The organism is Geodermatophilus sp. SYSU D01105, from assembly GCF_054050095.1.
Window position 1 is genome coordinate 1 of sequence record NZ_JBJGYR010000014.1, and the last position, 56,570, is coordinate 56,570.

At 75.4% G+C, this 56,570-nt stretch carries 55 protein-coding genes, 1 tRNA gene, 1 rRNA gene and 1 pseudogene (1 of these 58 running past the window's edge); 44 read left to right on the forward strand and 14 right to left on the reverse strand.

Annotated features, from left to right (window positions below; genetic code table 11):
• The first annotated feature begins 5 nt into the window (after window positions 1-5).
• The 3 genes from rrf to ACI79I_RS14435 all read left to right on the forward strand — a co-directional run bounded on the left by rrf (window position 6) and on the right by ACI79I_RS14435 (window position 2,485).
• Window positions 6-122 (forward strand): 5S ribosomal RNA (rrf, locus tag ACI79I_RS14425).
• A gap of 1,133 nt (window positions 123-1,255) precedes the next feature.
• On the forward strand, window positions 1,256-2,026 hold the full coding sequence (locus ACI79I_RS14430) for a tetratricopeptide repeat protein (protein WP_456993000.1): 771 nt from the start codon (window positions 1,256-1,258) through the stop codon (window positions 2,024-2,026).
• Between the two features lie 99 nt (window positions 2,027-2,125).
• Entirely contained in the window at window positions 2,126-2,485 is a 360-nt protein-coding gene (locus ACI79I_RS14435) for a single-stranded DNA-binding protein (protein WP_456993001.1), read from the forward strand.
• Between the two features lie 8 nt (window positions 2,486-2,493).
• On the opposite strand, the gene ACI79I_RS14440 is transcribed toward ACI79I_RS14435, so the two are convergent.
• Window positions 2,494-3,807, reverse strand: a complete 1,314-nt coding sequence (locus tag ACI79I_RS14440; RefSeq protein ID WP_456993002.1) for a DUF1015 domain-containing protein — start codon at window positions 3,805-3,807, stop codon at window positions 2,494-2,496.
• Between the two features lie 111 nt (window positions 3,808-3,918).
• Between ACI79I_RS14440 and ACI79I_RS14445 the strand changes: the two genes are divergently transcribed.
• Window positions 3,919-4,314: a tetratricopeptide repeat protein gene (locus ACI79I_RS14445; RefSeq protein WP_456993003.1), complete on the forward strand. Its 396-nt coding sequence runs from the start codon at window positions 3,919-3,921 to the stop codon at window positions 4,312-4,314.
• A complete protein-coding gene (locus ACI79I_RS14450; protein ID WP_456993004.1) occupies window positions 4,311-5,390 on the forward strand; it encodes an HAD-IIA family hydrolase in 1,080 nt (359 codons plus the stop codon). The genes ACI79I_RS14445 and ACI79I_RS14450 overlap by 4 nt, the downstream gene beginning before the upstream one ends.
• A 66-nt stretch (window positions 5,391-5,456) precedes the next feature.
• Here ACI79I_RS14450 and ACI79I_RS14455 read toward each other — a convergent pair whose 3' ends face one another.
• Window positions 5,457-5,774, reverse strand: a complete 318-nt coding sequence (locus ACI79I_RS14455; RefSeq protein WP_456993005.1) for an alkyl sulfatase C-terminal domain-containing protein — start codon at window positions 5,772-5,774, stop codon at window positions 5,457-5,459.
• A gap of 209 nt (window positions 5,775-5,983) precedes the next feature.
• Here ACI79I_RS14455 and ACI79I_RS14460 point away from each other — a divergent pair, with 209 nt between their 5' ends.
• The 5 genes from ACI79I_RS14460 to ACI79I_RS14480 all read left to right on the forward strand — a co-directional run bounded on the left by ACI79I_RS14460 (window position 5,984) and on the right by ACI79I_RS14480 (window position 10,867).
• The gene (locus ACI79I_RS14460) at window positions 5,984-6,238 is read left to right on the forward strand and encodes a hypothetical protein (RefSeq protein WP_456993006.1); all 255 of its coding nucleotides are present in this window, start codon (window positions 5,984-5,986) and stop codon (window positions 6,236-6,238) included.
• Window positions 6,238-7,035: a TlyA family RNA methyltransferase gene (locus ACI79I_RS14465; RefSeq protein ID WP_456993007.1), complete on the forward strand. Its 798-nt coding sequence runs from the start codon at window positions 6,238-6,240 to the stop codon at window positions 7,033-7,035. The genes ACI79I_RS14460 and ACI79I_RS14465 overlap by 1 nt, the downstream gene beginning before the upstream one ends.
• A 61-nt stretch (window positions 7,036-7,096) precedes the next feature.
• The gene (locus ACI79I_RS14470; protein ID WP_456946967.1) at window positions 7,097-8,131 is read left to right on the forward strand and encodes an NAD kinase; all 1,035 of its coding nucleotides are present in this window, start codon (window positions 7,097-7,099) and stop codon (window positions 8,129-8,131) included.
• Window positions 8,106-9,998: a DNA repair protein RecN gene (gene recN, locus ACI79I_RS14475; RefSeq protein WP_456993008.1), complete on the forward strand. Its 1,893-nt coding sequence runs from the start codon at window positions 8,106-8,108 to the stop codon at window positions 9,996-9,998. Before ACI79I_RS14470 ends, recN begins: the two co-directional genes overlap by 26 nt.
• Window positions 9,999-10,150: 152 nt before the next feature.
• Window positions 10,151-10,867, forward strand: a complete 717-nt coding sequence (locus tag ACI79I_RS14480; protein ID WP_456993009.1) for a methylase — start codon at window positions 10,151-10,153, stop codon at window positions 10,865-10,867.
• 223 nt (window positions 10,868-11,090) lie between these two features.
• On the opposite strand, the gene ACI79I_RS14485 is transcribed toward ACI79I_RS14480, so the two are convergent.
• Entirely contained in the window at window positions 11,091-11,960 is an 870-nt protein-coding gene (locus tag ACI79I_RS14485; RefSeq protein WP_456993010.1) for a TetR/AcrR family transcriptional regulator, read from the reverse strand.
• A gap of 164 nt (window positions 11,961-12,124) precedes the next feature.
• Between ACI79I_RS14485 and steA the strand changes: the two genes are divergently transcribed.
• From steA to ACI79I_RS14525, 8 genes are all read left to right on the forward strand, one after another.
• A complete protein-coding gene (steA, locus tag ACI79I_RS14490) occupies window positions 12,125-13,312 on the forward strand; it encodes a putative cytokinetic ring protein SteA (RefSeq protein ID WP_456993011.1) in 1,188 nt (395 codons plus the stop codon).
• Window positions 13,309-14,256: a copper transporter gene (locus ACI79I_RS14495; protein WP_456993012.1), complete on the forward strand. Its 948-nt coding sequence runs from the start codon at window positions 13,309-13,311 to the stop codon at window positions 14,254-14,256. The genes steA and ACI79I_RS14495 overlap by 4 nt, the downstream gene beginning before the upstream one ends.
• On the forward strand, window positions 14,253-15,107 hold the full coding sequence (locus ACI79I_RS14500) for a hypothetical protein (protein WP_456993013.1): 855 nt from the start codon (window positions 14,253-14,255) through the stop codon (window positions 15,105-15,107). The genes ACI79I_RS14495 and ACI79I_RS14500 overlap by 4 nt, the downstream gene beginning before the upstream one ends.
• 101 nt (window positions 15,108-15,208) lie before the next feature.
• Window positions 15,209-16,807: a murein biosynthesis integral membrane protein MurJ gene (gene murJ / locus ACI79I_RS14505; protein ID WP_456993014.1), complete on the forward strand. Its 1,599-nt coding sequence runs from the start codon at window positions 15,209-15,211 to the stop codon at window positions 16,805-16,807.
• Entirely contained in the window at window positions 16,800-17,945 is a 1,146-nt protein-coding gene (locus ACI79I_RS14510; protein ID WP_456993015.1) for a glycosyltransferase family 4 protein, read from the forward strand. The genes murJ and ACI79I_RS14510 overlap by 8 nt, the downstream gene beginning before the upstream one ends.
• Window positions 17,942-20,407, forward strand: a complete 2,466-nt coding sequence (locus ACI79I_RS14515) for a hypothetical protein (RefSeq protein WP_456993016.1) — start codon at window positions 17,942-17,944, stop codon at window positions 20,405-20,407. The genes ACI79I_RS14510 and ACI79I_RS14515 overlap by 4 nt, the downstream gene beginning before the upstream one ends.
• Complete coding sequence (locus ACI79I_RS14520; RefSeq protein WP_456993017.1) at window positions 20,376-22,115, forward strand: CTP synthase; 1,740 nt, start codon at window positions 20,376-20,378, stop codon at window positions 22,113-22,115. Before ACI79I_RS14515 ends, ACI79I_RS14520 begins: the two co-directional genes overlap by 32 nt.
• A gap of 3 nt (window positions 22,116-22,118) precedes the next feature.
• Window positions 22,119-22,718, forward strand: a complete 600-nt coding sequence (locus tag ACI79I_RS14525; protein ID WP_456993018.1) for an NUDIX domain-containing protein — start codon at window positions 22,119-22,121, stop codon at window positions 22,716-22,718.
• Between the two features lie 285 nt (window positions 22,719-23,003).
• Here the strand turns inward: ACI79I_RS14525 and ACI79I_RS14530 are convergent, their stop codons facing one another.
• Together ACI79I_RS14530 and ACI79I_RS14535 are read right to left on the reverse strand one after the other, a co-directional pair.
• Entirely contained in the window at window positions 23,004-23,663 is a 660-nt protein-coding gene (locus tag ACI79I_RS14530) for a hypothetical protein (protein WP_456993019.1), read from the reverse strand.
• Window positions 23,664-23,712: 49 nt separating this feature from the next.
• Window positions 23,713-24,333, reverse strand: a complete 621-nt coding sequence (locus ACI79I_RS14535; protein ID WP_456993020.1) for a hypothetical protein — start codon at window positions 24,331-24,333, stop codon at window positions 23,713-23,715.
• Window positions 24,334-24,547: 214 nt separating this feature from the next.
• Between ACI79I_RS14535 and ald the strand changes: the two genes are divergently transcribed.
• The 7 genes from ald (at window position 24,548) to ACI79I_RS14570 (ending at window position 31,060) form a co-directional block, all read left to right on the forward strand.
• Window positions 24,548-25,663, forward strand: coding sequence for an alanine dehydrogenase (gene ald, locus ACI79I_RS14540; protein WP_456993021.1), 1,116 nt, complete (start codon window positions 24,548-24,550; stop codon window positions 25,661-25,663).
• A 95-nt stretch (window positions 25,664-25,758) separates the two neighbouring features.
• A complete protein-coding gene (gene xerD / locus ACI79I_RS14545) occupies window positions 25,759-26,679 on the forward strand; it encodes a site-specific tyrosine recombinase XerD (RefSeq protein ID WP_456993022.1) in 921 nt (306 codons plus the stop codon).
• A 212-nt stretch (window positions 26,680-26,891) separates the two neighbouring features.
• Window positions 26,892-27,800 carry a ParA family protein gene (locus ACI79I_RS14550; protein ID WP_456993023.1) on the forward strand — a complete coding sequence of 303 codons (909 nt, stop codon included), beginning with the start codon at window positions 26,892-26,894 and terminating at the stop codon, window positions 27,798-27,800.
• Window positions 27,797-28,312: a hypothetical protein gene (locus ACI79I_RS14555; RefSeq protein WP_456993024.1), complete on the forward strand. Its 516-nt coding sequence runs from the start codon at window positions 27,797-27,799 to the stop codon at window positions 28,310-28,312. The genes ACI79I_RS14550 and ACI79I_RS14555 overlap by 4 nt, the downstream gene beginning before the upstream one ends.
• 77 nt (window positions 28,313-28,389) lie before the next feature.
• Window positions 28,390-29,211, forward strand: coding sequence for a segregation and condensation protein A (locus ACI79I_RS14560; RefSeq protein WP_456993025.1), 822 nt, complete (start codon window positions 28,390-28,392; stop codon window positions 29,209-29,211).
• Entirely contained in the window at window positions 29,208-30,050 is an 843-nt protein-coding gene (scpB, locus tag ACI79I_RS14565; protein ID WP_456993026.1) for an SMC-Scp complex subunit ScpB, read from the forward strand. The genes ACI79I_RS14560 and scpB overlap by 4 nt, the downstream gene beginning before the upstream one ends.
• Before the next feature lie 167 nt (window positions 30,051-30,217).
• Complete coding sequence (locus tag ACI79I_RS14570; RefSeq protein ID WP_456993027.1) at window positions 30,218-31,060, forward strand: pseudouridine synthase; 843 nt, start codon at window positions 30,218-30,220, stop codon at window positions 31,058-31,060.
• A gap of 78 nt (window positions 31,061-31,138) precedes the next feature.
• On the opposite strand, the gene ACI79I_RS14575 is transcribed toward ACI79I_RS14570, so the two are convergent.
• Window positions 31,139-32,335, reverse strand: a complete 1,197-nt coding sequence (locus tag ACI79I_RS14575; protein WP_456993028.1) for an ROK family transcriptional regulator — start codon at window positions 32,333-32,335, stop codon at window positions 31,139-31,141.
• Window positions 32,336-32,403: 68 nt separating this feature from the next.
• Here ACI79I_RS14575 and xylA point away from each other — a divergent pair, with 68 nt between their 5' ends.
• From xylA to ACI79I_RS14615, 8 genes are all read left to right on the forward strand, one after another.
• Window positions 32,404-33,591 carry a xylose isomerase gene (gene xylA / locus ACI79I_RS14580; protein WP_456993029.1) on the forward strand — a complete coding sequence of 396 codons (1,188 nt, stop codon included), beginning with the start codon at window positions 32,404-32,406 and terminating at the stop codon, window positions 33,589-33,591.
• Between the two features lie 17 nt (window positions 33,592-33,608).
• Window positions 33,609-35,069 carry a xylulokinase gene (gene xylB, locus ACI79I_RS14585; RefSeq protein WP_456993030.1) on the forward strand — a complete coding sequence of 487 codons (1,461 nt, stop codon included), beginning with the start codon at window positions 33,609-33,611 and terminating at the stop codon, window positions 35,067-35,069.
• Window positions 35,066-35,974, forward strand: coding sequence for an aldose 1-epimerase family protein (locus tag ACI79I_RS14590; protein WP_456993031.1), 909 nt, complete (start codon window positions 35,066-35,068; stop codon window positions 35,972-35,974). The genes xylB and ACI79I_RS14590 overlap by 4 nt, the downstream gene beginning before the upstream one ends.
• 89 nt (window positions 35,975-36,063) lie before the next feature.
• On the forward strand, window positions 36,064-36,426 hold the full coding sequence (aroH, locus tag ACI79I_RS14595) for a chorismate mutase (protein ID WP_456946991.1): 363 nt from the start codon (window positions 36,064-36,066) through the stop codon (window positions 36,424-36,426).
• A 44-nt stretch (window positions 36,427-36,470) separates the two neighbouring features.
• Complete coding sequence (cmk, locus tag ACI79I_RS14600) at window positions 36,471-37,157, forward strand: (d)CMP kinase (protein ID WP_456993032.1); 687 nt, start codon at window positions 36,471-36,473, stop codon at window positions 37,155-37,157.
• Entirely contained in the window at window positions 37,154-38,497 is a 1,344-nt protein-coding gene (gene der / locus ACI79I_RS14605; RefSeq protein WP_456993033.1) for a ribosome biogenesis GTPase Der, read from the forward strand. The genes cmk and der overlap by 4 nt, the downstream gene beginning before the upstream one ends.
• A 75-nt stretch (window positions 38,498-38,572) precedes the next feature.
• Window positions 38,573-39,448: an alpha/beta hydrolase gene (locus ACI79I_RS14610; protein WP_456993034.1), complete on the forward strand. Its 876-nt coding sequence runs from the start codon at window positions 38,573-38,575 to the stop codon at window positions 39,446-39,448.
• Between the two features lie 88 nt (window positions 39,449-39,536).
• Window positions 39,537-39,610 (forward strand) — tRNA-Pro (locus ACI79I_RS14615).
• Between the two features lie 219 nt (window positions 39,611-39,829).
• Here ACI79I_RS14615 and ACI79I_RS14620 read toward each other — a convergent pair.
• From ACI79I_RS14620 to ACI79I_RS14630, 3 genes are all read right to left on the reverse strand, one after another.
• Window positions 39,830-40,171, reverse strand: a complete 342-nt coding sequence (locus ACI79I_RS14620; protein ID WP_456993035.1) for a tyrosine-type recombinase/integrase — start codon at window positions 40,169-40,171, stop codon at window positions 39,830-39,832.
• A gap of 254 nt (window positions 40,172-40,425) precedes the next feature.
• Window positions 40,426-41,262: a MoaF C-terminal domain-containing protein gene (locus tag ACI79I_RS14625; RefSeq protein WP_456919651.1), complete on the reverse strand. Its 837-nt coding sequence runs from the start codon at window positions 41,260-41,262 to the stop codon at window positions 40,426-40,428.
• Between the two features lie 24 nt (window positions 41,263-41,286).
• Entirely contained in the window at window positions 41,287-42,057 is a 771-nt protein-coding gene (locus tag ACI79I_RS14630) for an SDR family NAD(P)-dependent oxidoreductase (protein ID WP_456993036.1), read from the reverse strand.
• Window positions 42,058-42,341: 284 nt separating this feature from the next.
• On the opposite strand from ACI79I_RS14630, the gene ACI79I_RS14635 reads away from it, so the two are divergent.
• The 6 genes from ACI79I_RS14635 to ACI79I_RS14660 all read left to right on the forward strand — a co-directional run bounded on the left by ACI79I_RS14635 (window position 42,342) and on the right by ACI79I_RS14660 (window position 49,698).
• A complete protein-coding gene (locus ACI79I_RS14635; protein WP_456993037.1) occupies window positions 42,342-42,920 on the forward strand; it encodes a TetR/AcrR family transcriptional regulator in 579 nt (192 codons plus the stop codon).
• Between the two features lie 479 nt (window positions 42,921-43,399).
• Entirely contained in the window at window positions 43,400-44,908 is a 1,509-nt protein-coding gene (locus tag ACI79I_RS14640) for an APC family permease (RefSeq protein WP_456993038.1), read from the forward strand.
• Window positions 44,905-45,711, forward strand: a complete 807-nt coding sequence (locus ACI79I_RS14645) for an SDR family NAD(P)-dependent oxidoreductase (RefSeq protein ID WP_456993039.1) — start codon at window positions 44,905-44,907, stop codon at window positions 45,709-45,711. The genes ACI79I_RS14640 and ACI79I_RS14645 overlap by 4 nt, the downstream gene beginning before the upstream one ends.
• A 71-nt stretch (window positions 45,712-45,782) precedes the next feature.
• Complete coding sequence (locus tag ACI79I_RS14650; RefSeq protein ID WP_456993040.1) at window positions 45,783-47,495, forward strand: FAD-dependent oxidoreductase; 1,713 nt, start codon at window positions 45,783-45,785, stop codon at window positions 47,493-47,495.
• 1,221 nt (window positions 47,496-48,716) lie between these two features.
• Window positions 48,717-48,899 (forward strand): hypothetical protein, encoded by a 183-nt coding sequence (locus ACI79I_RS14655; protein ID WP_456993041.1) that lies wholly within the window; start codon window positions 48,717-48,719, stop codon window positions 48,897-48,899.
• Window positions 48,880-49,698 (forward strand): DUF6544 family protein, encoded by an 819-nt coding sequence (locus tag ACI79I_RS14660; RefSeq protein ID WP_456993042.1) that lies wholly within the window; start codon window positions 48,880-48,882, stop codon window positions 49,696-49,698. Before ACI79I_RS14655 ends, ACI79I_RS14660 begins: the two co-directional genes overlap by 20 nt.
• Before the next feature lie 91 nt (window positions 49,699-49,789).
• On the opposite strand, the gene ACI79I_RS14665 is transcribed toward ACI79I_RS14660, so the two are convergent.
• The 4 genes and pseudogenes from ACI79I_RS14665 to ACI79I_RS14680 form a co-directional block, all read right to left on the reverse strand.
• Window positions 49,790-50,347: a flavodoxin domain-containing protein gene (locus ACI79I_RS14665; protein ID WP_456993043.1), complete on the reverse strand. Its 558-nt coding sequence runs from the start codon at window positions 50,345-50,347 to the stop codon at window positions 49,790-49,792.
• Window positions 50,344-51,246: a universal stress protein gene (locus ACI79I_RS14670; RefSeq protein ID WP_456993044.1), complete on the reverse strand. Its 903-nt coding sequence runs from the start codon at window positions 51,244-51,246 to the stop codon at window positions 50,344-50,346. The genes ACI79I_RS14665 and ACI79I_RS14670 overlap by 4 nt, the downstream gene beginning before the upstream one ends.
• A gap of 10 nt (window positions 51,247-51,256) precedes the next feature.
• Entirely contained in the window at window positions 51,257-51,406 is a 150-nt protein-coding gene (locus tag ACI79I_RS14675) for a hypothetical protein (protein WP_456993138.1), read from the reverse strand.
• Window positions 51,407-51,462: 56 nt separating this feature from the next.
• Window positions 51,463-51,561 (reverse strand): annotated as a pseudogene (locus ACI79I_RS14680) (CBS domain-containing protein); the annotation flags it as partial.
• Between the two features lie 460 nt (window positions 51,562-52,021).
• Here ACI79I_RS14680 and ACI79I_RS14685 point away from each other — a divergent pair.
• From ACI79I_RS14685 to ACI79I_RS14700, 4 genes are read left to right on the forward strand one after another with little or no spacing between them, the layout of a single operon-like run.
• On the forward strand, window positions 52,022-53,053 hold the full coding sequence (locus ACI79I_RS14685) for a TerC family protein (protein ID WP_456993045.1): 1,032 nt from the start codon (window positions 52,022-52,024) through the stop codon (window positions 53,051-53,053).
• Entirely contained in the window at window positions 53,043-53,420 is a 378-nt protein-coding gene (locus ACI79I_RS14690; RefSeq protein ID WP_456993046.1) for a helix-turn-helix transcriptional regulator, read from the forward strand. The genes ACI79I_RS14685 and ACI79I_RS14690 overlap by 11 nt, the downstream gene beginning before the upstream one ends.
• Before the next feature lie 5 nt (window positions 53,421-53,425).
• The gene (locus tag ACI79I_RS14695) at window positions 53,426-54,418 is read left to right on the forward strand and encodes a universal stress protein (RefSeq protein ID WP_456993047.1); all 993 of its coding nucleotides are present in this window, start codon (window positions 53,426-53,428) and stop codon (window positions 54,416-54,418) included.
• A gap of 16 nt (window positions 54,419-54,434) precedes the next feature.
• On the forward strand, window positions 54,435-55,433 hold the full coding sequence (locus ACI79I_RS14700) for a zinc-dependent alcohol dehydrogenase family protein (RefSeq protein ID WP_456993048.1): 999 nt from the start codon (window positions 54,435-54,437) through the stop codon (window positions 55,431-55,433).
• Window positions 55,434-55,541: 108 nt separating this feature from the next.
• Here ACI79I_RS14700 and ACI79I_RS14705 read toward each other — a convergent pair whose 3' ends face one another.
• Window positions 55,542-56,282 carry a helix-turn-helix transcriptional regulator gene (locus ACI79I_RS14705; RefSeq protein WP_456993049.1) on the reverse strand — a complete coding sequence of 247 codons (741 nt, stop codon included), beginning with the start codon at window positions 56,280-56,282 and terminating at the stop codon, window positions 55,542-55,544.
• Between the two features lie 273 nt (window positions 56,283-56,555).
• Between ACI79I_RS14705 and ACI79I_RS14710 the strand changes: the two genes are divergently transcribed.
• Window positions 56,556-56,570, forward strand: partial view of a zinc-dependent alcohol dehydrogenase family protein gene (locus ACI79I_RS14710; protein ID WP_456993050.1) — the start only. It continues 1,008 nt past the right edge of the window; the window shows 15 of its 1,023 coding nt (coding positions 1-15); the start codon lies at window positions 56,556-56,558; its stop codon lies beyond the right edge, outside the window.

The window sequence follows — 56,570 nt, forward strand, 5'->3', positions numbered from 1 at the left end:
AGCGTTACGGCGGCCATGGCGAGAGGGAAACGCCCGGTACCATTCCGAACCCGGAAGCTAAGCCTCTCAGCGCCGATGGTACTGCCCTGGAGACGGGGTGGGAGAGTAGGACGCCGCCGGACAACCATTCACGGAACGGGGGTCAGAGCCACGTGGCTCTGACCCCCGTTCTCGTGTTTCCAGGGGATCCCATCTCGGCACCGGTGAGTGCTGCAGTCAGCATCGAGGTACGCAGACAGCCATGACTTCTCCCCGACGAGGCGCTGGCGGCGCCGGTGGACAGGGCGGTCCGCGCGGCGGCCGCAGCGGCGGCCAGGGGCGGCCGCAGCGCCCCGGGTACCCACGTTCCGGGGGGTCCGGCGGCCAGGGTGGCTACCCGGGGCGGCGTCCCACCGGTGGTGGGGCGGGGGCCGGCCGGCCGCGTCGCGATGACGGGCAGGACCGCCGGTCGAGGGAGGAGCGTCGTGACGGCGACCGTCCAGAGGGCGCTCAGGGGCAACGGTCCGCCGGGGCGGGGGGCGACTGGCGGGACCGCCGGCCCCAGGGTGACCGTCGGCCACAGGCCGACCAGCCGCATCGGCGGGATCGGCCGCAGCGCGAGGGCGCGCCCCGCGCGGGGGGACCACGGTCGGAGTGGCAGGACCGGCGCCCGCAGCGGGACCGCCCACAGCGACCCGGCGACGCCCGCGGGGACTGGCGTGACAGCCGTCCCGGAGCTGACCGCCCCCAGGGGGCGGCCGAGGGCCGCGGGGCGTGGCAGGACCGGCGCCCGCAGCGGGACCGCCCACAGCGACCCGGCGACGCCCGCGGGAACTGGCGTGACCGCCGTCCCGAAGGTGACAGCACCGGAGGTGACCGGGGCACCTGGCAGCGGAGCGGCGGGCCTCGGGGGAGCTCGGGCGACCGACGTCCTCCCGCGGATCAGCCGGCCGGCGAGCGTCGCCGGCCCGCCGAGCCGGAGCGGGGCGGCTGGCAGGACAGGCGTCCGGCCGGAGACCGTCCGCGGCGTCCCGGCGCGGCGGCGGGTGGGTCCTGGCAGGAACGTCGTCCACAGCGCGCTGGCGGTGCCGGCGGGGACTGGCGGGACCGCCGCCCCTCGGCGGAACGACCGGGCCGTCCTCCCTCGAGCGCCCGGGCCGACCGCACGCCGCCGGTGCTTCCGGGCCCGGAGATCCCCGAGTGGGCCGACCCGCGCGACCTCGACGCGTCGGTCCGTCAGGCGCTTCGTGGGCTCGATCCGCGCAACGCCACCCGCGTGGCCGCGCACCTCGTCGCCGCGGGCACGCTCGTCGACGACGACCCGGCCGAGGCGCTCGCGCACGCCCGCGCGGCGCGGGACCGCGCCTCACGGCTCGCGGTCGTGCGCGAGGCGGTCGGGGTGGCCGCATACCACGCAGGCGACTACGCCGAGGCCGCCCGGGAGCTGCGCGCCTACCGGCGGATGAGCGGCGACGAGGGCTACCGCGCCGTCCTCGCCGACTGTGAGCGCGCGCTGGGGAGGCCGGAGGTGGCGCTGCGCCTCGTGCGGGAGGCGCTGGACGAGGGCCCGGACGCCGCGGAGACGGTGGAGTTGCGGTTGGTGGAGGCCGGCGCCCGGCAGGACCTCGGCGAGCTCCCCGCGGCCCGGCTGGTGCTGGAGGCGGCCCTCGGTGGCCGGCCGCGTCCGGAGTCGGTCGACCTCGGCGACCCCGCGACGCTGCGCCTGGCCGGCGCCTACGCCGATCTCCTGGAGGCGGCCGGCGAGGCGGCACTCGCCCGCGAGTGGTCCGAGGTCGTCGCCGCGCACACCCCCGAGGAGCCGGACGTGGAGTTCTCCGAGGAGGAGCTGCCCGGCGAGGAGCCGACCCCGGCGCCCGAGGCGATCCCGGAGCCCCAGGCAGCCGCGGAGCTCGGGGCCGGGTCGTCCACGCCGCCGATTCCGGAGACGGACGACGACCAGGAGCCGGTGCTCGAGGAGGACATCGAGGCCGAGGTGGCCGAGCTGCTGGGCGAGATCGACCCGCCGGAGGACCCCGGGCAGCACTGACCACCGACACAGGGCCAGCACCCGTCCACACCGGGTGCGGCGTTCCACAGGCGGGCGCGGAGCCTGTGCCACGACCGTGTCGGCGGCCAGGCTGCCGTCATGAGCGTGGCAGTCATCGATCGGAACGACGTGGTGCTCCGCGGGCGGCTCTCGGCCCCCGCGGAGCTGCGCACCCTCCCCAGCGGGGACACGCTGGTCACCTTCCGGCTGGTGGTGCGCCGCCCCGAGCCCCGGGCGCGCGGCCAGTCGGTCGACGTCCTCAGCTGCATCACCTATGACCGGGCGCTGCAGCGCCGGGTCGCCGCCTGGGAGCCGGGTGACGTCGTGGAGGTCGAGGGGGCGCTGCAGCGCCGCTTCTGGCGCACCCCTCACGGCACCGCGTCGGTGTGCGAGGTCAACTGCCGGCGCGGCCGCAAGGTGCCCCGCTCGTCCGGCGGCACAGCGGTCGCGACCGCGTGAGTGCCCGGTCAGTCCGTGTGCGGGCGGAGCACCAGGCCGGTGCGCGGCTTGGGGACGAACAGCGTCGACTTCCGAGGCATCCGCGCACCCGCCCGCGCCACCGCGGCGACGTCGGCCGGCGAGGGAGCCCGCAGCAGGACGGTGACCCCGTGACGCGCCCGTGCGCCGCTGAGCGCCTCCTCCAGCGTGTGGGCGACCGCGACCGACCCGGTGTCGTCCCCGCGGTCCCACAGCGTCTGGAACAGCCCGTGGTGCGCGAGCACGACGTCGAGCGCCCGCCAGGCGCTCGGCGCCTGGGCGGGGACGGCGGCCCGCACCTCCTCCGTCGGGCGGTCCAGCCGCACCAGGCGGTCGCCGTCGCTGACCAGCAGGCCGGACTCCCCGGGGTCGGCCAGCCACCGGCGTGCGACGGCGACCGTCCCGCCGTCGGTGACCTCGAGCTCACCCACGGCGAAGCCGCCGGTGGCCCGGCCCATCGCCTCGTCCAGTGGCAGGTCCGGGAGCACCCGGTGGATGCCGTGCACGCGCAGTCCGCCCGGCCCCATGGGGGTCACGAGGGCGAGGATGGCCTGCGCGCCGGGGACGTCGGGTCGAGCCCGCGCGTGCGCCTGGGCGGCGGCGAAGCGGTGGTGCCCGTCGGCGATGACCGCGCCGGTACGGGCGAGGCCGGCGGCCACCCGTTCCAGGAGGCCGGGATCGGTGACCCGCCACAGCGTGTGCCGGACCTGGTCGGCGTCGGTCACCACCAGGGTCGGTTGCCCCGCGCTCACGGCGGCGGTGAGCCGGGACACCTCGGGGTCGGGATCGTGGGCCAGGACGATCGGCTCCAGGTCGGTGCCCGTCGCGGCCAGGAGTGCCCGGCGGCCCTCCACGGCGACCGGGTAGGTGTCCTCGTGGGGCAGCACGGCCCGGGACCCGGGCGGGGGCAGGCCGACGGCGGCCAGCCAGCCGACCGTGGCTGCCGCCCCGTCGGGGGAGCGCATCTCGTAGACCCACAGCGCCGGGTCATCGTCCCGCTCCAACACCCCGGCGGCCCGCCACTCGCCCAGCGTCCGGGCCGCCTGCTCGACCGACCGCCGCAGTCCATCCGCGCCGGCGTCGCCCGGAGCCGGCGCGACGCGGGGGAGGATCAGGCGGACGATGTTGTGCGGATCGGCCTTGGCCAGGCGCTCCCGCCCATCCGGCGTCACCAGGTCGTAGGCTGGCGAGCTCACCCGGGCCAGGTGTCCGGGGTCTCGTTGCCGGTAGGTCAGGGCGCGGAAGGGCCGGACGTCGAGCCCTGTCGCTGCGGGGTGCGGGGAGTCCGCCGACGACGAGGGCACGATGAGGATCGTAGGAGTGGTGCACAACGGTCCGCCGTCGCGGCCGGTCCCGACAGCGGGCCGGCGGTGCGGGCGCCGGCTGGAGGCACCACCCGGACCGAGGGGGCAGGAGTGGGTGACACGGGGGCTCCCGAGGGCGGTGTGTACGAGTGGTACCAGCGCGGGCTGCGACTGCTGGCCAACCGTGACCCGGAGGCCGCGGCGACCCTCCTCGCCCGCGCCGCCGAGGCCGAACCCGGGTCGCGCAGCCTGCTCGAGGCGCTGGCCCGGGCCCAGTACGACGCCGGGCGCTACGACGAGGCCATCGGGACCTTCAGCGAGCTGATCAGCCGCAACCCGACAGACGACTACGCGCAGTTCGGCCTGGGGCTGGCCGCCAGCCGGGCCGGTGACCTGGACCTGGCCGCCGAGCACCTGGCCCTCGCCGTGGCCATGCGCCCGGACGTGACCCACTACTCGCGGGCCCTGCGCGGTGTCCGGGCCCGACGGTCGGGGGCCACCCCGTGACCGCCTCCGCACTCCCGTCCCTGGCCGCCGGGACCGCGGAACCGCCCACGTCGGTCCACGACGTGGCGCTGCTGGACCTCGACGGCGTGGTGTACGTCGGGCCGGAGGCGGTGCCGGGTGTGCCCGCCGCGCTGGCCGCGGCCCGGACAGCCGGGATGCGGCTGGGCTTCGTCACCAACAACGCGGCGCGGCCTCCCGAGGAGGTCGCCCGGCACCTGACCGAACTGGGGGTACCCGCCGCCCCCGGCGACGTGATCACCAGCTCGCAGGCGGCCGCCTCGGTGGTGGCCCAGCGGCTGGGCGCCGGCGCGCGGGTCCTGCCGGTCGGGGGGCCCGGGGTCGCTGCGGCGCTCCGAGCCGCCGGGCTGACCGTGGTCGAGCGCGCGGACGACGACCCGGCGGCGGTCGTGCAGGGCTACGGGCGCGAGGTCGGATGGGCGCAGCTGGCCGAGGCGGTCGTCGCCGTCCGAAACGGCGCGCAGCACGTCGCCACCAACACCGACGCCACGATCCCCTCGCCCCGCGGCCCTCTGCCGGGCAACGGTGCGATGGTGGGGGTGGTCGCCGGCGTCACCGGCCGGCCGCCGCTGGTGACCGGCAAGCCCGACCCCGCCATGCACGCCGAGTGCGTCCGCCGGACCGCCGCCCGCCGGCCCCTGGTGGTGGGCGACCGCCTCGACACCGACATCGAGGGAGGTCGGCGGGCCGGCGCGGACAGCCTGCTGGTGTTCTCCGGCGTCACCGATCCCTTGGCGTTGCTGGCCGCCGAGCCGCAGCGCCGGCCCGACCTGCTGTCCGCCGACGCGTCCGGGCTGCTCGTCGCGCACCCGCCCGTGGTGCGCGAGGTGGACCGGTGGCGTTGCCGTGGCTGGTGGGTGCAGCCGGTGGGGGAGGGCGGCCCGCTCCAGCTCAGCTGCGACCCGAGGCCCGGCGACCGCGGCGACGGCCTCGACGGGCTGCGCGCCCTCTGCGTCGCCCACTGGGCCGGGCACCCCGACTCGGGCGTCCCCGCTGCCGTGCGGGCGGCCGACGAGGTGGCCGCGGCCGCGCTCGCGCGCTGGGCGCTGGGGGGCTGACGTGCCCGCCGTGCCCGTCGCCGTCGCCGGCTGAGGTCGGACGATGCGCGGGACGCGGACGCCGGCTCAGAGCATCTTGCGCAGCCGCAGCATGTCGCGGAGGCCAGCCTCGAGCTTGACCCGGCCGGTCGCCCAGGCCGGGCCGAACGACAGCTGCCCCTCGGTGAGCGCAACGAGGTCGTCACTGGCCATCGTCAGCCGGATGTCGGCCTTCTCCAGCGACTGGTCCTCCGGCTCGGCGCGCAGCTCGTGGACCCGTCCCCGGGCCAGCCGCCCGCGGACGACCTGGCCGAGGTCGGGGAGCCGGCAGGACAGGCTCCGGTCCAGGCCCTCGGCCGCCGGGCTGGCCGCGAGGTCACCGAGCACGGTCTTGAGGGCGGTCATGCACTGTTCCATCGTGGCCACGCGGGCAGGCCTCCACGGTGAGAAGGGACGGGGCGGGCGGAGGCTATCCCCGGTCGGCGGCCCGTGCGCGTCGTCCCCGGCCGGTAACCTCGCGGACCAGGGCCCGTCCCCGAGGAGCGCTCCGCGGCGAGCGCTCGCCCCATCCCTGCGGCACGGCGCCGCGACCACCCCATCCGGAGAGGCGCACGATGACCGAACCGAGTCGACCGCGACCGGTCCCGGGGCCTCCACGGCCCGGCCCGCGTCCGTCGGGCGGTCCGGCGCCGGTCCAGGTCCCGGGCCCGGCGGCCCGCCACCAGCAGGCGGCGACGACCGAGCCCGAGCCGCAGGTCGCCACGCTCCCCGCCGACCTCGACCGGCGGCCGGTCGCCGAGCACGTGGCCGTGTTCGAGGCCGAGCACGCACGGCTGCAGCGCGAGCTGGCCACGATCGACGAGCTCTGATGGTCCGCCGCAGCAGGCTCGACGCAGAGCTCGTGCGGCGCGGGCTGGCCCGCTCCCGCGAGCACGCCGTCGCGCTGATCGCCGAGGGGAGGGTCGCCGTCTCCGGCCGGGCCGCCACGAAGCCCGCCACGGGGGTCGACGCCAACACCCCCGTGGTCGTGCGCACCGACCCCGACGAACCGAGCTGGGTGTCCCGCGGCGCGCACAAGCTGCTCGGTGCCCTCGAGGCCTTCCCCGTCCCCGTCGAGGGCCGGCGAGCCCTGGACGCCGGCGCCTCCACCGGCGGCTTCACCGAGGTGCTCCTGAGCCGGGGAGCCCGGGAGGTGGTCGCCGTCGACGTCGGGTACGGCGAGCTGGCCTGGTCCCTGCGCACCGACGAGCGGGTCACCGTGCTCGAGCGCACCAACGTCCGCTCGCTGACCCCCGAGCAGGTCGGCGGGCCGGTCGACCTGGTGGTCGCCGACCTCTCCTTCATCTCGCTGCGGCTGGTGCTGCCGGCGCTCACTGCCTGCGCGACCGCCGGGGCCGACCTGCTGCCCATGGTCAAGCCGCAGTTCGAGGTCGGCCGCGAGCGCCTGGGTGCGGGCGGGGTCGTGCGCGACCCGGCGCACCGGGAGTCCGCGGTGCTGGAGGTCGCCCGCGCCGCCGCCGAGCTCGGGTGGGGGACGGCCGGCGTGGTCGCCAGCCCTCTGCCCGGGCCCGCGGGGAACGTGGAGTTCTTCCTCTGGCTGCGTCGTGACGCCGGGCCGCCCCGGGAGGTCGACGTGCACCGGGCCGTCGAGGAAGGACCATCGTGAGGGAGCGCGTCAGCGCACTCGTGCCGGCACCGTCGCCGGCACGCAGCACCGAGGAGGCACCGTGAGCGAGGTCAGTCCCACGCTGTGGGCGCCCAGCGGGAGCCGGCACGTCCTGCTCGCCGTCCACACCGGCCGGCAGGACATCGTCGAGCTCGCACGCAGCTCTGCCGCCCGCCTGGCCAAGGCCGGCATCACCGTGCGGCTGCTGGAGGAGGAGGCGGCCGAGCTCGGCATCGAGGGCGCCGAGGTGGTGCCGGCCGACGCGGAGGCCGCCCGGGGCGCGGAGATCGTGATGGTCTTCGGCGGCGACGGCACCTTCCTGCGGGCCGCCGAGCTCGCCCGGTACAGCAACGCCGCGCTCATGGGCGTCAACCTCGGCCGGGTCGGCTTCCTCGCCGAGACCGAGCCCGAGGCGGTCGAGGAGACCCTCACCGCCATCGAGCGGTGCGAGTACTCCGTGGAGAAGCGGCTGGCCATCGAGGTCGACGTCCTCGACGCCACCGGCGCCGTCGTGGGCGGCACGTGGGCGCTCAACGAGGCGTCGGTGGAGAAGTCCGAGCGGTCGCGGGTCCTCGACGTCGTCGTGGCGATCGACGGGCGGCCGCTGACCAGCTTCGGCTGCGACGGGGTGCTGTTCTCGACGCCGACCGGGTCCACCGCCTACGCGTTCTCCGCGGGCGGCCCGGTGGTGTGGCCGGACGTCGAGGCCATGCTCGTGGTGCCGTCCAACGCCCACGCGCTGTTCGGCCGGCCGCTGGTCACCTCCCCGGACTCGGTGCTCACCGTGGCCATCCCTGCCGACGGCAACCGGGCACGGGTCTCGGCTGACGGTCGCCGGGCGCTGGAGGTCCCCGAGGGCGGGCGGGTCGACGTCCGCCGGGCCGCCCGGCCGGTGCGCATCGCGCGGGTCCACGCGACCACCTTCGGCGACCGGCTGGTGGCCAAGTTCGGCCTACCGGTCCGTGGGTTCCGCGACGCCCGCCGGCACGACCCCGGGCACGAGCTCACCCCCACCCGCAACGTGCTCACCCGCGGCTTCGTCGGCGGGGACCCCGGAGAGGAGGGCCGCGGTGGCGGCACGGACGACGACGCGTGAGAAGCGGGCGGCCCGCGGGGCGACCCCCTCGGGCGACCCGACGGCCGCCGGGCCGCAGCCGGTCGCCCCGCCGGGGTCGGTCGCGGGGAACGAGCCTGCCACCGGCGGCGACCGGCCGGCGACGCGCAACCGGCTGGGCCGGCTCACCGAGCTGCGCATCCGTGGCCTCGGCGCCATCGACGACGTCACCCTCGAGCTCGGCGACGGCCTCACCGTCGTCACCGGGGAGACCGGCGCCGGCAAGACGATGGTCGTCACCGGCCTGACCCTGCTCTTCGGCGGCCGCGCCGACCCCGGGAGGGTGCGCGCCAACGGCCGGGCGGGGGTCGAGGGCCGGCTGGCGCTGCCCGCCGACTCGCCGGTGTGGGAGCGGGCCGCCGACGCCGGCGCGGACCCCGACGACGACGGCAGTCTCATCCTCGCCCGCACGGTGAGCGCCGAGGGCCGCTCGCGCGCCCACCTGGGAGGTCGCAGCGTGCCGGTCGGGGTGATCGCGGAGATGGCCGAGTCCCTGCTCGCCGTGCACGGGCAGAGCGACCAGTTGCGGCTCTCCCGCCCGGCCGAGCAGCGGCGCGCGCTGGACCGTTACGCCGGACCGGCGCACCTGGAGCTGCTCGACCGGTACCGGACGGCGTACGCGCGCTGGCGGGAGCTCGTCGCCGACCTCGAGCGGCGTCGCGGCCAGGCCCGGGAACTCTCCCAGGCCGCGGACGTGCTGCGGCACGGGCTCGAGGAGATCGACGCGGTCGCGCCGCAGCCCGGCGAGGACGAGGAGCTGGACACCCAGGCGCGGCGGCTCAGCGACGCCGACGCGCTCCGGGCCGCCGCCGACGAGGCCCGCACCGCGCTGGTCGGCGACGTCACCGGCGACCTCGGCGACGACCTGCCGCAGGACGCCACCGCGGCGCTGGCCATCGCCGAGCGGGCGCTGGCCTCCTCCGACGACCCCACCCTGGTGATGCTCGCGCAGGACCTCGCCGACGCCGTCGCCGTGGTCTCCGACGTGGCGGGCCAGCTGGCCAGCTACGTCGCCGACCTCGACGCCGACCCCGCGCGGCTGGCCGAGGTGCTCGACCGCCGCGCGGCGATCACCGCCCTGGTGCGCAAGTACGCCGACGTGGGTGAGGGCGTCGCCGGGGTGCTGGCGTGGGCCGAGGACGCGCGCCGCCGGCTCGACGAGCTCGACGTCTCCGACGAGGCGCTCGAGGCGTTGGAGGCCGCCCGCGACGCCGCCCGGGCCGAGGTCGACGACCTCGCCGCCCGGATCTCGGATGGGCGGCGTGCGGCTGCCGACGGGTTCGCCGCGGAGGTCGGCCGGGAGCTGGCCGGGCTGGCGATGAAGAGCGCCCGCGTCTCCTTCTCCGTCGACAGCGACGCCGGCGCGCCGGGCCCCGAGGGCATCGACGAGGTGGCGCTGCTCATGGCCGCCCACCCCGGCGCACCGCCGCGGCCGGTGCACAAGGGCGCGTCCGGCGGTGAGCTGTCCCGGGTCATGCTCGCCATCGAGGTGGTCTTCGCCGGGGCCGACCCGGTGCCGGTGATGGTCTTCGACGAGGTCGACGCCGGCGTGGGCGGCCAGGCCGCGGGGGAGATCGGCCGGCGCCTGGCGCGGCTGGCCCGCGACCACCAGGTCGTCGTCGTCACCCACCTGGCGCAGGTGGCCGCCTTCGCCGACACCCACCTGGTCGTCGACAAGTCCCCGGACACCGGCGCGGGCGTGACCGCCACCGACATCCGCGCGGTCGACGGCGAGGACCGCGTGCGGGAGCTGGCCCGGATGCTCTCCGGGCTCACCGACAGCGACACCGGGCAGGCCCACGCCCGGGAGCTGCTCGCGGTCGCGGCGACCGCCCGCGCGGCGGCCTGACCGGGCACATCGCCCGGTCAGGCGAGGGGAGGCGTGGCCGCGAGTCGGCCGGGGTAGGGGTCGGTCGTGCGCAATCGATGCCTGGTCACCGTCGACCACCTCGCCGCCCGCCCGACCGCCGGTGCCGCCCGCCCGACCGCCGGTGCCGCCCGGTGAGCTGCTTCTCCTCCGCCGACGAGTCGGCGCACTACGGGTTCTCCGTCTGCGTGTTGCTGCAGCACTACCGCGACCAGCTGGGCTGGGAACGGGAGGGGGTCGTCGAGCTCGGCACCGGTGACGCCACCGCGATCGCCGACGTGGTGGCCGGTCTGCCGGCGCTGCGGGTGCGCAGCTTCGACATCAGCGCGCCCTCGGTCGAGCAGGCCCGCGAGAACATCGCCGCCCGCGGGGTGGCCGATCGCTACACGGTGGAGCTCGGCGACTTCTTCGACGGCGCGGACTCCGCGGGGGGTCCGCCGGTGTCGACGGTGATCGCCAACCCGCCCTACATCCCGGCGCCGGACCGCGACATCCTCATGCCGGAGTTGTGGGGCGGGGTGTACGGCAACGACCTGGCCCTGCAGCTGCTCAAGGCCGGGTACCGCAACGTGGTCGTCGCCGTCCCCAGCTACTCCGACCCGGGGACGACCGTGCGCACCGCGGGCGACCTCGGCTACCGGGTCGCGAACTTCCTGGCCATGGGCCTGGACTACGGCCCCTACAGCTCCGAGCCCAAGGTCCGCGAGCACATCCGCCGGCTGTGCGCCGAGGGCCGCGGGTGGACCGGGGAGGACGAGTACATGGTCGCCGTCGCGCTGTTCACCCAGGACCCGGACATCCCCGGCGACCGCTCCACCCAGCTGCTCCGCGCCCTGCAGATCGAGCTCTGAGGCGCCGGCGACCCTCGAGGGGAGGGTCGGGACCGCACCGTCGACGCCGGGTGCCCGGCCGCGGACGGACGGGGAGCGCCGGGAGTGGACCGGTCGCGAGGCCCGGAGGGCCTCCCGACCGGGACACGGGGAGAGCTGAACGCGGCAGGGGGACGGCACCCGGCCGCGGTGCGGTCCGGTCGGACCACGACGTCACCGTGGTGCGGTCCGGAGGACCGCCATGTCACCGCCGCTTGGCGTACCCCGCGAGGCCGAACTGCAGCAGGGCCAGCCCGCGCTCACCGCGGGCCCGCAGCTCCGCGGTCAACTCCGGGCCGGTGACGCCGGCCAGCACCCGGTCGCGGGCCAGCTCCAGCAGCGCCGCGTACAGGCCGAGCACCGAGTGGGCCGCCAGCCAGGGCGCCAGCTCCCCGGGCTCCGGCCGGGTCTCCTCGGCGATCAGCCCGGCCAGCGCGGTGGTGAGCTCGCCGAGGATCTCCCGCTCCCGCACCTGCAGGGTGTGGCTGCCGCGGATGATGCGCGCCATCTCCGCCACGCCGGCCGCCGCCTCGGGTGCCCCGAGGCCGCTCATGGCCCGGACGACGAAGGTGCCGGCCGCCGCGGTGACCGACTCGCCGGCCGGCCGGGTGCGCACCGCGTCGAGCAGCGCGGCCCGCATCGGCGGGTCGGCCTCGAAGACCAGCCCCTCCTTGACGGGGAAGTGGTTGAAGACGGTCTTCTCCACCACGCCCGCCCGCTGGGCGATCTCCACGACGCTGACCGCGTCGAACCCCCGCTCGGCGAACAGTTCCGCGGCCGCGTCGACGATCGTGGCCCGGGTCTGCTGACGGCGGCGCTCGCGCAGGCCCGGGCCACGCCGGGCACGCCGCCCGCGCCGGCCCCGCGCGGGGTCGGCGGGTGCGGCGGCCGCGCCCGCAGGTGCCGGCGCGGGCGCCGTGGCGCCGGGCAGGGGTGGCGGGGGAGCCTCGTGCGCGGGGTCGTCCTCCTCGGGGGCCGGCGCGCCGGCGTCGGCGTCCGGGGCCTCCCTCGGGGCATCGGCGCGCAGGTCGTCGTCCTCGTGTGTCCGCCCGACCGCATGCGCCCCTGGTGTCACCCGGGCAACGCTAGACAGCGCCGCCGGGGACCCCGGTAGGGCCGCTGCGACCGGCGTGTCTGGCGTGTCGCGGTTCCCGAAGTGTCGGACACGGAGCGTGTGCGAGACGTTGCACACGTGCGTCGGACGGCGGTGCGGGAGCACCCCCGTGGGAGAGTGCAGGGATGCGCATCGGTTCCCTGCGTCGCGGCCGGGCTCCCGAGGCGGCCCCCGGAGTGACCGGCACCGTGCGGCTGGACCGCCGCACGAAGAACCTCACCAAGCGGCTGCGGCCCGGTGACATCGCCGTCATCGACCACGTCGACATCGACCGCGTCAGCGCCGACTCCCTCGTCGCCTGCCGGGTGGCCGCGGTCGTCAACGCCTCGGCCAGCATCTCCGGCCGCTACCCGAACCTCGGCCCCGAGATCCTCACCAACGCCGGCATCCCGCTCGTCGACGACGTGGGCAAGGAGGTCCTCACCGCGGTCAAGGAGGGCGCCCACGCCCGCCTCGACGGGAACCGGCTGGTCCTGGACGACGGCACCGTGGTCGCCGAGGGCACCGAGCAGACCCCCGAGACGATCGCCGAGGCGATGGCCGAGGCGAAGGCCGGGCTGTCGACGCAGTTGGAGGCCTTCGCCACCAACACGATGGAGTACATGAAGCGCGAGCGCGCGCTGCTGCTCGACGGCGTCGGCGTGCCCGACGTGGTCACCCCGATCGAGGGCCGGCACGTCCTCGTCGTCGTCCGCGGCTACGACTACAAGGAGGACCTGCAGGCGCTGCGGTCCTACATCCGCGACTACCGGCCGGTCCTCATCGGCGTCGACGGCGGCGCCGACGCGCTCAAGGAGGCCGGCTACCAGCCCGACATGATCATCGGGGACATGGACTCGGTGAGCGACGACGTGCTGCGCTCGGGCGCCGAGGTCGTCGTCCACGCCTACGCCGACGGCCGCGCTCCGGGCCTGGCCCGCGTCCAGGACCTCGGCGTCGACGCGATCACCTTCCCGGCCGCGGCGACCAGCGAGGACATCGCGATGCTGCTGGCCGACGAGAAGGGCGCCAAGCTCATCGTCGCGGTCGGCACGCACGCCACGCTCGTGGAGTTCCTCGACAAGGGCCGCGGCGGCATGGCCTCGACCTTCCTCACCCGGCTGCGCCTGGGCGGCAAGCTGGTCGACGCCAAGGGTGTGAGCCGGCTCTACCGCAGCCGCATCTCCACCACCGCGCTGGTCGTCCTGGTGCTGGCCGCGTTCCTCGCCATCGGGTCGGCCCTCGCGGTCTCGGCGGCCGGCCGCGTCTACTTCGACCTGCTGGTCGACCAATGGAACAGCTTCGTGTTCTGGCTGGAGAACCTCTTCTCGTGATCGACTTCCGCTACCACCTGGTCTCGCTGATCGCGGTCTTCCTGGCCGTGGCGCTGGGCATCGTCATCGGCACGACCGCGCTCAACCAGCCGATCCTCGCCGACCTCGAGACCCAGGTGGGCGCGCTGACGCAGGACAAGCGCGACCTGGAGGACACCAACCGGGACCTGCAGGCCCAGCTGGACACCGGGGACGCCTTCGAGGAGGCGGTCGCCCCGGCCCTGGTCGCCGGCAGCCTCCAGGGCCGCAGCGTCGTCCTCGTGACCACCGGCGAGGAGGTGGCCGCCGACACCGTCGACGAGGTCTCCACCCTCATCGGACAGGCCGGTGGCACCGTGACCGGCACCGTGCAGCTCCAGCCCGAGTACACCGACCCGGCGACAGCCAGCGGCCTGCAGAGCTACGTCACCGGGCCGGGGCTGCCGACGGGGGTCACCCTCCCCGAGACCGACGACACCGGCCAGCTGGTTGCCGCGCTGCTGTCCCAGGTGCTCATCCGCCCGGTCGACGGGCCGGCCCCGGACACCGCCGCACTGTCCTCGGTGCTCGCCGGGCTGTCCGCCCTGGAGGTGCTCACCCAGGAGTCGCCGTCGGTGACCCCGGCCGACTACGCCGTCGTCCTCACCACCGGGTCCTCTCCCGAGGAGGACGCCGAGGAGCGCACCGGCACCCTGGTCGACCTGGCGCTGGCCCTGGACGCGCGCGGGTCCGGCGCGGTGGTCGCCGGCGACGCCGACTCGGCAGGCGAGACCGGCCTGGTGGGCGTGATCCGCGCCGACCCCGAGACCTCCGCCGCCGTGTCCACCGTCGACAACGTCGACAGCGCGGCCGGCCGGGTCAGCACGGTCCTGGCGCTGACCCGGGAGCGCGAGGGCACCTCCGGCAAGTACGGCTCCGGCGAGGACACCCAGCCGGTGCCGCCGGTGCCGGCCGCCACCCCGTGACCCGCCGCGCGGACGGCGGCACGCGGCGCCGGGCGCTCCTCGCGCTCGGCGGCGCGGCCGCGGCACGGCTGGGCCTGGCCGCGGCGGCCGCGGTCACCGCCCGCCCGGCCGGCGCCCCGTGGCGGCGCACCAACTACGCCGGCCGGCCGGTCACCCTGCTCGGCGGCCCGGCGCTGGCCGCCGCGGCCACCGGGAGCGCGGTCGCCGGCGCCCTCCCCGGGTGGCGGACCGCGGCCGCGGTCGTCGGCACCGTCTCCGGACTCGTCGGTGGCTACGACGACCTCGCCGGCGCCCGCCCCGAGCAGGCCCGCGACAAGGGGCTGGCCGGGCACCTGCGTGCACTGCGGGCCGGTCGGGTCTCGGCCGGCGCGGTCAAGGTCGCCGGCATCGGCGCCGCCGCGGCGGCCGCCGCGCTGCTCACGCGGCGCGGCAGGGGCGCCGGCGCGCTCGCCGACGCCGTCCTCACCACCGGCCTGGTCGCCGGCACGGCCAACCTGGTCAACCTGCTCGACCTGCGTCCCGGGCGGGCGGCCAAGGCCGCGGCGCTGGTCGCTGCCGCCGGTCTCGGCAGCCCGGCGGGGACCCTGGTGGCCGGGCCGCTCGGCGCGAGCCTCGCCGTCCTGCCCGCCGACCTGGGGGAGCGGGTCATGCTCGGCGACTGCGGCGCCAACGCCGTCGGCGCGCTGCTGGGCCTGCGACTGGCCGCGCTGCCCGGCCGGCCGGCCCGGTCCGGCCTGCTGGCCGGTGTGGTCGCGCTGACCCTGGCCAGCGAGAAGGTGAGCTTCACGCGGGTCATCGAGGCCACGCCGGGGCTGCGGGAACTGGACCGGCTCGGCCGCCGGCCGGCGTGAGCGAGCTCGCGAGCCCCCTGATGGACGCAGCCAGCCGCGCTCGTGTCGCCGACGAGCGCCCGCGGAGGAGCCGCAGGAGCCGGAGGCAGCTGGCGTCGGGCGTGGCCGGCGCCGCCGCGCTGATCGCCGTCCTCACCGTGCTGGCCCGGCTGGCCGGCTTCGGCCGCACGCTGGTGTTCACCAACGCCGTCGGCGCCGACAGCACGGGAGACACCTACCTGGCGGCCAACACCGTGCCCAACATCGTCTTCGAGGTGGTCGCCGGCGGCGCGCTGGCCAGCCTCGTCGTCCCGATGCTGGCCGGGGGCATCGCCACCGGCGACCGGGACCAGGTGCGCCGCACCGCCTCGGCGCTGCTGGGCTGGACCCTGCTGGTCCTCACCCCGCTGGCGGTCCTGGTGGCGGTGCTGGCCGAGCCGATCGCCCGCCTGCTGCTCGGCGGCGGGGACCCCGTGCAAGTGGACCTCGCCGCCCGGTTCCTCGTGGTCTTCGCGCCCCAGGTGGTGCTCTACGGCATCGGCATCGTGCTCACCGGCGTGCTCCAGGCGCACCGCCGGTTCGGCGGCCCGGCGCTGGCGCCGCTGCTGTCCAGCGTCGTGGTCGCGGCCGCCTACCTGACCTTCGCCGCCATCGGCGGCAGCCGGTCGGCCGCGGACCTGTCCACCCCGGCCGAGCTGGTCCTCTCGGTGGGGACGACGCTCGGCGTGGCCGTCCTCGCACTGAGCCTGCTCGTCCCGCTGCGCGGGCTGCGGCTGGGCCTGCGCCCGTCGCTGCGCTTCCCGGTCGGCGCCGCGCCCCGGGTGCGGCGGCTGGCGGTCGCCGGCGTGCTCACCCTCGCCGGGCAGCAGCTGGTGGCGGTGGTGGCCATCCGGCTGGCCAACGCCGGCGCCCCGGACGGCACGCAGGTCGTCTACACCGCCGGGCTGACGCTGTTCCTCGTGCCCTGGGCGGCGCTGGCGGTGCCGCTGGCCACCTCCGCCTACCCCGGGCTGGCCGAGCGCGCCGAGACCGGCGACGAGCCCGGCTTCCGCCGCGCGCTGGCCCCGGTGGCGGTCCTGGTGGTGGTCGGCTCACTCGCGGCCGCCGCGGTGCTGGTCGCCGTGTCCGGGCCCATGGCGCGCGTCTTCCTGGCCGCCGAGCCGCCGGCGGTGGTCGGCGCGCTGCGGGACACGATCATCGCCTTCGCCCCCGGCCTGCCGGGCTACGGGCTGGTCGCGCTGCTCACCCGGGCCCTCTACGCCCGCGGACGGTGGAAGGCGCCGACCGTCTGCGTCCTCGGCGGGTGGTTGCTCGCGGTCGTGGCGGACGTCGTCCTGTCGGCGGTGCTGCCCGCGGCCGACCGCGGTGTGGCCCTGGGCGCCGGGCACACCGTCGGGGTGACCGTCGCCGGGCTCGGCCTGCTGGCCGTCGTCGCCCGCGAGGTCGGCCCGGCGGGCCTGGCCGGCGTGCTGCGGACCGGCGTCCCGGGGCTGCTGGCCGCCGGGCTCGCCGCCGCCGCGGGGCTCGCGGTCGCCCGCGGGCTCGGTGCCGACCCGGTGCCGGAGGGCGGCCTGGTCGGGGTGGTGCTGGCCGGCGTCCTCGCCGCGGCGGCTGCCGTGGCCGTGGTGGGGGCGGTCATGATGGGGACGGCGCGGCGCCCGCTGCGGGCGGCCGTGCGCGGGCTTCGTTCGTCGGATCGGCAGGAGGTGCACGGTGGCTGAGCCGCTGCTGGCGGGCCGCCGGGTGGCCGAGGTGCTGGCCACCAGCACCGGCGGGGTGGGTACGCACGTGCGCTCCGTGCTGCCCGCGCTCCTCGCTGCCGGAGCCGGTGCCCGCGTGTGCGGGCCCGCGGCGACCGATCGGCTGTTCGCCTTCACCGCCGCCGGCGCGCAGTTCACGCCCGTGGAGATCTCCGCCGGGCTCGCCCCGCTGGCCGACGCCCGCGCCGTGGCCGCGCTGCGGCGGGCCACCGTGGGCACCGACCTCGTGCACGCCCACGGGCTGCGGGCCGGGCTGGTGGCCGCCGCGGCCCGCCGGCTCGGCGACCGGGACCGACCGCTGGTCCTCACGCTGCACAACGCGCTGCCGGAGGGCGGTGGCGCCCGGCGCCGGGTGCTGTCCGTCGCCGAGCGGGCCACCGTCCGCAGCGCCGACGTGGTCCTGGCCGCCTCCGGGGACCTCGCCGAGAACGCCTGGCGGCAGGGCGCCCGGGACGTGCGGGTCGCGCCGGTCTCGGCACCGCCGTTGCCCCCTCCGGTCCGCACGCGCGAGCAGGTGCGCACCGAGCTCGGCCTGGCCGACGGGCGACCGCTGGTGGTCGCGGTCGGCCGGCTGCACCCGCAGAAGGGCTACGACGTCCTGCTCGACGCCGCGGCCCGGTGGGCGGGCGACCCGCGACTGCCCGCCACGCCGCTGGTCGCCGTCGCGGGTGACGGGCCCCTGCAGGAGGAGCTCGCCCGGCGCATCGCCGCCGAGCGGCTGCCCGTCGTCCTGCTGGGCCGGCGCAGCGAGGTCGCCGACCTGCTGGCCGCCGCCGACCTCGCCGTGCTGCCCTCCCGCTGGGAGGCCCGCTCGCTGACCGCACAGGAGGCGCTGCGGTCGGGCACGCCGCTGGTCGCCACCCGCACCGGTGGGCTGCCCGAGCTGCTCGGCGAGGGCGCGGAGCTGGTCCCCGTGGGGGACGCCGCCGCGCTCGCCGAGGCCGTCACCGGGCTGCTGGCCGACCCCGCCCGGGCGCGACGGCTGGCCGAGGCCGGGACCCGCCAGGCCGCGACCTGGCCCGACGAGGCGGCCACGGCCCGGCAGCTGGTCGCCGTCTACCGGGAGCTGCTCGGGCCGCCGGGGGCCGGCCCCCGATGACACCGGTCGCGCGAGGCGGGGTCCGCGGCGCGGCGCTGCTGGTCGCGGTCCTCACCCTGCTGCTCGCCCTCGCCGGCGGTGCCGCCGCCGCTCCGGCGGAGGGGGCGAGCGCCGACCGGGTGCTCGTCGTCGGCATCCCCGGCCTGGTGTGGAGCGATGTCGACCCGGAGGCGACGCCGCAGCTGTGGGCGCTGGCCGAGCGCTCGCCGATCGGTGCGGTGTCGGTCCGCGCGGCCCGGGCCACCAGCTGCCTGCTCGACGGCTGGGCCACCCTGGGTGCGGGCAACCGTGCCCGCTTCCCGGCGCCGGACGAGTCGGTGCCGCCGGTGCCGCTGCCGACCGTGCCCCTGCCCGGCGAGGCCCCGGACGGCGGGGACGACGCCGACGCCGCGCCGGGGGACGACGCGGTGCCCGAGGAGCAGGTCCCGCCGGTGCCGCCGGCCAGCCCGTCGCTGTCGCACTGCGGCCTGCAGGAGCGGCTCGCCGCGGCCGGGCTGGCCGATCCGCGGTCGGCGGTCGCCGCGGTCGCCGGGGACGAGAGCACCGCCCGCTTCGGCGCGGAGCCGGCGGCTCTGGGCAGCGCGGTCGGCTGCGCCACCGTCGTCGGCCGCGCCCCGGCGCTCGCCGTCGCCGGCCCCGGCGTGGCGCTGTCGCAGACCGAGCGGCTGCCCGCCGACCCCGCCCGCATCGGTGAGCTGCTGGCCGGCTGCCCGCTGACGCTGGTCTCCCTCGACGCGCTGGTCGACGCGGGGGAGCCGGCGCTCGAGGGCAGCGACACGGGCACCGAGCCGCAGCCGCGGGCCACGGCCCTGGCCAGCATCGACGACGCCGTCGGCCGGCTGACCGAGGCGGTGGCGGCCGCGCCGGGGGAGACCCTGCTCCTGCTGCAGGGCATCTCCGAGGTCAACGACGGCCGGCCGCAGCTGCACGTGGGCATCGCGTCGGGCCCGGGCCTGGACGAGCCCGGCTGGCTCACCTCGGCCAGCACCGGCCGGGCGCCCTACACCCAGCTCATCGACGTCGCCCCGACCGCGCTGGACGCCCTGGGTCTGCCGGAGCCGGTGTCGATGAACGGTCAGCCCCTCCGGGTCGGCGGCGGGCGGCCCGCGCTGGCCGAGGCGGTGGACGTCCTCGAGCGGGCCAACACCGCGGCTGCGGTGCACCACCGCAGCACCGGCGCGTTCTTCTGGGGCCTGGTGCTGGTCAACGCCGCGGCCGTCGCCCTGGGCCTGCTGGTGGCCGGCGGACGCCGTCGCGCCCGGGCGCCGAGGCCGGCGGGGGAGTGGCTGCGGGGCGCCGTCCGGCCGATCGCCCTCGGGGTCGCCGCCCTGCCGGTCGCCACCCACCTGGCCGGGCTGCTGCCGTGGGAGGCGGCCGGCGCGCCCCGGCTGGCCCTGGCCGCATCCGTGCTCGGTGCCGCCCTCGTCGTCCTGGCCGTGGCCGCGCTCGGCCCGTGGCGGACCTCCCGGCTGGGGCCGCCGGCCGCGATCCTGGTCATCACCCTGGCCACCCTGGTCGGGGACGTGCTGACCGGGTCGCACCTGGAGCTCAACAGCCTGCTGGGGTACGACGCGATCGTCGCCGGCCGGTTCACCGGCTACGGCAACCTGACCTTCGGCCTGCTGTCGGTCAGCGCGCTGCTGCTCACCGCGGCCGCGGCGACCGCGGCCGGACGGCGGGCACCGGCGGGCCGCGCCCGGGCCGTCGTGGCCGGCACGGTGCTGGCCGCCGGTGCGCTCACCGTGCTCGTCATCGGGACGCCGTCCCTGGGCCGGGACTTCGGCGGGGTGCTCGCCGCCCTGCCGGGCTTCGTGCTGCTGGCCATGCTGCTCACCCGCACCCGGGTGACGGTGACGCGGCTCGCCGCGGTCCTCGCGCTCGCCGTCGTCGCCGTGGGCACGCTCGCGGTGGTCGACTGGCTGCGCCCGGCGGCCGAGCGCAGCCACCTGGGCCGGTTCGTCGAGCAGGTGCTGACCGGCGAGGCGTGGACCGTGGTCAGCCGCAAGGCGCAGGCCAACCTCGACATCCTGCTCGGCAGCCCGCTGGCCTGGATGCTGCCCGTCGCCCTGGTCGCCGCGGTGTGGCTGGTCCGCCCAGCGGGGGGGCGGCGGGGCGGGCGGGTCCGGGGCCTGCTGCCGGCGCCGCTGCGGGGGCCCGGGCTGCTCCGCGGCCGGCCGGACCTCCTGCCGGCCGGCGACCTGGTCCCCCTGCGGGCCGGGCTGGTCGCCAGCGCGTTGAGCCTGGCGGTCGGGGCGGCGGCCAACGACTCCGGCGTCGCCCTCCCCGCGACGGCGGCGTCCCTGCTGGTCCCGCTGCTGGTGTGGCTGGCCGCGGCGCCGCGCGCCAGCGGCACCGAGGCGGCCCGGGTGGCCGACGGCACTCCCCGGCCGGACCCGGTCGCGGGCCCCGATCGTGTTACGGTCGTCTCCCGTGGATCGACCGTCTGGAACGCGGAACAGTAACTACGGACCGGGGGGTCTCCTCCACAACTCCCAGCCGACGAAGTTCGTCTTCGTCACCGGCGGGGTTGTCTCCTCCCTGGGCAAGGGCCTGACGGCCAGCTCCCTCGGCGCGCTCCTGTCCAGCCGTGGCCTGCGCGTGACGATGCAGAAGCTGGACCCCTACCTCAACGTCGACCCCGGGACGATGAACCCGTTCCAGCACGGCGAGGTCTTCGTCACCGAGGACGGCGCCGAGACCGACCTCGACATCGGCCACTACGAGCGGTTCCTCGACACCGACCTGACCGGCCGAGCCAACGTCACCACGGGCCAGGTCTACTCGGACGTGATCGCCAAGGAGCGCCGCGGCGAGTACCTGGGCGACACCGTCCAGGTCATCCCCCACATCACCAACGAGATCAAGGCCCGGATCATGGCCGGGGCCGACTCGGCCGAGCGGGTCGACGTGGTCATCACCGAGATCGGCGGCACCGTCGGCGACATCGAGTCCCTGCCCTTCCTCGAGGCCGCCCGCCAGGTCCGCCACGAGATCGGCCGGGACAACTGCTTCTTCCTGCACATCTCGCTGGTGCCCTACATCGCGCCGTCGGGCGAGCTGAAGACCAAGCCGACGCAGCACTCCGTGGCCGCGCTGCGCAGCATCGGCATCCAGCCCGACGCGCTGGTCTGCCGGTCGGACCGGGAGATCGGCACCGGGCTCAAGCGCAAGATCAGCCTGATGTGCGACGTCGACGCCGAGGGCGTCATCTCCTGCCCCGACGCACCGTCGATCTACGACATCCCCAAGGTGCTGCACCGCGAGGGCCTCGACGCCTACGTCGTGCGCCGGCTGGGCCTGCCCTTCCGGGACGTCGACTGGACCGTCTGGGGCGACCTGCTCGACCGGGTGCACGCGCCCAAGCAGACCGTGACGATCGGCCTGGTCGGCAAGTACATCGACCTGCCCGACGCCTACCTGTCGGTCACCGAGGCGCTGCGGGCCGGCGGCTTCGCCCACCGCAGCCGGGTGGAGATCCGCTGGGTCCCCTCCGACGACTGCGAGACCCCCGAGGGGGCCGAGCGGGCGCTGGCCGGTGTCGACGGCGTCTGCATCCCCGGCGGCTTCGGGGTGCGCGGCATCGAGGGCAAGCTCGGCGCCATCCGGTACGCGCGGGTCAACGGCGTCCCGCTGCTGGGGCTGTGCCTCGGCCTGCAGTGCATGGTCATCGAGACGGCCCGCAACCTGGCCGGGCTGCCGGAGGCCAACTCCACCGAGTTCGACCCGGAGACCCCCGACGCGGTCATCGCCACCATGGCCAGCCAGGTCGACGTCGTCGCCGGCCAGCGGGACATGGGCGGCACGATGCGGCTGGGCAGCTACCCGGCCACCCTGCAGAAGGGCTCGGTCGTGGCCGAGGCCTACGGCAGCACCGAGATCACCGAGCGGCACCGACACCGGTACGAGGTGTCCAACGCCTACCGCGACAAGCTCGGCGCGGCCGGGTTGGTCTTCTCCGGCACCTCACCCGACGGCCTGCTGGTGGAGTTCGCCGAGCTGCCCCGGGAGAGCCACCCGTTCTTCGTCGGCACCCAGGCCCACCCGGAGCTGAAGAGCCGCCCGACCCGGCCGCACCCGTTGTTCGCCGCGTTCGTGCAGGCCGCGATCGACTTCTCCGAGTCCGCGCGGCTGCCGGTGCCGGTGGACGAGGCCGAGAAGGTCGGGATCTGACCGATGGTCGAGCCCGCCCGCCCCGGTGAGTACGAGGTCGTCGCCAGCGAGACCCTGCACGAGGGCCGCATCATCACGCTGGTCCGGGACACCGTCGCCATGCCCGGCGGCGGGACGAGTGACCGCGAGGTCGTGCGGCACATCGGCGCCGTCTGCGTGGCCGCCGTCGACGACGAGGACCGCGTCGTCATGGTCCGCCAGTACCGGCACCCGGTCGGCGGCTACCTGTGGGAGCTGCCCGCGGGCCTGCGGGACGCCGACGGCGAGGCCCCGCTGGCCACGGCGCAGCGCGAGCTGGCCGAGGAGGCCGGCCTCTCCGCCGAGCGGTGGTCGCTGCTGGTCAACAGCTTCAGCACCCCGGGCTTCTGCAGCGAGCAGGTGCTGATCTACCTCGCCGAGGGGCTCACGCCGGTCGACCGGCCCGAGGGCTTCGTCGTCGAGCACGAGGAGCTGGACATGACCGTGGAGCGCGTGCCGCTCGCCGACGCGGTCGCCCGGGTCTTCTCCGGCGGGATCCGCAACTCCTCGGCGGTCATCGGCGTGCTCGCCGCCGCCCAGGTGCGGGCGACGAAACCGCCGCTGCGCCCGGCTGACGCGAACTGAGCGAACCGCCCTCCGACCCTCCGACCCTGGGTCCCTCTCGGGACTGCTCGTGCTGTGCGTGCCGTGGGTGTGCAGAGCACGAGTCCGCCGGGGCGGGACCTGGGGGTGCGGGTGCTCGTGCTCTGCCTGCCGTGGGTGTGCAGAGCACGAGTCCGCCGGGGCGGGACCTGTGGGTGCGGGTGCTCGTGCTCTGCCTGCCGTGGGTGTGCAGAGCACGAGCACGCGGGCGACGACCCCCCGCCCGGCGATGGTCCGGTCGGCTCCCGGGCGACGAACGGCCGGCGCTCAGCCGATGACGACCGGGGTCGTCGTCCCCACCTGCACCCACTGCGTCGACAGGCTGTCGCGGACCTCCTCCTCCAGCCAGAACACGTAGGGCACACCGCGCTGCAGGCCGGCGAACCGCACGGTCACGGGGTCGCAGCCCTCGGGCTGCGCGGCGACCAGAGCGGGCGGGGCGGGTTGCGGGCCGGCCACCAGCTGCTGGCTGACCGCCTGCACGCGGTAGCGCACGACGTCGGTGTGACCGTCGGACTGCCAGGTGACGGTGGCCGTCCCGGGACCGGGGACGACCGCGGGCAGGATCCGCCGCGGGTTGGCGTAGCCGCCGCACATCGAGGGGCCGGGCTCGGTCACCAGCGGCGTCCCGCGGGGCACGACCGGGTTCGGCACGTCGATGTCGACCCCGCGCGGCGCGACCGGGGCGGGGCCGGTGGCGACGACCGGGGGAGCGACGGCGGGCTCCTGCGCCGGGGCGAGCGCCGCGGCGGGCGGGGTCACCGGCTGCGGCGGCGACGGCCGCGAGGGCGTGCTGACGGCGGTGAGCTGGGCGGCGAGCTGACCGGCCGGTGCGCTCAGCGTGACCAGGCCGACCGCCAGCACCCCGACCGCGGTGCCGTACCGGCCGCGCCGCCGCCCCCGCCGTCGTCCCGCCGATCCGGCCATGACCGCCTCCCGTGTCCGGGAGGAGTCATCGGCACGAGCCGACCCCGACTCAACGCCAACCGGACGCGGCTGCGGCCGGGGCGTCCGGCGTCGCGAGGCCCAGGCGGTCGAGCTCGAGGCGGGCCAGGGCGCGGGTGGCGTCCGGGTCGCCGTCGCGCCAGGCCGCCGCGGTGCCCGCCGGCAGCGCGGCCAACCGGGACAGCGGAGCGGTCACCAGCGCCCGCGCCGCCAGCACCTCGGCATCGACCCGCCCTGCCGCGTGCGCCTCCCGCAGCCAGCCCAGCCGCCAGGGCAGCCAGCGCAGCAGCAGCCAGCCGACCGGCAGCACCACGAGGACGACGGCCAGGACCGCGGCCAGCGTCCCCACGGCGTCCTGCGCGGCCTGGCCGGCACCGCCCACCGAGGAGCCGGCGCTGCCGAGGGCCTCGAACGGGCCGGCCAGCTCGTCACCGACCACGGGGACGTCCCCGGCCGCCTCCGCCGCCGACGCCATGTTCCCGGCCACCGAGGAGCCCAGGTCCTCGACCGCCCGACCCGGCTCGGCCAGCACGAGGACCGCGCCGTGGACCACCCGGGCGAGGACCACCCACGCGACCGCCCAGGCCACCAGGCCCAGGTCGGCCGCCAGCTGGCGGGCCCGGAGGCTGGGATGGGTGGCGTACAGCGGCATGGGGTCGTCCTCCCGGTACGGGGCAGCGGCGAGAGGCCCCTACCCGGAGGCCGCACCCCGTCACCCGGGCAGGTGGCGCAGCACACGTCGCAGCCCGGTGGGAGGCCCGCTCCCGCCTAGACTCCGCGCGAGGCCCGCCCCGACCGGGCGGCCCAGACGCGTGCGGGACGCCCCCTCACCCTCGGGACGCACCGCCGGGACCAGGAGAGCGACGATGCGGGTCGGGGTTCCCCGAGAGGTCAAGAACCGGGAGTACCGGGTGGCGCTCACCCCCGCGGGGGTGACCGAGCTGGTGCGGGCCGGGCACACGGTGCTGGTGGAGCGTGGCGCGGGGGAGGGGTCCTCGATCCCCGACGCCGACTACACCGCCGCGGGCGCCACCATCGTCGGCACCGCCGACGACGTGTGGGCCGACGCCGACCTGCTGCTCAAGGTCAAGGAGCCGGTCGCCGAGGAGTACGGGCGGCTGCGCGCCGGGCAGACGCTGTTCACCTACCTGCACCTGGCCGCGTCCAAGGAGTGCACCGACGCCCTGGTGACCTCCGGGACCACCGCGATCGCCTACGAGACGGTGCAGACGGCCAACGGCGCCCTGCCGCTGCTCGCCCCGATGTCGGAGGTCGCCGGCCGCATGGCGCCGCAGGTCGGGGCGCACAGCCTGGAGCGGGCGCACGGTGGCCGCGGGGTGCTGCTCGGCGGCGTGTCCGGCGTCTACGCGGCGAAGGTCGTCGTCATCGGGGCCGGGGTGTCGGGCATGAACGCCGCCGCGATCGCCCTGGGCATGCAGGCCGAGGTCGTCGTCCTGGACCGGGACATCGACAAGCTGCGCGCCGCCGACCGCATCTACCAGGGGCACCTGCAGACGGTGGCCTCCAACGCCTACGAGGTCGAGCGGGCGGTCCTCGACGCCGACCTGGTGATCGGCGCGGTCCTGGTGCCCGGCGCCAAGGCGCCGACGCTGGTGAGCAACGAGCTGGTGTCGCGGATGAAGCCGGGGTCGGTGCTCGTCGACATCGCCGTCGACCAGGGCGGGTGCTTCGAGGACACGCGGCCCACCACGCACGACGAGCCGACCTTCCGGGTGCACGAGTCGGTGTTCTACTGCGTGGCGAACATGCCGGGCGCGGTGCCCAACACCTCGACCCACGCGCTGACCAACGTGACGCTGCCCTACGTGATGGCCCTCGCCAACGAGGGCACCGCGGCGGCGGTCCGCGCCGACCGCGCGCTCGCCCACGGGGTGAACGTCGTGGCCGGGCAGGTGGTGCTGCCCGAGGTGGCGCAGGCGCACGGCATGACCGCGGTCCCGCTCGAGGAGGTGCTGTCCTGACGACAGCGACGGGAGCGCCAGCGAGCGAGGAGCGGACCGGCGCGCGCAGTCAGGACGATGGGCGCAGCCTGACGACAGCGACAACTGGGTCCGACGTGGCCCGGGTCGTCACCGGTTACCTCGACCACCTGACCGTCGAGCGCGGCCTGGCGGCGAACACGATCGCCTCCTACCGCCGTGACCTGCGCCGGTACACCGCGTTCCTGCAGGCCGCCGGCGTGCGCGGGCTGGCCGAGGTGGCCGAGAGCGACGTCGCGGGGTTCCTCGCCGCGCTGCGCCAGGGGGACGACGAGCACCCGCCGCTGTCGGCGACGTCGGCGGCCCGCGCGGTGGTCGCCGTCCGCGGGCTGCACCGGTTCGCGCTGCTCGACGGGCTCGTGCCCGACGACGTCGCGCACGAGGTCCGCCCGCCCGCGCCGGCGCGGCGGCTGCCCAAGGCCATCCCGGTGGAGTCGGTGGAGGCGCTCATCGAGGCCGCCGGGACGGTGGAGGGCCCGCGCGGGTTGCGTGACCGCGCGCTGCTGGAACTGCTCTACGGCACCGGCGCCCGCATCTCCGAGGCCGTCGGGCTCGCCGTCGACGACCTCGACCGCGGGCAGGCCACCGTGCGCCTGGCCGGCAAGGGCGGCAAGCAGCGGGTGGTCCCGGTCGGCAGCTACGCGGTGCGCGCGGTCGAGGAGTACCTCGTGCGCGCCCGCCCGGCGCTGGCCGCGGCCGGCCGTTCCGGCGTCCGTGGCGCGCTGTTCCTCAACGCCCGCGGCGGCCCGCTGTCCCGGCAGAGCGCCTGGGCAATCCTGCGGACGGCGGCCGAGCGGGCCGGTCTCACGGCGGAGGTCTCGCCGCACACCCTCCGGCACTCCTTCGCCACCCACCTGCTCGACGGCGGCGCGGACGTGCGCGTGGTGCAGGAGCTGCTCGGGCACGCCTCGGTGACCACCACGCAGGTGTACACGCTGGTCACCGTCGACCGGCTGCGCGAGGTCTACGCCAGCAGCCATCCCCGTGCGCTGACCTGACATCCCGGAGCGCGGCTTTTCGGCAGGCATTGTGCCGCGCTGCGCCTCGACTCGGGACTCCTGTTGTCACGGGTCGCCAAGTCGACACGGCTCGCGGCGTGCCTCCTCGGTAAATCGCCGACTCCTCCCTAGCGTCGTGATCACCCGAGCGGCAGAACGGCTGACCGCTCCGGCTCCGAGCCGGACGGGCACGAGGTGGAGGCAACAGACCGATGGCGATGCGAGGGGACGTGGCCGGCCGGGCCGTCGCGCTCCCGACCGACCCCGGACCGGAGATGGGCGCCGCCGCCTCGCGGCTGGACCCCGCTCGCGCGCGGATGCGGCCCCTGCCCGAGCCCACTCCCCTGACGCAGCACGGGCCGGCCAAGATCATCGCGATGTGCAACCAGAAGGGCGGCGTCGGCAAGACCACGTCGACCATCAACCTGGGCGCGTCGCTGGTCGAGTACGGCCGCCGGGTGCTGCTCATCGACCTGGACCCGCAGGGGGCGCTCTCGGTGGGCCTCGGGGTGCCGGCGCAGCACCTGGACCGCACGATCTACAACGCGCTCATGGAGCGGAAGACCTCCCTGCGCGACGTCCTGGTGCCCACCGACATCCCGGGCCTGGACCTGGTGCCCAGCAACATCGACCTGTCCGCCGCCGAGGTCCAGCTGGTCAGCGAGGTCGCCCGCGAGCAGACCCTGCTGCGCGTCCTCGCCGACGTGCGCGACGAGTACGACTACGTCCTCATCGACTGCCAGCCCTCGCTCGGCCTGCTCACGGTCAACGCGCTGACCGCGGCCCACGGGGTGGTCATCCCGCTGGAGTGCGAGTTCTTCTCCCTGCGCGGCGTGGCCCTGCTGGTGGACACGATCGAGAAGGTCAAGGAGCGGCTCAACCCCGACCTGGAGATCTCCGGGATCCTCGCCACGATGTACGACGCGCGCACCGTGCACTGCCGGGAGGTCTTCTCCCGCGTCGTCGAGGCCTTCGGCGACACGGTGTTCCAGACGGTCATCCAGCGCACCGTCCGCTTCCCGGAGACCACGGTCGCCGGGCAGCCCATCACCACCTGGGCGCCCACGTCCTCGGGCGCCTCGGCCTACCGCGACCTGGCGAAGGAGGTCCTCTCCCTGTGACGCGGCGTCCCGTCCTCCCCGGCGCGGCCGAGCTGTTCCGTCGCACCGACACCGCGCCCGCCCCTGAGGTCACCGAGCTGCCGAGCATCAGCGCGACGGTGAGCTCGCCGGCCCTGCGCGGGGCCGCCGCCCGGCGCGCCGAGTCGGCCGACCCGACCCCGGCGGAGACCACCGCGCCGCTGACGCTGGTCCCCGGTGGCGCCGCCGACACCACCGACCCGCTCGCGGCCTACCGGACCCCGCCCGCCCCGGCGCCGGTCGTGGCGCCCAAGCGGCCCACCCGGGGACGCCCCACCCGGGCGGAGCGGGTCAAGCACGACGAGAAGATCACCGTCTACATCTCCGCCGAGGAGCTGCTGGCGCTGGAGAGCGCCCGGCTGTCGCTGCGGGCCGAGCACGGTGTGGCCGCCGACCGCGGCCGCATCGTGCGCGAGGCCATCGGCGTGCTGCTCGCCGACCTCACCGAGCGCGGCGAGGACTCGGTGCTGGTCCGGCGGTTGAAGGGCCGCTGACCCGGCCCCGTCTCGAGGCTTCCGCCGAGCCTGCGAGGCGTGAGGAGGACGGGGTCCGCTCTCTATCGTGGGGGGACGTGGAGACCCCCGGTGCGGCACCCGAGACCGTCGCGGCTGCCGCGCCGGCGCGGTTCACCGTCCGGCTGACCAACTTCGAGGGTCCCTTCGACCTGCTGCTGCAGCTGATCGGCAAGCACAAGCTCGACGTCACCGAGATCGCCCTCTCGCAGGTCACCGACGAGTTCATCGCCCACCTGCGCGCGCTCGGCGACGAGCTCGACCTGGACCAGGCCAGCGAGTTCCTCGTCGTCGCCTCCACGCTGCTCGACCTCAAGGCCGCCCGGCTCCTCCCGGCCGCCGACGTCGAGGACGAGGAGGACCTCGAGCTGCTCGAGGCCCGCGACCTGCTGTTCGCGCGGCTCCTGCAGTACCGCGCCTACAAGCAGGCCGCCGCGTTCCTGCGCGAGCGCGAGGCCGACGCCGTCCGCCGGTACCCCCGGGACGTCGGCCTGGAGCCACGCTTCGCCGACCAGGTCCCCGAGGTGCTGCTCGGCGTGACCCCCGAGCAGTTCGCGCGGCTGGCCGCCCAGGCGCTCACCCCGAAGGCGCCGGCGGTGGTGAGCGTCTCCCACCTGCACGCCCCGCCGGTCAGCGTCGCCGAGCAGCTGCTGCTGGTGCGCAACCACCTCATGGCGGCCGGGACGGCGACCTTCCGGGCGCTCTCCGCCGACTGCGCGCACACCCTGGAGGTGGTCGCCCGGTTCCTGGCGCTGCTCGAGCTCTACCGCCAGCAGCGGGTGACCTTCGAGCAGCTCAGCCCGCTCGGGGAGCTGCACGTGCGCTGGACCGGCGGCGCCGAACCGGCCGACGACGTCGGCGCTGACGAGGAGTACACGTGACGGAGGAGCAACCGGAGCGGACCCCGATCTCGTGGGAGGCGCTGGCCGCCGAGCTGGCCGCCACCCGGGAGGAGGCCGACGAGCGCGACGGGCCGGACCCGGCCACGTGGGACGCCGTCGCCGCGGAGCTCGCCGCCCGGGTCGCCGAGCGGTCGGCGCCGGTCCCCGAGGCCGGGCCCGCGCCGGTGACCGAGCCGGCGCCGCTGCCGCCACCGGTCGCGGTCCAGTCCGAGCCCCAGCCGGAGCCCGAACCCGAACCCGAACCCGAACCCGAGCCCGAGCCCGACCTCGACCCCGCGGCGCTGCGCGGCGGGCTGGAGGCGCTGCTGTTCGTCGTCGACACCCCTGTCGACGAGGGGACCCTGGCCGGCGCGCTGCGCTGCCCGGTGCCGCAGGTGCGCTCCCTGCTGGCGGACCTGGCCGGGGAGTACGACCGCCGCGGCGCCGGCATCACGCTGCGGCGGGCCGGGGAGGGGTGGCGGCTCTACACCCGCGAGGAGCACGCGCCCGTCGTCGAGCGCTACCTCACCGACGGCCAGCGCAGCCGGCTGACCCAGGCGGCGCTGGAGACGCTGGCGGTGATCGCCTATCGCCAGCCGGTCACGCGGGCCCGGGTGTCGGCCATCCGCGGGGTCGGGGTGGACGGCGTGATGCGGACCCTCATCAACCGCGGGCTGGTGCACGAGGTGGGCGCCGACCCCGACAGCGGCGGCGGGCTCTACGCGACCACGCCGCTGTTCCTGGAGCGGCTGGGGCTGGAGAGCCTCGACGAGCTGCCCGAGCTCGGGCCCCTGCTGCCGGAGACCTCGTCCGTGCTGGACGAGCACCCCGACGCCTGAGCCGCCGGGTCGCCGTCCCGTCCCTCGCCGTCCCTGGCACCGACCTCGCCGTCCACCGCGAGGTGGGTGACGACACCGCGAGGTCCGTGGCCGGGGAGCCGGCTCCCGCAGGCGAGCACTGGCGGCCGGCGGGGGCGCGGGCCCAGCCGGTGGGAGACTGGACGGCGATGAACAGCGCCCCGCACGACGAGACCACCAGCGCGGCCGGCGAAGGCTGGTCGGAGGACATGGAGCTGGCCCCCGCCCATCCCGGCGACCGCGGCCCGGCCGCGGCCGACGTGGAGCGCGAGGGGGAGCGGCTGCAGAAGGTGCTCGCCCGCGCCGGGGTCGGCTCCCGCCGCGTGGTCGAGCAGATGGTCGACCAGGGCCGGATCGCCGTGAACGGCACCACCGTGACCGTGCAGGGCATGCGGGTCGACCCGCAGCGGGACAGGATCGCCGTCGACGGCGTCCGCATCGAGCTGCGCGACGACCGCGTCACCTACGCCCTCAACAAGCCCGCCGGCGTCATCACCGCGATGAGCGACGACCGCAACCGGCCCACCGTCGGCGACATGGTCGGCGACCTCGCGCCGGGCCTGGTGCACGTCGGGCGGCTGGACCAGGACACCGAGGGCCTGCTGCTGGTCACCAACGACGGCGAGCTCGCCCACCGGCTGGCGCACCCCTCCTACGAGGTGCGCAAGACCTACCTCGCCCAGGTGTCGGGCTCCATCCCGCGCGACCTGGGCCGCCGGCTGCGTGCCGGGGTCGAGCTCGAGGACGGCCCGGTGAAGGTCGACTCGTTCTCGGTGGTCGACGTCCACGCCGGCCAGGCGGTGGTCGAGGTCGTCCTGCACGAGGGCCGCAAGCACATCGTGCGCCGCCTGCTCGCGCACGTCGGGCTGCCCGTCTCCCGGCTGACGCGCACGGCGGTCGGCCCGGTCAAGCTCGAGCGCATGCGGGTCGGCTCGATCCGCCGGCTCACCCGCGCCGAGGTCGGCGCGCTGCAGGAGCTCGTCGGCCTGTAGCTCGGGGACGCCGGCCGGGCCGGGTCGGACCAGCCGGCCCGCCGGGTCGGGTCGGACCAGCCGGCCCGCCGGGTCGGGTCAGGCCAGCCGGCCCGCCGGGTCGGCCAGGACGTCGGCCAGTGCCCGCAGCGCGGCTCCGGTGGCCCCGGCGGCGGCCGGCGCGGAGGCCGCCTCGATCGTGGGCCGGCGCCACCGCGCGGAGAGCACCCGCCGGGCCAGCAGCTCCTCCACCCGCGGGCGGAGCAGGTCGGCCAGCGCGCCCAGGTGCCCGCCGAGGACGACGGTCGGGATGTCCAGCACGTTGACGACGCCGGCCAGCGCCACCCCCAGCGCGCCGGCGGCGGCGTCGAGGGCCCGCACCGCGTCGGCGTCCCCGGCGGCGGCCCGCTCGGCGAGCTCGGCCGGCGGGGTGTCGGGGGCGAGCCCGGCGGCCGCGAGCAGCGCGGTGCGTCCTGCGTACTGCTCCAGGCAGCCGGTCGAGCCGCAGCGGCAGGGTGGCCCGTCGGGGTCGACGCACACGTGGCCCACCTCCCCGGCCCAGCCGGCGCTGCCGGTCATGACCTGCCCGGCGAGGACGGCGGCGCCGCCGATGCCGATCTGCCCGGAGAGGTAGAGGAAGTCGCGCAGCGGCCCGGGGCGCCCGGGGGCGGCTTCGGCGACGGTCCGGGCGGCGAGGTCGGCCTCGTTGCCGACGGTGGGCCGCAGCCCGTCCGGGAGGTGCGGCGCCAGCACGTCCGCCGCGGCCACGTCGGACCAGCCGAGGTTGGGCGCGCGCAGCAGCAGGTCGTCCTCGGTGCGGACCAGACCGGGCAGGGCCAGCCCGGCACCGGCCAGCCGCAGGTCCCCGGCCGGCCCGGCGAGCAGGTCGGCGGTCAGGACCCCGAGCCGCCCGAGCGTGGACCCGGGGTCGCTGCCCACGAAGTCGCCCTCCTCGACGGACTCGGCGACGACCCGGCCGCGCAGGTCGAGGACGCGCGCGGCGAGCAGCCCGGCGTCCACCTGCAGCCCCAGGGCGCCGATCCGCGCCCCCGGGAGGAGCGGGGTGGCCGGGCGCCCGCGCCGGGGCGGTGCGACGCGCTCGCCCTCGTCGAGCAGGCCTCCGGCGACCAGTTCGTCGACCAGGCGGGCGGCGGTCGCCCGCGTCGTCCCGGTGCGGACGGCGACGTCCGCCCGGGACAGCGGAGCGGCCGCGGCGCAGACGGTCCGCAGGACGAGGGCGAGGTTGGAGCTGCGCAGCGTGGACTGGCGGGCCCCGGTCCCCTCCGTCGTGCGCACCCCTTGAGGTTAGCGCCGCCGCTGCTTTATGTTCTACGGAAGAACAAAACCCGATGGAGGGATTCCCCATGAGCGCGCAGCCCACCCGCGAGGACAGGTTCTCCTTCGGTCTCTGGACGGTCGGCTGGCCGGCCCGCGACCCGTTCGGCGACGCCACCCGCCCGGCGCTGGACCCGGTCGAGTCGGTGCACCGGCTCGCGGAGCTCGGCGCCTACGGCGTGACCTTCCACGACGACGACCTGATCCCGTTCGGCAGCGACGACGCCGCCCGCGAGAACCACGTCAAGCGGTTCCGGGCCGCGCTGGAGGAGACCGGCCTGGTCGTCCCCATGGTGACGACCAACCTGTTCACCCACCCGGTGTTCAAGGAGGGCGGCCTCACCAACAACGACCGCGACATCCGCCGCTTCGCGCTGCGCAAGGTCATGCGGAACATGGACCTCGCCGCCGAGCTGGGCGCGCAGACCTACGTGCTGTGGGGCGGCCGCGAGGGCACCGAGGTCGACACCGCCAAGGACCTGCGGGCGGCCCTGGACCGCTACCGGGAGGGCCTCGACACCCTCGCGCAGTACTCCGAGGACCGCGGCTACGGGCTGCGTTTCGCGCTGGAGCCCAAGCCCAACGAGCCGCGCGGCGACATCTTCCTGCCCACCATCGGCCACGCCCTGGCCTTCATCTCCACCCTCGAGCACGCCGACCTGGTCGGGGTCAACCCCGAGGTGGGCCACGAGCAGATGGCCGGGCTGAACTACACGCACGGCATCGCGCAGGCGCTGTGGCAGGGCAAGCTCTTCCACATCGACCTCAACGGCCAGAAGGGCCCGCGCTTCGACCAGGACCTCGTGTTCGGCCACGGCGACCTGCTGTCGGCCTTCGCGACCGTCGACCTGCTGGAGAACGGCTTCCCCTCCGGCGGCCCGCGCTACGAGGGCCCGCGGCACTTCGACTACAAGCCGCTGCGCACCGAGGACGTGACCGGCGTGTGGGAGTCGGCCGCAGCCAACATGCGCACCTACCTGCTGCTCAAGGAGCGGGCCGCCGCCTTCCGCGCCGACCCCGAGGTGCAGGAGGCGCTGGCCGCCGCGCGGGTGCCGGAGCTGGCGCAGCCCACCCTCGGCGCGGGGGAGACCTACGAGCAGCTGCTGGCCGACCGCGCCGCGTACGAGGACTTCGACGCCGACGCGGCCGGTGCCCGCCGCGGCGGGCAGGTCCGCCTGTCCCAGCTCGCGCTGGAGCACCTGCTCGGCGCCCGCTGACCCGGTAGACAGACGTCATGACGCTGGTGGCCGGGGTCGACTCGTCGACCCAGTCGTGCAAGGTCGTGGTCCGGGACGCCGAGACGGGCGCCCTCGTGCGGGAGGGCCGGGCGCCGCACCCTGACGGCACGGAGGTCGACCCGGCCGCCTGGCGGGCGGCGCTGCGGACGGCGATCGACGGGGCCGGCGGCCTCGCCGACGTCGCCGCCGTCGCGGTCGGCGGGCAGCAGCACGGGATGGTCTGCCTCGACGAGGAGGGCGCGGTGGTCCGCCCGGCGCTGCTGTGGAACGACACCCGGTCCGCCGGCGCCGCAGCCGACCTGGTGAACGAGCTCGGCGGGCCGGAGGCCGGCGGTCGGGCCTGGGCGGACGCCGTCGGTCTGGTGCCGGTCGCGTCGTTCACCGTCACGAAGCTGCGCTGGCTGGCGCAGCACGAGCCGGAGAACGCCGCGCGGACCGCGGCGGTGTGCCTGCCGCACGACTGGCTCACCTGGGAGCTGGCGGGGCGTCGCGGGGGTGGGTCGGCGGCTGACCGACAGAGCCTGGAGGCCCTCGTCACCGACCGCGGGGACGCCAGCGGGACCGGCTACTGGTCGCCCATCACCGGCGAGTACCGCCTGGACCTGCTCGAGCGGGCGTTCGGCCGCACCCCCGTCGTCCCGCGCGTGCTCGGGCCGGCCGAGCCCGCCGGGACGGTCGCCTCCGACACCCTGGCCGCCGACGGGGGAGCGGTGCTCGGGCCGGGGACGGGGGACAACGCCGCCGCGGCCCTCGGCCTCAACGCCGAGCCCGGGGACGTGGTCGTCTCCATCGGTACCTCGGGGGTGGTCTCCACCGTCTCCACCACGCCCTCGACCGACCCGACCGGGACCGTCGCCGGGTTCGCCGACGCCACCGGGAACTTCCTCCCGCTCATCACCACCCTCAACGCCGCCCGCGTGCTCGACGCCACGGCCCGGCTGCTCGCGGTCGACCACGCGGAGCTGTCCCGGCTGGCGCTGTCCGCCCAGGCCGGGGCCGGCGGCCTGGTGCTCGTGCCCTACCTGGAGGGTGAGCGGACGCCCAACAAGCCGTACGCCACGGGGGCGCTGCACGGCCTCACCCTGGCCACCGCCGACCCGGCGCAGCTGGCGCGCGCCGCCGTCGAGGGCCTGCTGTGCGGGCTCGCCGACGGGCTCGAGGCCGTGGCCGCCGGGGGGACGCCGGTGCGGCGGGTGTTCCTCGTCGGCGGCGGCGCCCGCTCCGAGGCGGTCCGCCGGATCGCCCCCGCCGTCCTCGGCGTGCCGGTGCTCGTGCCGCCGCCGGGGGAGTACGTGGCCGACGGCGCGGCCCGGCAGGCCGCCTGGGTGCTCGCCGGTGGCGACACCCCGCCGGTCTGGCCGAGCGCCGCCACCGAGGTCCTCGAGGCCGACCCCGTGCCCGCCGTCCGCGAGCGCTACGCCGAGGTCCGCGACCTCACCGCGGAGCGCATGCGGTGATCCCGCCCACCGGCGAGCAGTTCGTCCTCCGCTGCGGCGACGCGGAGGCGACCGCCGTGGAGGTGGGCGGGGGCCTGCGCACCTACCGGGTGGGCGACCGCGAGGTCCTCGACGGCTACCCCGTCGAGGAGATGGCCCAGTTCGCCCGCGGCCACGTGCTGGCGCCGTGGCCGAACCGGCTGCGCGACGGCGTCTACACCTGGGACGGCGTGGAGCACCGCACGCCGGTCACCGAGCCCGAGCGCGGCACCGCCATCCACGGGCTGGTGCAGTTCGTCTCCTGGCGGGCGGTGGAGCGCACCGGTGAACGGGTGGTGCTCGAGCACGTGCTGTACCCGCGGCCGGGCTACCCGTTCACCCTGCGGCTGCGGGTGGCCTACGAGCTGTCCGCCGACGGGTTGACAGTGACCACGACCGCCACCAACGAGGGCGCCGCGGCCCTGCCCTACGGGGAGGGCCACCACCCCTACGTCCTGGCCGGGCCGCGGCTGGACGACTGCACCCTGCTCGTACCCGCCGCCACCCGCCTGGAGACCGACGGGCGGGCCATCCCGACCGGCGCGGTGCCGGTCGCGGGCACGCCCTACGACCTGCGGTCCGGACGGCGGCTCGGCGACCTCGTCGTCGACAACTGCTTCACCGGCCTCGAGCGCGGTCCCGACGGGCTGGCCGAGGTGCGGCTGGTGGCTCCCGACGGGCGAGGCGTCGCGGTGTGGCTGGACGCCGGCTACGGGTACCTGCAGCTGTTCACCGGCGACGTGGTGCCCGAGCCGCGCCGGCGCCGCGGTCTGGCGGTCGAGCCGATGACCTGCCCGCCCGACGCCTTCCGGTCGGGCGAGGCGGTGCGCCGGCTGGAGCCGGGAGAGTCGACGACGGCCTCCTGGGGCATCCGGCCGCTGGGCTGAGCGCCGCCGGGAGGGTGGTGGCGGGCGCTCCCTAGACTCGACCGAGGGGCACGGCGACCCGTGCCCCGCATCGATCGAGGAGAGTGGTAGTGGCCGTCCGAGCCATCCGTGGTGCGACCCAGGTGGACGCCGACAAGCGGGAGCTGGTCCTCGACGCCACCCGCGAGCTGGTCGCCGCGGTGATGGAGCGCAACCAGCTCCAGCACGACGACGTCATCAGCATCCTGTTCACCGCGACCCCCGACCTGGTCTCGGAGTTCCCGGCGCTGGCCGCCCGGGAACTCGGCTTCGGGGACGTCCCGCTGATGTGCGCCACCGAGATCGACGTCCCGCACGCGCTGCCGCGGGTGCTGCGGCTGATGGCGCACGTGGAGACCGACCGGCCGCGCGCGGAGGTGCAGCACGTGTACCTGCGCGGGGCCGTGGCGCTGCGACGGGACATCGCACAGTGAGCGAGCGGCAGCGAGCGGACACCACTGTGCGGGATGACAGCCCAGTGAGCGGGTTCCGGGGGCAGGTCACGCTCGACGGGCCGTCGGGGACGGGGAAGTCGAGCGTCGCCCGGGCCGTGGCGACCCGGCTGGGCGCCTCCTACCTCGACACCGGCGCCATGTACCGGGCCGCGACCGTCGCCGTCCTGGACGCCGGCGTCGACCCCGAGGACGCCGAGGCGGTGGCCGCCGTCGTCGCCGCCGCCCGCATCGAGGTCGGGACGGCGGCCGACACCGAGCTGGTGCAGGTCGACGGCGTGGACGTCGCCGTCCGGATCCGCGGCCCGGAGGTGACCCGCGCGGTGTCGGCGGTGTCCGCGGTACCCGCGGTGCGCCGCCGGCTGGTCGACCAGCAGCGGGCGCTGGTGGCGTCGGCCGACGCGGTCGTCGTGGAGGGCCGTGACATCGGCACCGTCGTCCTGCCCGACGCGACGCTGAAGGTCTACCTGACCGCCGCGCCGGAGGCCCGCGCCCAGCGCCGGGCCGCGCAGCTGGGCCTCACCACCCCCGACGAGATCGCCGCGCTCGCCGCCGACCTGCGCCGCCGCGACGAGTACGACAGCAGCCGCGCGGACAGCCCGCTGCGGCCGGCCGCCGACGCGGTGGTCGTCGACAGCACCCACCTCGACCGCGAGGGCGTCGTCGACCGCGTGGTCGAGCTCGCCCACTCCGCGGTGGGGGCGCGGTCGTGACCGTCGAGGGGACCGGCGCGCCGCTGCCGGTCGTGGCGATCGTCGGCCGGCCCAACGTGGGCAAGTCGACGCTGGTCAACCGGATCCTGGGCCGCCGCGCCGCGGTGGTGCAGGACGTCCCGGGCGTCACCCGCGACCGCATCTCCTACGAGGCGCTGTGGAACGGCAAGCGGTTCACCGTCGTCGACACCGGCGGCTGGGACCCCAAGGCCGCCGGGCTCGGCGCGTCGATCAGCCGCCAGGCCGAGTACGCGATGAAGACCGCCGACGTCATCGTCTTCGTCGTCGACAGCACGGTCGGTGCCACCGACACCGACCTGTCCGCCGCCCGCATCCTGCGCCGCAGCGACCGGCCGGTGATCGTCGTGGCCAACAAGGTCGACGACGAGCGCAGCGAGGCCAACGCCGCCGAGCTGTGGTCGCTGGGCCTGGGCGAGCCGCAGCCGGTCAGCGCGCTGCACGGCCGCGGCTCGGGTGACCTGCTGGACCTCGTGCTCGACGCGCTGCCCGAGGCGCCGCGCGAGCAGCTCGACGAGGGCGGCCCGCGCCGCGTGGCCCTGGTGGGCCGGCCCAACGTCGGCAAGTCCAGCCTGCTCAACCGGCTGGCCAAGGAGGAGCGCTCGGTCGTCGACTCCGTGGCCGGCACGACCGTGGACCCGGTGGACTCGATCATCAGCCTCGGCGGCGAGGAGTGGCGGTTCGTCGACACCGCGGGGCTGCGCCGCAAGGTCAACACGGCCAGCGGCATGGAGTACTACGCCAGCCTGCGCACCGAGGCCGCCATCCAGGCCGCCGAGGTCGCCGTCGTCCTGGTCGTCGCCGACGAGGTGATCAGCGAGCAGGACCAGCGGGTGATCAGCCAGGTGGTCGACGCCGGCCGGGCGCTGGTGCTGGCCATCAACAAGTGGGACACCCTCGACGAGGACCGGCACGCGCAGCTGGAGCGGGAGATCGAGCGCGACCTGGCGCGGGTGAGGTGGGCCAGCCGGGTCAACATCTCCGCCGCCACCGGCCGCGGGGTGAACAAGCTCGCCCAGCACCTGCGCGAGGCACTGGCCTCCTGGGAGACCCGCGTGCCGACGGCGGAGCTGAACACCTACGTGCGGGCGCTGGTGCAGGAGACGCCGCCGCCGGCCCGTGGCGGGCGCGCGCCGAAGATCAAGTACGTCACGCAGGCCGACGTCCGGCCGCCGCGGTTCGTGGTCTTCTCCACCGGCTTCCTCGAGGCCGGCTACCGCCGGTTCCTGGAGCGCAAGCTGCGCGAGCGGTTCGGCTTCCACGGCACGCCGATCGAGATCTCGGTGAAGGTCCGGGAGGGGCGGGAGCGCCCGCGCACCTGACGCGCGCCGATGAGTTCGGCCGCCGGGGCGAGTCGACACGGGCAGGAACGCCACGACCCGCCCCGGAGGCCCGCGATGACGACGACCGACACACCCCTGCAGACCCGCACGCTCGAGGTGCCGGGTGCCGTGCTCACCTACGACGTCCGGCCCGGGCCGGCCGGCGCCGGCGTCCTGTTCCTGATCGGGTCGCCGATGGGCGCCGCGGGGTTCGGCACGCTGGCCGGCCACTTCGCCGACCGGACCGTCGTCACCTACGACCCGCGGGGCTCCGAACGCAGCCGGCGCACCGACGGCGCGGCCGGGTCGACGCCGGAGGAGCACGCCGACGACCTGTCCCGGCTGATCGCCGAACTGGACGCCGGTCCGGTCGACGTGTTCGCCAGCAGCGGGGGAGCGGTCAACGCGCTGGTGCTGGTCGCCCGGCACCCGGAGCAGGTGCGCACCCTCGTCGCGCACGAGCCCCCGGCCGCCGCGCTGCTGCCCGACCGCGCGGAGGCGCTGGCCGCGTCCCGGCACGTGCACGAGACCTACCTGCGCAGCGGCTTCGGGGCGGGGATGGCCGAGTTCATCCGGCTGGTCTCCCACCGCGGGCCGGTCCCGGCCGACTGGACGGACACGCCGGCGGACCCGGCGACGTTCGGCCTGCCCACCGAGGACGACGGCTCGCGCGACGACGTGATGCTCGGGCGGCACATCGTCGCCTGCACCCACCACGAGCACGACGTCGCCGCCCTGCGCTCGGCGTCCACGCGGATCGTGCCGGCCATCGGGGCGGGGTCGCACGGCGAACTGGCGCACCGGGGCGGCGAGGCGGTGGCGGCTGCGCTCGGCGTCGCGCCGGTCGAGTTCCCCGGCGACCACGGCGGCTTCCTGGGCGGCGAGTACGGGCAGACCGGTGAGCCGGAGGCCTTCGCCGCCACGCTGCGGCGGGTGCTCGACGCCGGCTGAGGCACGCGGACGACCACCGGGCAGGTGGCTGCGACGGGTGCGGTAACCTCTTCCTGCAGCGATCGGGCGGTGCGAGCCGCCCGGCGCTCGGGCTGTAGCGCAGCTTGGTAGCGCACTTGACTGGGGGTCAAGGGGTCGCAGGTTCAAATCCTGTCAGCCCGACAGCGGGAAACCGCAGTTCAGGGGCCGTATCCGGAGAGATCCGGAACGGCCCCTGACCGCTCTCCGGGGTGGTTTGACCACCATTTTGGCCACCATCAGCCGACCCTGAGTTCGCCACGGCGGGCTGCTGCGATTGCCGGGTCGAGGCCGCGGGCGCTGTTCCTGACGGGTTCGGCGGTCACGGTGGGTGACGGCTGCTAGGTGTGGTTGCGCGGTGAGTTACCGGTCGAAGGCGTCGCCGAGGGTGTCCATCGCCTGGCGGGCGACGTCGGGGGAGACGTGGCCGTAGATGTCGCCGGTGATCGCGATCGACGAGTGGCCGAGGATGTCCGACACCACCTTGAGCGGCACACCCCTCGTGAGCATCACGCTGGCCGCCGAGTGCCGGAGGGTGTGCAGCCCGGCGTGCGGGAGGCCGGCCTTCGTCGCGGTGGCGCGCAGGGCGCGGAAGGCGTTGCGGGGATCGCAGGGCTCCCCGAACTCGGTGGTGAAGACGTATCCCGTCTGCCCGGGCCTCGACGGAGGTCGTCGGATCCCGGGCGCCGGAGCGCATGGCGTCACGACACGGGCATCCATGCCATGTCGATGGAGACGGTCTCGGTGACGGTGGCGATGCGGTCGACAGCAGGCATCTCGACGGCCTTCGCGTTGGCCGCCTGGGCTTGCTCGACGCTGTCGTAGACCAGACGTCGGTCTCCACGAGCCGTCCTGGTTCTTTCCGATGACCGGTACGGCGACGGGTCAGGGATGATGTCGACGGCGCCACGGCCGGCGTGCGGCTGGTGCGGCCGCAGCGCCGACTCGTGAGGGAGCCGTCAGGCGGGGCGCGGGCGGCTCTCGTCCACCCCGGGCACCCGGCCGAAGTCCTGCGCGTAGGCCCCCATCGTCAGGTTCACCAGATCGCCGCTCTGCTGATCGAGGCCGAACTGGATGCCCACGGTGCGCAGGGCGGCCAGGTCGATGAGCACCATGCCCTCGACGCCGACGTTCTTCTCCAGCCAGGAGAACAGATAGGTCTCGTCCCGCAGCTTCCAGTACGTGGCGCTGTCGGTGTCCCCGACGCCGAGCTCGGCGCCGCCGAGGCACAGCCACGTGAACAGGTTTTCGTTGAGGTAGACGTGGTCGTAGACGTCGTCGCTGCTGTAGGCGTACCGGACTCGGTGGCCGATCAGCTCGGTCGTTCGCTCGTGCGCACCGTTGCCAGTGGCGTCGGTTCCGGCGAGCTGCCCCTGGAACCAGCGCTGACGAGCCAGGTGAGGCTCCGGCTGGAGGCCGAGTTCGCCGACGGCGCCGGTGGCCTGGCCGCTGTCGGTGTCGAGCGCCATGGTGACGACGACCGGGTGGTCCTCACCGCTGCGTCGGTAGTGCAGGAAGAACAGGCCCGGCTGCATCTCGAACAGCTCGTAGGTCTCGGACCCCTCGCGTGTCCCGGCGCCGTCCTGCACCGTCCATCGCAGGGTCTCGGCCTCGAACTCGTGGATCAGCGTGAAGTCCGTGCCAGCCTCGCCCGGAACGCGGCATCGCAGTTCCAGACGTCGGCCCGCGAGCGCAGCGGACAGCGGTGGGCGGTACTCGTCGAATCCGTCGGCCATCTCGGTCAACGACGCCCAGTCGTCCTTCGCCCAGCTGAACGTGGGGGTGGTGGTGGTCATGTCAGGTCCTCCATGTGGATTCGGTCAGGGGGTGTCGAAGTCGAGCGGGGGCAGCGCGGAGCGGGCGACGTAGCCGAAGTCGGAGACGATCGGTGACCCGTTGATCGGCGCGCTGACGGGCGAGGCGAGGAAGGCGGCGTGCGCCGCGATCTGCTCGGGCTGCATCACAGGCAGGTTGGCCGTCGCAAAGCCCTGCGGGCGGCCGAGGTCTGCGCGGGACATCGGGGTGTCCACAACGCCTGGACACAGGCAGTTGACGCGGATGCCAGGGTGATCGACGGACAACGCCCGGGTGAGCTGGAGGACCGCGCCCTTCGAGGTGCAGTAGGGCGTCATGCCCTCGAACCCGACGAGAGCCGAGTCCGACGCAATGAAGACCATGGTCCCGACGTCACTTCCGGCCAGCAGGGGAATGCTGTGCTTGGCGACGAGGAAGTTGCCCTTGACGTTGACGGCCATCACCCGGTCCCAGTCCCGCTCGGACACATCGGCCGCAAGGGTCCCGACCGGACCGGAGACGCCTGCGCAGCCGAGCACGGTGTCCAGCCGGCCGAAGGAGTCGACGGTCCGAGCCACCGCGTCGGCCACCTCGGCCTCGACGGTGACGTCCGCCTGGACGAACTCGACGGGGAGCCCCCGCCGCCGAAGCCCGTCGACGGCGGTCTTGCCGTTGGGGCTGCGGTCGAGGACGGCCACGCGGGCGCCCTCGGCGAGCAGGGCGTCGACGCAGGCGCGCCCAATGCCCGAGGCGCCGCCCGTGACGAGCGCGACGCGGTTCGTCAGGTGTAGGTCCACGGGGACTCCTGTCGAGGGAATGCGGCTGAGGCCGGTCGAGATCCACGGGTGAGCGCGGCCGAACGAGACGGTCCCGCCGACATGGACTCCGAACGTTCCGGGCGGGAGTGACCGCTGGCACACGATGCACGAAGTTCCTAGAACTGGTCAAGTGGACAGCGAGATATTGCGAGGGCATGCTCGGTCGATGTCGGGGACGTCCTCGTGGTCGTGCGAGGCTCGTCGCAGCCAGCCGCGGACCTGTGGCATCACCGAACTGGAACTTCGTCGCCGGGAGCTACGCCATGACTGTCGCCAGGACCTCGCCCCACCGGGAGGGACCTCGGTACGGCGAGGGGCGGACCGCGCTACTGGCCGCCGCAGTGCATGTGGGTGCGACCGAGGGGCTGCGTCACCTGACGTACCGATCGGTGGCGGCGGAGGCAGGCGTGGCCCACGGGCTCGTCGCCCACCACTTCGGTACGCGGGACGCTCTGATCGAAGAGGCCCTGCAGTACTCCCTCGAGCACGGCGTGGCCTCGCTCAGCTCGGCCCCCGGAAGTGGTGACGTCGAAGCGCTGTTCGTGGGCGTCCAGACGTGGTTCGAGCAGGAAACCGACGACGCGGTGTTCCAGTACGAGCTCATCCTCGAATCGCGCCGGCGACCGGCCCTCCGCCCCCACGTAGAGCGCCTCTACGAGGCGTATCGGGAGGCTTTGCGCACCGAGCTGCAAGCCTGTGGTCTGCCCGACGATCCGGACCTGGTGCATCTGGTCTTCGCGGCGCTCGATGGGCTGGTCTTCCAGCAGGTCTGCCTCGGTGAGACTGTGGCGACCGAAGGAGCTCTCGAGCGGCTGCGTGGGCTGCTCGGCCGCCTGCGCTGAGGTAGCTGGGCTCGCACTCCCGGACTGTCGAGCGCGTCTAGGGGCGCTCTCGGCCCACCGCCTGGCGGGCCTGGTCTGGCTGCAAGGCAGCTACCACCCGGCGCCCGCGCCGCCGTCGCCGGCTTCCGCGTCCGGGGAATCGCCCCCGGGCGTCCGCCTTGAGGTGCTTGTCGCGCGAGGTTTTCTGCAGAGTCCTTCGCCGGGAACGGAAGCGAGAAGGGCTGTAGGCCGTTGACGCAGCCTGCCTCCGGGTCGCGCCAAGCGCTCGAAAAAACCCCCCGCTATCCACTTGACCAGTCTGGCCGTGACCGGCACCATTCTGTGTCACCCGTCACTGTCCAACTGGCCAGTTTGGGCCAGGGCGGGCTCCACGGCGCTGCCGGTCCCCGATCTCGCGGACCCCTGTTGCGTCCGGCTTTGCCACCGCCTCCCCGACGCCCCTCGCGACTTCCTCGGAAGCTCTGCAGGAAGGACCTTCGATGGTCAACACCGGTTCCTTCGACAGGCCGAGCCAGCCTGCCCCCAGCGGGCAGGACAGGCCGACCGGCCAGAGCCCTACCCAGACAGCCACCCTCACGCAGGGCAGCGGGCTACGCCGCAATCGGCTGGGGGTGTTCGGCGTGGCGTTCTTCGTCATCGCAGCCGTCGCTCCCATGGCAGCGATCGTGGGCGGTTCTCCCGTCGTCTTCGCCACGGTGGGTCCCGGCACACCCGCGGTGTTCCTCCTGGCTGCATTGCTCTTCGCCGTCTTCAGCGTGGGCTACGTGACTATGAGCCGGCACATCACAAACGCCGGCGGATTCGTGGCCTACATCGCCCGTGGCCTCGGCGCTCGCGCGGGCGCCGCTGCTGCTGGGGTGACCGTCCTCTGCTACGTGTCGCTGCTGTGCGGGTTGCTGAGCCAGTACGGCGTCTTCGCAGAGCAGTTGCTGTCCGTCCGCCTCGGGCTCAACATCCCCCGCGAGATCATCCTGCTGCTCTCCATCATCCTGGTGACCGCACTGACGGCGCGCGGAGTGGACATGAGCCTGCGCGTTCTGGGTGTGCTGGTGACCATCGAGGTGCTCACGTTCGCGGTTCTGGACCTGGCGATCCTCGGTGACGGCGGCGGCACCTCGGGTGCGTCCCTGGCGGGGTTCGACCCCGGGAATGTCTTCAACGCCGGGCTCGGCGTGGCGTTCCTGTTCGCCTTCGCGTGCTTCACCGGCTTCGAGGCGACCGTGGTCTTCTCCGAAGAAGCCAAGACCCCACGCCGCACCATCCCGCGGGCCGCCTACCTGTCCATCGCCTTCATCGGGATCTTCTACGCCTTCACCACCTGGTGCCTGTCGAACGCGGCCGGGCTCGACGCCGTCCAGCAGCAGGCCGGCGACAAGCTCGCCAGCGGCACCTTCGTTCCCGACCTGGCCGGCGAGTACGTGGGCGGCTGGTTCGTCACCCTGCTCGACGTCTTGGTCGTGACCAGCTTCCTGGCGATGCTCATCGGCTTCGCGAACATGTTCGCCCGCTACCTCTTCGCCCTTGGCCGCGCCGGAGTCCTTCCCGCGTCTCTCGGACGCACTACCGCACGCAACGGCACGCCGGCCGTGGCTGCCGTCGCCATCGGCGTGATGGAGATTCTCGTGCTGACCGGGTTCGAGCTCGCCGGCGCCGATCCGATCGGCATCACCTTCTTCTGGCTCCTGGCGCTGGGCACCGTCGCGTTGATCGCCGTCCTCGTCCTCACCTGCGTGGCCATGCTCGCCTTCTTCTCTCGCACCGAGGTGGAGGAGAGCGCCTGGCAGACGAAGGTCGCACCGGCCATCGCCCTGATCGGCTTCGCCACCGTGCTGTATCTGGCGATCGCCAACTACGACATCCTGGGCGGAACCGGTGCGGGAAAGTGGCTACTGCTGGGCATCCCGGTGTGCGCCGCTGCCGGGTGGGCGCGTGCGACGGTCAAGCGCTCCGTGGACTTCTCCACGGACCTGTCAAGCGGCACCCCGTGAGCGTCGTCGTCGTGACGGGCGCGGGCTCCGGGATCGGCGCTGCCGTCACCGAGGCCCTTACCTCCCGCGGCGACCAGGTGGTGGCCTGCGGGCGCCGGTCGGGCCCGCTGCACGAGGTCGCCGCTCGCACCGGTGCCCGGGCGCTCCCCGGTGACGTGGCCACCCCCGAGGGTGCCGCGGCGGCCGTCGCCGCCGCGCAGGAGTGGTTCGGCGGCCTGGACGCACTCGTCCTCAACGCCGGTGTGGCGTACCTGGGCACAGTCGGCTCGACGACGGTGGAGGAATGGGAGGAAACGCTGCGGATCAACCTCACCGCGCCGTTCCTCATGGTCCGCGCCGCCGTCGGCGCGCTGGTCGCGAGTCGCGGGGCGGTCGTCACTGTCGGCTCGGTCGCCGGGCTGCGAGGGGCCCCCGCCTACGTCGCCTACGGAGCCAGCAAGGCCGGGCTGCACATGTTCACCCAGGACCTCGCGGTCGACCTAGGGCCGCGTGGCGTGCGCGTCAACTGCGTGGCTCCGGGATGGGTCCGCACCGAGATGGCGGACCAGGAGATGGTCGATTTCGGCGGCCCGCTCGGCCTCGATCTCGAGCAGACCTACGCCCGGGTCACCGCCGCCGTTCCGCAGCGACGGCCCGCCGCGCCGACCGAGGTCGCCGAGGCCATCGCGTGGCTGCTGTCCCCGGCCGCCTCCTACGTGCACGGCGTCGTGCTGCCCGTCGACGGTGGCAGTACGGCCATGGACGCCGGCAGCCTCGCCTTCCTGCCGGACGCGACTCTTCCGACCACGGAGGGAGCGGCATGACCACCGCCTCGCCAACGAGGCTGGGCGACGAACCTTCGGTCGTTCGACCCACCGGCCCAAGAAAGTCCGTCATGGACACGCAGTTGGACGTCATCGTCGTGGGCGCCGGATTCGCTGGGCTGGTGGCCGCCCGGGAGCTGGGTGCGGCCGGTCACCACGTGACCGTGCTGGAGGCCCGGGACCGCATCGGCGGGCGCACCTGGACCGACCACCGCCTCGGCCACCAGCTCGAGATGGGTGGCACGTGGGTGCACTGGCTCCAGCCGCACGTCTGGGCCGAGATCACCCGCTACCGGCAGAAGATCGTGCGCAGCCCGATCCCGGAGCATGCCTACTGGATCGCCGAGGGCGAGCTCGTCGAGGGTTCGCCCGAGGAGCTGGCCGAGCGCGGCGCCCGGGCGCACGAGGTCGTGGTCGCCGCCTCGGCCAGGTACTTCCCCGAGCCGCACGACGTGCTCGCTGTGCTGGACGCCGCGGACGAGGACGGCCGCAAGCGGCGCGAGGAGTTTCTCGCCCTCGACCAGCAGCCACTGATCGAGCGCCTGCGGGAGTCAGGTCTCAGCCAGGAGGAGATCGACCTCGCCGACGCGTTCTGGACGGCCTGCTTCAACGGCAGCTCGCAGACGGGGTCAGCCACTATGGCCTTGCGCTGGTTCGCGCTGGCGGGCAACGACTTCGACCTGCTCAACGACACGACCCTCGCGTACAAGCTGGTCGACGGCATGCGCGGCCTCTACGAGCGCATCGCCGCCGATGTCCGCGGCACCATCACCCTCGGCAGCCAGGTGGAGTCGATCGCCTACCGCGAGGACGGGGTCTCCGTCCGGACCGTCGCCGGAGAGCTCCTCGACGCCGATGCGGTCATCGTGACCGCCCCGGTGAACGCGCTGCGCGGAATCGCCTTCGACCCGCCGCTGCCCGCGGCCGAGGCTGAACTGATCGAGACCGGCCTCAACTCCACCGGGGTCAAACTGTGGGCCAAGGTGCGCGGGCGCCGCTCCTTCCTCGCCCAGGCGCCCTCCGGTCACCCGCTGAACTTTGCCTGGCCGGAGTACTACCTCGAGGACGGCACCAGCATCATCGTCGGCTTCGGGCCCGACGCCTCCGCGTTCGACGGCAACGACCCAGCCGCCGTCCAGGAGATCCTGCGCGGCTGGATCCCCGACATCGAGGTCGTCGAGTCCGTCACCTACGACTGGGTCGCCGATCCGCTGAGCCGGGAGACCTGGGCCACCTTCCGCACCGGCCAGCTGACCGGTGGATGGGCGCAGCTGCGCCGTCCGCACGGGCGGCTGTTGTTCGCCGGCGGCGACTACGCCGACGGCTGGGCCGGCTTCGTCGACGGCGCCATCCAGAGCGGTCTCGACGCGGCGGCCACGGTCCGCTCCTGGGCCGACCCGACCGGCACTCCCACCCCGGAGAACAAGGAGAAGGACATGACCACCAGCACCGTTCCGCAGGCCACCGTCACCCCCGAGACCTGGGAGCCGTTCGTCGTCCAGGGCCAGGAGGTCGGCGAGGTCCACTGGCTGGTGCAGAGCCAGCGCGCCCAGGGCGTGTTGGCCGCGGGCATCTGGCGGATCGGCCCCGAGGAGGGCGCCGAGCTGCCCTACGCGGTGGCCGGCAGCGAGACCATCCACGTCCTCGAAGGTGAGGCCGAACTGGAGACCCTCGATGGGGAGAAGATCCGACTCACCCCAGGCGACGTGGTCTCACTTCCCGACGGCTTCACCGCTACCTGGCGGACACTGTCGCCGTTCAAGAAGTTCTTCGTAGTCGCCTGACCATCGGTCAGCGGCGGGGACGACTGTCGCCACGGCAAGGGCCGTGGCGGTAGTCGGCCCAGCTACTCGCACGCGCGCCGAGGCGTATCCGTCACCGCGACCGTCCACACCGGCTGGGCGGGAAGTCAGCCGTTCCGGCTTCCGCCAGGCGCTGGTGGCCTCAGTGGAAGCCGCCAGCATCCGTGCCGGCTCAGGTGGCGCGTACTGCGGCTGGTCCTGGCGGCGATGATGGGCCTCTGTGCCGCCTTGCACCTGGTCGCGGCTTCGGGCGCTCCAGCAGGATCGGGCGCGCACGTCCTCCTGATGCTGGCCATGGCGATGGCGTGCCTTCCCTGCGCGACGCACCTCGTCCTGGGACCATCGCGTCGGACGTGGGTGCACGCGGGCGTGCTTGCCGTCGGCACACCGGGCGCTGGTGCCCTTGTCTACGCCAGCCGGCCACGACCATTCCGGCTCAGCGTGGTCGGCGGTCGCGCTCGTGGGCGTGGTCGCCCCCGCAGTGACGCTCTGTCTGGTGGTGGTGGGCGCGGCAGCGCAGCGCTGGGCCGTTAGTACCGGCTCTCGCTGGGCGGCTCGGTTGACGGCTCCGGCCGGTGGCGCGTCACGCTCGGCGACTGACGGTGCGGCGGCGCGAGAGGGTTGTCCGGACAGGTCCGTGCGGCCATTTGACCACCTTCTTGACCACCATTGCACCCCGTCCGGAGCGGTGCGCTGCGGTTCGCCGTCGTTCCGTATGTCGGTTGACCTGCAACGATGGACTTCGGTGAACGGCGGTGGACCCGCGGCCGACGGCTGGGGGTCAAGGGGTCGCAGGTTCAAATCCTGTCAGCCCGACAGAGCAGGTCAGGGGCTGTTCCGGAGAGATCCGGAACAGCCCCTGACCTCATTCCTGGGCGTCCGCGCCGACGGCGTCCCGGTGGGTCAGCGGGGAGCGTTCCGCGCGCCGCGGCAGGCTCCTGCCAGCGGCTGATCGGGCGTTCCCCCATCACCGGCCCGCTCCCCGGTCGACCGGATGGCGATTGCTGGGGTCGGCGTCGCTGCTGTCCTCGACCGGGCGAGGCGACCCCTGAGGGTCGGCCCGGGGCGTTGGTCCCGGGCCGACCGGTCCTCCGCCGGTCCCGGAGGCTGCTCCGATCGGCCTGGTGTCCGTCGCGCCGGGGCACACTGCACGGACGGGCCCGCGGCCCGGCCGGCCGCCGCGGAGACGTCGAGGAGGGTGAGGTGGGCAGAGCCTTGCGCTGGTCGTCCGGCCTGGTGGACGTGATCGCCGAGTCTGCCGCGGTCGTCGGGACCGCTGTCCCCAGGGTTCCCGGCGCCCGGTCGCCGGCATGCCTGCTGACCGCCGTCCCCGCGGCGGCGACGAGCGCGACGACGGAGGTCCTCGGTGCCCACGTCCACGGCTGAGCGGCCCGGCACCGGGGCGCGTCCGCCGCGCGCCTTCCTCCGCGGCGTGGCCGCCGCCGGGCTGCCGGACCGGCCGGCATCGACGAACCCGGTGAGCCACGCCGACCTCGCGGCGCTCCCGCCGGTCGCGGCCCGGTACCTGCAGGCGATGGGCGTGGTCGGCCGGCCGCGCACCTGGTCGCTGCGGGCCCACTTCACCGGCCGCTTCCGCCGTGGCCCCGACCAGCCGTGGCTGCCGCTGGACGCCTGGCAGTACAACTCCGGCCTGGAGGTGGCCCGGCTGTTCCGGATGCGGCTGACCGTCGCCCGGGTGCTGCCGATGTGGGGCTGGGACACCTACCGCGGCGGCACCGGGCGGATGCTGGGCAAGGCGTTGGGGCTGGTGACCGTCGCCGACGGCTCCGGGCCGGAGTTCGACGTCAGCGAGCTGACCACCTGGCTCAACGACGCCGTGCTGCTGGCACCCGGCATGCTGCTGCACCCCCGCACCAGCTGGGACGCCGTCGGCGAGGACGGCTTCCGGGTGTCGGTCACCGACGCCGGGCACACGGTCAGCGCGGAGGTGGTCCTCGACGATCGGGGCCGGCCGCGGGACTTCCGCACCACCGACCGCTGGGCCGACCTCCCCGGCGGGCCGGTACGGGCGCCGTGGACCACACCCGTGGCCGCCTGGGACGTCGTCGACGGGCAGCCGTACCCGATCGGTGGGGCCGCCGTCTGGCACCTGCCCGACGGGGACTTCCGCTACGGCGAGATGACCCTCCGCGGCCTCGACCTCGACGTCCCTCCGGGCAGGTGACCCGGGGCTGCTGGTCCACTCGACCCGGGCGACCGGCTCCTCGTCCGTGGTGGGCACGTCTCTCCTCCCGGCCCCGGACGGCTGCGCACGGTCAGCGGGAGTGCCCGGCCGCGGGAGCCCGGGCCGAGCGGCCGCTCAGGGCGGCGGCGATCTCCTCGGCCCAGGCCCCGACCGCCGTCCAGTCGCGGAAGTCGCCGACGGGTGCCCGCATGGCCGTCACCACGGCCCGTTCACCGAAGGACGGCAGCGACCTCTCGAGGCGGCCCGGGAAGACCCGGTGGCCGCGGGGACGGAGCATCGCGGCGAGCGTGCCGGCGTCGTGCGGCTCGTCCGGTGGGAACGGCGGCTCGCCGATCGGGCCGCTGGAGAACAGCCACACCGGGCGGTCCCGCAGCGCCACCGCGTGCGCCGTGGCCAGCTCACGGGCCGGCTCCAGCCAGCGTCCGGCGTAGACCGCGCTGCCGAGGACCACCGCATCGAACGCGGAGGGGCCGGGGCGGTGCTCGGCCGGCACCGACGAGGCGACCACGTCCCTGCCGCCTCCCGCCTCACTTCCCGTGAGGGCGCGGGCCAGCGCGTCGGCGATCTCATGGGTCGCCCCGTGGCGGCTGGCGGCGCTGACCAGCACCCGGAGGGCGTCGGTGCTCACCGGGCGCCGTCGAGCGGGACGGGGACGACCGCGACGGGGCAGTCGGCCCGGTGCAGCACGCCGTGGGTCGTCGAGCCCAGGCGGGCGAAGGGCCTGCGGTGCCGGTGGCCGACGACGAGCAGCTGTGCGGTCAGGCCGGCGGCGACGAGCGCCCGTGCGGTGCGCTCGCGCAGGACCACCTCGCGGACGGGCACGTCGGGCTCCTTCGCGCGCCACCCGGCCAGCGCCTCGGCGAGCACCCGTTGCTCGTCGGCGAGGACGCCGGCCCAGTCGACGAGCGGGCTCATCGTCTGGAACGAGGTCTCCAGGGCGGCGTCCTGCCAGGCGTGGACCGCGACCAGGTCCGTCCCGCGGAGGGCGGCCTCGGCGAAGGCGAAGCCGAGGACGGCGTCATCCCCCCGGCGACCCTCCACGCCGACGACCACGGACCTCCGCTCGGAGACGACGACCGACGTCTCGTCGGGCAGGACGATGACCGGGCACGCGGCCTCCGCGACGAGCCCGCTGGCCGTCGAGCCCATCAGCAGGCCCGCGACGCCACCGACGCCCCGGCTCCCGACGACCAGCAGCTGGGCGTCCTCGGACGCGCGGCGCAGGGCCGCCACCGGGTCGCCGGGGACGACCGACCAGCCGACCCGGTCGGCGCCGAGGACGTCGGCGGCCTCGGCCGCGACGTCCCGCAGGACCGTCTCCGCGCCGGACTCGACCATCGTCCGCAGCTCCGAGCCGGGGTCGGTGTCGGCGGTGATGCCGCCCAGCGGCCAGGACAGCCCGTGCACCAGGCGCAGCGGAGCGTGCCGCAGCCCGGCCTCGGTGGTCGCGAACGACGCGGCCACGCGGGACGCGTCCGAGCCGTCGATCCCGACGGCCACCGGGCGGGCGGAGGTGGACCGGGTCATCATCGCCTCCTCAGGCGAAGAGCCGGGCGGTGTCCGCGACGTCCGCCGTCGCGTCGACCGTCCGGACGTGGCTCGTCATCACCCCGTGCACCAGCAGCGACGGGGTGGCCTCGGGCCGGTTCCCGTCACGACGCAGGTGGAGCCGGGGGTCCTGGAGCATGCGGTCACGGAGGACGCCGGCCCCGGCGACGATGCCGACGCCCCCCGGTCGTCGTCGTCCACGACGGCCAGGGCCGCGAAGCCGCGCTCGGCCATGACCCCCGCCGTGTGATCGGCCGACGTCTCCGGTCCCACGGTGACGACCTGGCGGGTCATGACGTCTCTGGCCTGCACGGCTCCTCCTCCGGACGGGCTGCTGGGGCCGGACGCTAGGGAGCGGGGTGGGACCCACCCCAGGGTCGCCGGACGCCGGCGTGCGGGACCTCCGTCCCTGCTGACCCACCGAGTCCTGCGGGGCGGACCGCCGGGACGCAGGTCCCTGGGGCCGGGACCGTCGGCCGCGCGCAGCCCCTCGGCAAGAGCCGACCTCCCGCGCCTGCCGCCCGGCAGCGACGGGGGCTGCGGTCGCGGCACGAGTGCCGGCCTGGGGCGAGCGGGTCCCCGGTCGAGGTCAGGCGGGCCGCGTTGCGCGGAGAGGTGAAGCGCGCTTCACTGGTTGGCGTAGGGGAGGGGAGTACCTCTCGTCGTCCCGTCGTCATTACGGCCTGCGGCCCGGCGGGGCGGGGCCCGGTCGGGCCGAGGGAGACCTCCGGTCGTCGTTGACCGGGAGGTCGTCGTGAGCGTGTCCCTGTGGGTGTGGCTGGCCGTGCTGGCCCTGATCGTCGTCATGCTGGCCGTGGACCTGGTGGCGCACCGGCGGGCCCACGTGATCGAGGTCCGGGAGGCCGCCAGCTGGTCGGTCCTCTGGGTGGCCGTCGCCGTGGCCTTCGGGGGGTGGGTGTGGTGGCGGCTGGGCGCCGAGGCCGGTCAGCAGTACTTCGCCGGCTACCTGATCGAGAAGTCGCTGGCCGTGGACAACGTGTTCGTGTGGGCCATCGTCTTCGGGTACTTCGCCGTCCCCCGGGAGTACCAGCACCGGGTGCTGTTCCTGGGCGTGCTGGGCGCGCTGGTCTTCCGCGGCGCCTTCATCGCGGCCGGCTCGGTGCTGATCGCCAGCTTCAGCTGGGTGCTCTACCTCTTCGCGGCCTTCCTGCTCTACACCGGCTACCGCATGCTCCGCACCCGCGACGAGCACATCGACCCCGGGTCCTCCCGGGTGCTGCGGGTCTTCCGCCGGTGGGTGCCCATGACCGACGCCTACCACGGTCAGCGCTTCCTCGTGCGCAGCGGCGGCCGGCTGCTGGCCACTCCGCTGCTGGCGGTGCTGGTGGTCATCGAGGTCACCGACATCGTGTTCGCCGTGGACTCGATCCCCGCCATCTTCGCGGTGACCGACGACCCGTTCCTCGTCTTCACCGCCAACGCCTTCGCCATCCTCGGGCTGCGGGCGATGTACTTCCTCCTGGCCGACCTGGTGCACCGGTTCGTGTACCTCAAGGTCGGCCTGGCGCTGGTCCTCGTCTGGGTGGGGCTCAAGATGCTGCTCAAGATCGACCTCTTCTACGTCCCGACGGCCGTGTCCCTCGCCGTGGTGACGGTGCTCATCGGCGGCTCGGTGGTCGCGAGCCTGCGAGCGACCCGCGGTCAGGGGCGCGTCGCCGTCCGGCCGCCGGCGGCCCCGCCGTTCCGGATGGCCTCGGCCGACGAACTGGCCGCCCTGGAGCCGCTCTGGCAGCGGCGGAGGGCGGGTGCCGGACGTGGCCGGTGAGGTCCGGTGGCGCTTCCTGACCAACCACGCGCACGTCCTGCTGGCGGTGGCCGCGGCCCCGGGGGCACGCGTGGCCGACATCGCCGCCACCGTGGGGATCAGCAGCCGGGCGGCGCTGACCATCCTCGCCGACCTGGAGGACGCCGGGTACCTGCGCCGCACCCGGGTCGGCCGCCGCAACCACTACGCGGTGTCCGAGCACCGACCCTTCCGGCACCCGGCCACGGCCCACCACGAGGTCGACGAACTGCTGGCCATCTTCCGGGACGATGGTCCCCGGCCGGCAGGACGTCGGCCAGCGTCCCCGGGCGGTGGGGCAGCGGAGGCTCGACCTGCCCGGGACGGCCCCGGGCAGGGAGCGGGGTGATCGCGGTGACCAGCCAGCAGAGGGCGACCGACCCGGCGGGCGGCGCCGCCGGAGGACCGGCCCCCGGCCGGATCGTCGTCGGCGTGGACGGGTCGTCGGGAGCCCGGGCCGCACTGGTCTGGGCGCTGGCGGCGGCGGCCCGCAGCGGCGATGCCGTCGAGGTGGTCAGCGCGTTCCCGGTGGACGATCCCTGGGCCGACCCGTACTTCTTCGACACCCGGCGCATCGAGACCGTCCGGTCGGACACCGAGGCCCGGGCGCGGGCCTTCGTCGCCGAGGCGATGAGCGACCCGTGGGTCACCGCGGTCCCGCGGACGGGCGCCATCCCGGTGCACGTCGTGGTGGTGGCCGGTGCCGCGGCCGAGCACCTCGTGCAGCGCGCCCACGGTGCCCGGCTGCTGGTCGTGGGCAGCCGCGGTCGGGGTGCTCTCCGGAGCACCCTCCTGGGGTCGGTGGCCCTGCAGTGCTCGGCGCACGCCCCGTGCCCGGTCGTCGTGGTGCACGCGCCCCTCCAGCCGGTCGCCGCGCGGGTGGTCGTGGGGATCGACGACTCGGCCATGTCGAAGGCCGCCCTGGTCCGGGCGGTGGAGGAGGCCCGGCGGGTCGGCGCCGAGGTCGAGGCGGTCGTGGTCGTCCAGCCGATCGACCTCTGGAGCGACGTCGCGGTCGTCGCACCGCCCGTCGGCGAGACGGTCGAGGAGGCGCGGCGTCGCGCCGAGGCCGTGGTCACCGCGGCGCTGGGCGAGGACCGTCCCGCCGGCGTCGACGTGGTGGTGGAGGTGGGGACGCCGGCGGCGGTGCTGGTGCGCCGGGCCGAGGGGGCCGAGATGCTCGTGGTGGCCAGCCGCAGCCGCAGCCGGCTGGCCGGGATGGTGCTCGGCTCGGTGGCCCTGCACTGCGTGGTGCACGCCTCCTGCCCGGTGATGGTGGTCCGCCCGGAACCGTCCCGCGGGGCTCCCGCGCCCCGTGCGGTGCCGCCCGAGTCCGTGCACGCCTGACCCCCGAGGCGGTGCGGTGCGCGCCTGGGTGGTCGACCGCCCGGCACCGATCGACGCCGGGCCGCTCCGGCGGGTCGAGCGACCCGAGCCGGAGCCGGGGCCGGGGCAGGTGCGGATCTCGGTGAGCTGCTGCGGCGTCTGCCGCACCGACCTGCACCTCGCGGAGGGGGACCTGCCGCCACGCCGCTCCGGGGTGACGCCGGGGCACGAGGTGGTCGGACGCGTGGCGGCGGCCGGTCCGGGTGCCGCGCGGTTCGCCGTCGGGGACCGCGTCGGGGTGCCGTGGCTGGCGCGCACCGACGGCCGGTGCCGGTTCTGCAGGCGGGGCGAGGAGAACCTCTGCACCGCGCCGCTGTTCACCGGCTGGGACCTCGACGGCGGGTACGCCGACACCTGCCTCGTCGACGAGCGGTTCGCCTACCCGCTGCCGGACGGCCTCGACGACGAGCAGGCCGCGCCGCTGCTGTGCGCCGGGATCATCGGCTACCGGGCCCTGCGCCTGGCCCACGTCCCACCCGCCGGCCGGCTGGGCATCTACGGCTTCGGGGGCAGCGCGCACCTCACCGCCCAGGTCGCGCTGGCCCAGGGGCTGCGCGTGCACGTCCTCACGCGGGGCGAGCACAACCGCCGGCTCGCGGAGGAACTCGGCGTGGACTCCGTGGGAGCGGCGACCGACCCACCGCCCGAGCCGCTCGACGGGGCGGTCCTCTTCGCTCCGGCCGGCGAGCTGGTGCCGGTCGCCCTGCGCGCCCTCGACCGCGGCGCGACCCTGGCCGTCGCGGGCATCTGGCTCTCCCGCATCCCGGCCCTGGACCACACCGCCGAGCTGTCCGGCGAGCGCCGGCTGCGCAGCGTCACGGCCAACACCCGGCGCGACGGCGAGGAGTTCCTGCAGCTCGCCGGGCGGCTCGGCGTCCGGGCGACGACGGTGCCCTACGCGATGGACGACGCGCCCCGGGCCCTGTCCGACCTCGCCCACGGGCGCTTCGGCGGGGCCGCGGTGCTGCACCGCTGACCGGCCGTCGGCGTGGGAGGGACCGGCTCGCCCGCGGCCGAGTGCGACGGCGTTTGCGCCTGGCCGCCGCCGGTGTGGGATGAGCGGGGCGGCGCGCGGCGCCCTCGGTCAGTCGGACGTCGCGGGGACCGTCGCGTCGGCGTTGGTCGCCGCCCAGCTGGCCAGCAGCTTGAGGCCGTCCTCGGACGCCGACCCGGGTTCGGCGGTGTAGATGGTCAGGCGGAGGTCCGAGCGGTCCTCGGTGGGCAGGTCGAGGGTGCAGTAGCCGAGGTCGAGGGTCCCGACGACGGGGTGGTGGAACTGCTTGGCCCCGTTGTGGTGGATGCGGACGTCGTGGGCGGCCCAGCGGGTGCGGAACTCCTCGCTGACCGTGGACAGCTCGCCGACGAGTGCGCGCAGCTGCGTGTCGTGCGGGCGGCGGCCGGCCTCGGCGCGGAGCAGGGCGACGGTGATGTCGGCCGCGCTCTCCCAGTCGGAGTAGTAGTCCTGCGCCCGCGGGTCGAGGAACTGGAACCGGGCGAAGTTCGCCGGCCGCCGCGGGCCCTCGAACACCGGCGAGTGCAGCGCCCAGCCCAGGGTGTTGGTCGCCAGGATGTCCAGGCGGCCGTTGGCGACGAAGGCGGCCGAGCCGGTCATCGAGTCCAGCATCCACTGCACCCGCGGGGTGATCTGTGCCCAGCTGCGGCGCTGCGGCGTGCGGCTCGGCGTGGCGGCGGCGCGGGCCAGGTCGAACAGGTAGGTCCGCTCGGCCTCGTCCAGCTGCAGCGCCCGGGCGACGGCCTCCAGCACGTCCGCGGAGACGCCGGCGATGTGGCCCTTCTCCAGCCGGGTGTACCAGTCGGTGCTCACCCCGGCCAGGACGGCGACCTCCTCGCGGCGCAGCCCCGGTACCCGCCGGCGGCCGCCGCCGGGCAGCAGCCCGGCCTGCTCGGGGGTGATCCGGCGCGCCGGCTGGCGAGGAAGTCGCGGATGTCGGCGCGGTTGTCCACGCCATCGACGCTACGTCGCCCGGCCGGTGGAGGGAGGTCGAGCTTCCACCCCCCACGAACCCGACCTCCCACGCCCGCGACGAGAGGCGTTTCGTGGAGTCCACCGCCCGTCCACTCACGAGGGAGCACCACCATGCGGAGCACGGTC

What these genes read in the sequence shown, in the direction of transcription:
- ACI79I_RS14435 (WP_456993001.1), top strand. Translation starts at nt 2,126, where the DNA reads ATGAGCGTGGCAGTCATCGATCGGAACGACGTGGTGCTCCGCGGGCGG.
- ACI79I_RS14455 (WP_456993005.1), bottom strand. Translation starts at nt 5,774, where the DNA reads ATGACCGCCCTCAAGACCGTGCTCGGTGACCTCGCGGCCAGCCCGGCG.
- ACI79I_RS14460 (WP_456993006.1), top strand. Translation starts at nt 5,984, where the DNA reads ATGACCGAACCGAGTCGACCGCGACCGGTCCCGGGGCCTCCACGGCCC.
- ACI79I_RS14465 (WP_456993007.1), top strand. Translation starts at nt 6,238, where the DNA reads ATGGTCCGCCGCAGCAGGCTCGACGCAGAGCTCGTGCGGCGCGGGCTG.
- steA (WP_456993011.1), top strand. Translation starts at nt 12,125, where the DNA reads ATGCGCATCGGTTCCCTGCGTCGCGGCCGGGCTCCCGAGGCGGCCCCC.
- ACI79I_RS14515 (WP_456993016.1), top strand. Translation starts at nt 17,942, where the DNA reads ATGACACCGGTCGCGCGAGGCGGGGTCCGCGGCGCGGCGCTGCTGGTC.
- ACI79I_RS14525 (WP_456993018.1), top strand. Translation starts at nt 22,119, where the DNA reads ATGGTCGAGCCCGCCCGCCCCGGTGAGTACGAGGTCGTCGCCAGCGAG.
- ACI79I_RS14530 (WP_456993019.1), bottom strand. Translation starts at nt 23,663, where the DNA reads ATGGCCGGATCGGCGGGACGACGGCGGGGGCGGCGGCGCGGCCGGTAC.
- ACI79I_RS14535 (WP_456993020.1), bottom strand. Translation starts at nt 24,333, where the DNA reads ATGCCGCTGTACGCCACCCATCCCAGCCTCCGGGCCCGCCAGCTGGCG.
- ald (WP_456993021.1), top strand. Translation starts at nt 24,548, where the DNA reads ATGCGGGTCGGGGTTCCCCGAGAGGTCAAGAACCGGGAGTACCGGGTG.
- ACI79I_RS14550 (WP_456993023.1), top strand. Translation starts at nt 26,892, where the DNA reads ATGGCGATGCGAGGGGACGTGGCCGGCCGGGCCGTCGCGCTCCCGACC.
- ACI79I_RS14570 (WP_456993027.1), top strand. Translation starts at nt 30,218, where the DNA reads ATGAACAGCGCCCCGCACGACGAGACCACCAGCGCGGCCGGCGAAGGC.
- xylA (WP_456993029.1), top strand. Translation starts at nt 32,404, where the DNA reads ATGAGCGCGCAGCCCACCCGCGAGGACAGGTTCTCCTTCGGTCTCTGG.
- xylB (WP_456993030.1), top strand. Translation starts at nt 33,609, where the DNA reads ATGACGCTGGTGGCCGGGGTCGACTCGTCGACCCAGTCGTGCAAGGTC.
- ACI79I_RS14610 (WP_456993034.1), top strand. Translation starts at nt 38,573, where the DNA reads ATGACGACGACCGACACACCCCTGCAGACCCGCACGCTCGAGGTGCCG.
- ACI79I_RS14625 (WP_456919651.1), bottom strand. Translation starts at nt 41,262, where the DNA reads ATGACCACCACCACCCCCACGTTCAGCTGGGCGAAGGACGACTGGGCG.
- ACI79I_RS14635 (WP_456993037.1), top strand. Translation starts at nt 42,342, where the DNA reads ATGACTGTCGCCAGGACCTCGCCCCACCGGGAGGGACCTCGGTACGGC.
- ACI79I_RS14640 (WP_456993038.1), top strand. Translation starts at nt 43,400, where the DNA reads ATGGTCAACACCGGTTCCTTCGACAGGCCGAGCCAGCCTGCCCCCAGC.
- ACI79I_RS14650 (WP_456993040.1), top strand. Translation starts at nt 45,783, where the DNA reads ATGGACACGCAGTTGGACGTCATCGTCGTGGGCGCCGGATTCGCTGGG.
- ACI79I_RS14670 (WP_456993044.1), bottom strand. Translation starts at nt 51,246, where the DNA reads ATGACCCGGTCCACCTCCGCCCGCCCGGTGGCCGTCGGGATCGACGGC.
- ACI79I_RS14675 (WP_456993138.1), bottom strand. Translation starts at nt 51,406, where the DNA reads ATGCTCCAGGACCCCCGGCTCCACCTGCGTCGTGACGGGAACCGGCCC.